The organism is Streptomyces sp. NPDC013157 (assembly GCF_042899865.1).
In the GTDB taxonomy this organism is placed as follows: Bacteria; Actinomycetota; Actinomycetes; order Streptomycetales; family Streptomycetaceae; genus Streptomyces.
Window position 1 is genome coordinate 113,821 of sequence record NZ_JBIBAK010000015.1, and the last position, 56,568, is coordinate 170,388.

Genomic DNA, 56,568 nt, shown 5'->3' on the forward strand with positions numbered 1-56,568 from the left:
GTCCGGCGCAGCAGCACCCGGTCCAACTCCAGCTGGGCCCAGGCGAGCCGGTCCGAGCCCAGCACCGCGGGCGAGAACGCGTGGTCGGTCATCCGGTCCGCGATGCCCTCGACCAGGGAGCGAAGGTCGCCGCAGAAAACACTGGGGTTGTCGAAGCCGTTCTCCGGGCGGTACCGGTGCCCGTACAGGCCGCCGCCGCAGGACCCCACCACCGGGCAGCTACGGCAGGTGTCGCTGAGTCCGTCGACGCCCCGCTGCCGGGCCTGCACACCGGGGTGCGCGGCGAACTCCGCGAAACCGTGCCGGAAGACGTCGTAACCCGTCTCGGGAGCGCCCGCGTAGGCGGTCTTCAGCCAGTCGGCCTGCTCGAAGGTGCCGTCCGTCTCGATCACGGCGAGGTCGCTGGGCGCCAGCCCCAGCGCCTCGGTCAGCGGCGGTCCGCCGCGCAGCGTGCTGAGCACCGAGTCGAAGGTCCGCACCGGCATCGGACGGCCCTGCTGCTCCCAGCGGTCGAAGACCGCGAGCAGCCAGTCGGCGTACGGCGTCGGCGTCCCGGCCGGGTTGGGCGGCGGGCTGTCCCAGGTGGAGTGCGGAAGCAGGTAGTCGATCCGCGGCGGGTCCAGCCCGGTGAGGGCGTCGTGCACGGCGACCGGGTCGTTCGCCACGTCCACCGTGCACAGCACTCCGCTGAACAGGTGACGGTACTCGGGCTCCTGGAGCAGCCGGATGCCGCGGACCACGCGGTCGTGGCTGCTGCGGCCCCTGCGGTCGAGCCGGTGCCGGTCGTTGGCCGCGCGGTCGCCGTCGAGCGACACGCTGACCCGGACCCCGAACTCCCGGCAGACGTCCAGGTGCCGCCGGTTCAGGGTGACCGCGTTGGTGTGCATGCGCAGGTCGAGCGCGGTCACCGGGGAGAGGGCGCGGGTGAGTTCCGCGCAGATGTCCCGCAGCCGGGCCGGGCCCACCAGCAGCGGTTCGCCGCCGTGCAGGATCACCGACACGGAGTCGAGGGCCCGGGATTCCACGTGCTCGGCCAGCCGGGCGGCGACGGCGCGCACGGTCTCCGGACGGATGAAGGTCGGGCGGGACCGCCAGCTCTGGTCGGCGTGCTGGTACACGTAACAGTGGTCACAGAGCAGATCGCACCTGCTGTGGATCTTGAGGACCAGCTGTCTCAGAGGCGGGCTGCCGGGAAGCTCCGGGCGTCCCGCGGCTGTTGATGCCCCGTCGGCGCGTTGCCCCACGTCAGCCCTCCCCGCTCAGCAGGCCGAGTTGAACGTGACGGGTCGGTTCGGACGGTTGTCGGGGCAGGTCACGCGGCCCGCGGTGCGCGCGGCGGCGGCCGTGCACGGTCCGATGTCCCTCAGGTGCGTGCGTCCCGACGTGTTCGTGGTGGTGGGGGAAGGGCGCCTCGCCGGCGTCACCGCAAGGATCATGGTGTCTCTCAGCTCCGGTTCGGATGGGTGCAGCCGCTGTCGTCCCAGTGACTGTCGCACACGCAACTCCTCGGCGGCTCACAGGATTTACGGACGTCCGCGCCAGTCTGGTCGTGCTGACGCGGAACCATATATCAGGAATGCCTCACTTGTGCGCGGGACTGGTTTCCGCACCCGGGGACTTCTTACGCTGGTTCTTCGGAGGCGCGCGGAAGACTGTCGGGGGCGCGCAGCGAATCCAGGGGGCGTCATGGGGGCGGCTGTCACTCCTGTACCGCGGACCACGTTGAGCGACGGGGACCTGCCACCGCTGTTCCAGGTGAGTGACCGGTGGGCGTTACGCCACCAGAGTGACTCGTTCCGGGCGGTGCGTACGCATCTGATCCTGCTTCTGCTGGCCACCACGGCGGCGGTCCTGACCGAACAGGCCTCGGGGCACGTCATGACGGTGCTCGCCGCCGTGCTCTACGGGCTGACGATAGCCCTCGGCCTGAGCACCTCGCGCCGCCGGTCCCGCGCGCACTGGCAGGCGCACCGGGCGGCCGCCGAACTGCTCAAGTCGCTGGCCTGGGAGTACATGGTGCACGGCGGCCCCCTCCACTCCCATGTCGCCGACCCGGACGCGGTGTTCGCCGAACGCCTCGAACAACGCCTGCGCGAGCTGCGCACCTGCGGCTGGGAGGACTCCCGCGAACCCGGGGAGCGGGGGAAGGGGCAGATCACCCCGCGGATGCGCGCGGAGCGCGCCAAGTCCTACGCGGCCCGCCGGGACCTCTACCTGCGCGACCGGCTCCTCGAACAGGCGGTCTGGTACAAGAACCGGGCCGCCCGCGCGCACCGCGCCGCCGCCCGCTGGTCCTCCGTCACCGCGGCGCTGACCCTGTGCGCCCTCGCGGCCGCCCTGCTGCGCACCGTCGGCCTGCTCGGCGGCGCCGACCTCGCGGGGCTGCTCAGCGCGGCCGCCGCGGCGGGTGTCGCCTGGCAGGAGGTACGCCGGCACGGCCCGCTGACGCAGGCCCACTCCCTCATCGAACAGGATCTGGAGACCACCCGGATCGCCATGGCCACGACGGTGACGGAGGCGGGCTGGGCCGAGGCGGTGGGGGAGGCGGAGCGCCTGATGTCCCCGGCGCACACCGAGTGGCTGGTGCGCTTCGGCACCTGATGCCTTCCCCGCACGCCCGCCCGCAGCCCCGCACGCCCGCGCCACGGCGGGCGGGCCGGCGTCAGTCCCGCCGTACCCCCGCCTGCCACAGCACCGTCACCGGCACTCCCTTGCGCCGCGCGTAGGCCACCACGTCGCCGGTGCCGCCGAGGCCGCGCGCCGGGCGGCCGTCCCAGACGGCGATCAGGTGGTCGGAGTGGTCCACGACCCAGCAGCCCGCCGCGAAGTACGCCTGCTCGTGCGTCGGCTGGACGGGCAGCTCGACGCGGTTCCGGCAGGACCGCAGGAGCCTGCGGTACGCGGTCCGGGCCTCATCGTCGCCCAGGTGCGCCTCGTAGTCCATGCCGGGGATCACGGCCGTCACCGGGACGCCGTGGGCCAGGGCGATGTCGGCGAACAGCTGGTCGGCGCCGGCCGCGAGACAGCTGAGGGCCTCCCACCGCACGTCGCTGCGGCTGAACTGGCGGCGCAGGGCGGAGCGGACGAAGGGCAGGACGGACGGCGGGATCGCGCGGTGTCCGGTCACGCCGACGCGGGTGACGGCGAGGCGGGGGACCGGTGCCGTCTCGGCGAGGTACTCGGTGAACATGGCGATATCGGCTGTCACGGAACGTCCCCTCCCGTCACCATCGGTGAGTCCACCCTAATCGAGGGGCGCCAAGGTGCGCAGGGGGCGCGTCGACTCACGTCGGTGCCGCGCGCGGCATACGGGGTGTTCAGGCGGCCAGCGGGTCCAGCACCAGGGGCTCGATCCGGCCCTCCAGCATGGCTCCGATGCCCTGGACGGCGCACACGTCCGGCCGCTCCGCGATGTGCACCGGCATGCCGGTGGCCTCCCGCAGCAACTGGTCGAAGCCGGGCAGCAGCGCCGATCCGCCGACCATCATGATGCCCCGGTCGGCGAGATCGGCGACCAGGTCGGGCGGGCAGTCGCGGAGCACCTTGCCGATCCCGTCCAGGACGGACATGAGGGGCGTCTGGATGGCGTCCCGGACGGCGGCGGTGTCGACCCGCACGCTGCGGGCGAGCCCGGTGACCACGTCCCGTCCGTGGATCTCGGTGGAGGCCGGGCCGTACGGGGTGAGGCCGTTGTCGTCCAGGGCCAGCTGCAGGGGCCGTACCGACTGGTTCGGCAGCATCAGCTCGTGCTCGTGGCGCAGGTGCTGGACGATCGCGTGGTCCACGGCCTCCCCGCCGACGGGCATCCGCTCGGCGCAGACGATCGAACCGAGGGAGAGCACGGCGACCTGCGTCGCGGCGGCCCCGCAGACGAGGATCATGCTCGCTTCCGGCCGCTCGACCGGCAGCCCGCACCCCACGGCGGCGGCGATCAGCGTGTCGACCAGCTCCACCCGCCGCGCCCCCAGCCCCACCAGCGTCTCGATGGTCGCCCGCTGGGCCAGCGGGTCGGCGTCGTGCGGGGTGCAGGCCGCCGCCCGCAGCCGGGGCCTGCGGCGCAGCGAACGGCGGATCTTGTCGCCGAGCAGATGGCGCAGCATGCGCTGGGCCATCTCGATGTCGACGACGGTCCCGCCGGAGACGGGCCGCACGACACGGATGTAGTCGGGGGTACGGCCCGTCATCTTCTCCGCGAACTCGCCGACGGCGATCAGGGCGCCGGTACGTGTGTTCATCGCGGCGACGGAAGGCTGGTCGACGACCAGGCCCATGCCCCTCACGTACACCCGGGTGCGTGCGGCCCCCAGATCGACGGCGAAATGGCAGCGGCGCAACTGCTCCAGACTGACGGTCACGGCAGATCCTCCCGGTGCGCGGGCCGTGTGGGGTGGTACCGCCGGTCGGCGGCCTGCTTCGCATCCTCCGGGGGATCCGAGCGGCGCGCCTGCGGGGAGGGGCCGGGCGGGGCGCGGCTGAACGGGGGGTTTCGGGCCGGCCCGGCCGCCCCGGAGGTCAGCCGGGCGGGGTGAGGCCGTCCGTGGAGTCGCCCACGATGCCGCGGACCACCCCCAGCTCCACCAGGTCCTGGGGGCGGATGCGCAACTGGCCGGCGGTGGTCTCGACGTCCTCCGGGGGGCGCTTCAGGATCGCCGCCGCCAGTTCCGGGGCGATGACGGAGAAGTAGCTGTCCGGGGTGGCCCAGGTGTTGCCGGGCGCGGCCAGTGCCAGGGCGCCGCCCGAGCCGCCCTCCCCGACGACGAGGGTGGTGATCGGCGTCCGGGCCGCCGCGACCTCGCCGAAGAGCTCCGCGATGGCGGCACCCGCGCCCTGGCGTTCCGCCTCGGCGTCGTTCGCGGCGCCCGGCGTGTCGACGAGGGTCAGCACGGGGATGCCCAGTCGGTCCGCGAGCCGCATCAGGCGGGCGGCGGTGCGGTACCCGGCGGGCCTGGTCGCCGTCCCGGTCTGCGCGGCGAAGGCGACCGTACGGCCGTCCGCCCGCTCGCCGAACCCGCACAGCATCCCGCCCGGGTCCGCCCCGCCGCACCGGTCGCCGGTCAGGGCGACCCGGCGGGTGAAGTACGCGTCCAGGTAGGCCTCGGCGCGCGGGCGGTGCGGGGCGCGGGCGCGCCGTACGGCCTCCCAGCCGGTCGCGGGCAGCGCGGCGGAGCCGAGGGCGGCCGGCGGGTCGGCGGGTATCGGGGCGGGGGCGGTCAGCAGCCGCAGCCACAGTCCGAGCGTCGCCTTCAGCTCCGCCGGGGGCACCACGGCGTCCGCCGACCCCGCCGCGAGCTGCGCCTCCGCCGTGTACGCGGCCGGGTCGGCGTCCGGCGGGCGGACCCGGGAGCCGGCGAAGCCCACCTGGGCGCCGGGCAGCGCCAGGATCACGTCGGCGCCGGCGCCCAGGGTGGCCCAGCCGCCGCCGGTCGTCGGGTCGCGCAGGACCGCGACCTGCGCCAGCCCTGCCTCCCGGGTGAGCGCCGACTGGCGGGCCACGCGCTGGAGCTGGGACAGGGCGAGCATGCCCTCCTGCATCCGGCTGCCGCCGGTGGCGACCAGCGGCACGACCGGGAGCCGGTGGGCGCGGGCATGGACGTACGCCGCCTCCAGCCGGTCCCCGGTCCGCTCGCCCAGCGAGCCGCCGAGGAAGCCGAACTCGAACGCGATCAGCACCGCCGCCGTGCCCTCGACGCGCGCGGTGCCGACGACGACGGACTCCTCCTCGCCGGTGCGCTCGGCGGCGCGGGCGCGCGAGGCGTCGTACCCCTGCCAGCCGAGCGGGCCGTCGGGCGGCGACTGCCGGGCCGGATGCGGGAGTTCGGCGAAGGTACCGGGGTCGGTGACGAGGGTGAGGATCCGGCGGGCCGAGAGCCGCCCGGGCGTCGGCTCAGGCACCGAGGGCCCGCTTCATGATCTTCCCCATGTCGTTGCGGGGGAGGGCGTCCAGGTAGTGGACGACACGGGGCCGCTTGTGCGGCGCGAGCCGCCCGGCCACGTGGTCCGCCAGCTCCTCGGCGGAAGGCGGCGACTGGGGCTCCGCCGGTACGACCCAGGCGACGACCCGCTCGCCCAGGTCCGCGTCCGGCTCCCCGGTGACCGCGGCCTCCCGCACCCCCGGATGTTCCAGCAGCGCGTTCTCGATCTCCCCGGCGCCGATCTTGTAACCCCCGCTCTTGATCAGGTCGGTGGCCTTGCGCCCGACGATCCGCACATAGCCGTCCGGCTCGCGCACCGCCATGTCCCCGGTGCGGAACCAGCCGTCGGCGGTGAAGGCGGCGGCGGTGGCGTCGGGCCGGTTGAGGTACTCGGTGAACAGGTTCGGGCCGCGCACCTGGATCTCCCCGACGGTCTCCCCGTCGTACGCCGCGATCGCCGTCCCGTCCTCCTCCACCAGCCGCAGCTCCACCCCCGGCAGCGGCACGCCCACGGTCCCCGCCCGGGCCTCCCCGTCCGCGCGCACGCTGGTGTTCATCAGCGTCTCCGTCATGCCGTACCGCTCGACGACCCGCCGTCCGGTCGCCGCCGCGATCCGCTCGTGGTCGTGGACGGGCAGCGCGGCGGAGCCGGAGACCAGCAGCCGGGCCCGGCCGAGCGCCTTCGCCAGGCCGGGGTCGGCGGGCAGCGCCTCGGCGATGCGGTGGTACATGGTCGGGACACCGAAGAGCATGGTCGCCCCGTCGTTCAGCTCGCGCGCGACCCCGTCGGTGTCGAACCGCCCCAGGTGCCGGACCGAGCCGCCGCGCCGCAGCGGCCCGAGGATCCCCAGCACGAGCCCGTGCACGTGGAAGAGCGGGAGGCCGTGGACGAGGACGTCCTCCCCGGTCCACTGCCAGGCGTCGGCGAGCGCGTCCAGGGTGGCGGCGAGCGCCCGGCGCGGGATGACGGCGCCCTTGGGCGGGCCGGTGGTGCCGGAGGTGTAGACGACGAGGGCCGGGTCGGACTCGGCGGTACGGTCCTCGGGCAGCACCCCCACGGCCGCCGCGTCGACCTCGATCCGCTCCAATCCGGCCAGCGCGGCCGGGAGTTCGGCGCCGGGCGCGGCCAGCACCGCGGCCGGCGCACTGTCGGCGAGGATGTGCGCGAGTTCCTTCTCGCCCGACTTCGGGTTGAGCGGCACGGCCGCCCGCCCGGCCAGCAGCGTGCCGACGACGGCCACCGCCGTCTCCAGCTCCGGCGTCGCCCACACCGCTACCCGCTCGGCGCCCCGGACCCGGCCGGCGACGGCCCCGGCCGCGGCGGCGAGCTGCCCGTACGTCAACGACCGCGCCCCGAACCGCAGGGCCAACCGCTCGCCCGGACCGTCCACCAGGGCCGGAAACAGAAACGACACGCGACGACTCCTCACCGTCCGGAACCTCGACAGCCTCTTCCTACACCAGCCGCCGCCCTCCAGGGCCGCCCCACTCGCGTTCCGTACCACGACGTTGATCACATCACCCGGCCCGCACCGCCGCCGCGTCCCGACGACCGCGCACAAATCGGGCGCGAGCCGCACCTCCACCGCCCACGGCCCGCGATGCTCCAGCCAGTGCAGCCGCGCCCGGTCGACCCTCCGGCCCGCGGTCGGCGTGCTCGCCCCGCGGTCGCCCTCCCGCCCCGGTCCCCCCCGGCCCTGCGGTCGGCGCGCTCGCTCCGCGGCCTGTCGTCGGTCGGGCCGGGGGGCCTGGGCGGCGGCTTTTCACTCCGGTCGGATCTCGTTCTGCCCTGGCCTCCTGTCCGACCGAGACGGGTGGGTGGGCGACACGACGTCGGCGACGACCGCGCTCACGTTGTCGGTGCCGCCCGCCTCGTTGGCCGCCCCGACCAGTACCCGCACCGCGTCCCCCGGCTCGCCCCCGCCCAGCAACTCCCTGATCCGCTCCTCCGAGACCTCCCTGGTCAGCCCGTCCGAGCAGACCAGGTACCGGTCGCCTGCCCGGGCCTCGTGCAGTTTCAGGTCCGGGGTGTCGGCGGTGTCACCCGGCAGGGCCTTCGCCAGCAGCATCCGCTGCGGATGGCTCTCGGCCTCCTCCGGCGTCAGCCGGCCCTCGTCGATCAGCGTCTGCACCACACTGTGGTCGTGCGTGATCCGGAACAGCTCCCCGTCCCGCAGCAGATACGCCCGCGAGTCCCCGATGTGCACCAGGGCCAGCCGGGACCCGGTCCACAGCAGCGCGGTGAGTGTCGTACCCACATCCGCACTTCCCTCCGCCACCCCCCGTACGGCCTCGGCCGCCGAACGTACCGCGTCCTCCAGGAGGTTCAGCACGTTCCCGGCCGGAAGCTCCGCCTCCTCCAGGGGCTTGAGCGCCGCCACGGCGGCGGCACTGGCCGATGCCCCGGCCGGCCCGCACCCGTCGGCGACGGCCAGCAGCCGGCGCCCCGCGTACGCGGTGTCCTGGTTGGACGGCCGGACATGCCCCCGGTCCGAGTGGGCGGCATAACGCAGTTCCAGCATGTTCGTCGTGTCCCTTCTCGACTCTCCGGACAGGTGGTCGACGAGGAACGCGGCCAGGTCCCGCCGTGCGGCGGTCTCCGCCTCGACGCGGGCCCAGTACGCCCGCACCTCGCGGGCGGCCGGTCCGGGCGGCAGCGCGCACACCTCGCGGATCCGCGCCAGCGGCATGCCCAGCCGCCGCAGCCAGGCCACCAGCCGGGCGCGTTCCAGCTGCGCGCCGGCGTAGTACCGGTAGCCGGTCTCCGGATCGACCCGGGCGGGCTTCAGCAGGTCCAGCTCGTCGTACAGCCGCAACGCCTTCGGCGACAGCCGGCACGCCTTCGCGAAGGCCCCGATGGTCAGCCACTCCATGCCGTCTCCCGCCCCTCTCACGTTCCTCGACGTCCGCCACCGATGCTGGGGCTTCACCGAAGGTGAAGGTCAACAGCGTTCCCGTTAGCCTGCCGGGGATACGCGGTCGCCGTCAGCCAAGGGAGCTCCACCGTGCCTCGCATAGCCCTCGCCACCTACGACCCCGGCACGGAACCGAACAGGGACCAGGACCTGCCGGTGCTGCTGCTGGCGTTGGCCGACGCGGGGGCCGAGGCCGTCGCCCGCCCGTGGGACGACCCGGAGACGGAGTGGGGCGCCCACGACCTGGTCGTCATCCGCTCCGCCTGGGACTACAGCTGGCGCGCCGACGAGTTCGTGCCGTGGGCGGAGCGGGTGGGGAAGGCGACCCGGATCGCGAACCCGGCGGAGGTCGTGCGGTGGAACACCGACAAGCGGTATCTCGGTGACCTCGCGGCGGCCGGTGTGCCCGTCGTGCCGACCCGGTACGTGGCCCCCGGTGACCCGGCCGGCCCCGCCCTCCCCGTCGACCGCGACTTCGTCGTCAAGCCCACCTTCGGCGCCGGTGCCCGGTTCGCCGCCCGCTACACGCCCGGCGAGCACGGTACGGCCGTACGGCACCTCGCCCGGATGCACGAGGAGGGGCTGACCGCGATGGTCCAGCCGTACGTCTCCGGGATCGACGTCAGCGGGGAGCGGGCGCTGCAGTTCTTCGGCGGGCGGCTGCTGCACGCCAGCCGCAAGCGGGCGGTGCTCACGCCGGGCACGGCGTACGACGCGGACAAGGTCGCCCACCCCGATCTGGAGACCTGGACCCCGACTCCGGCCGAACTCGCCGTGGCGGAAAGCGCGTTGGCCGCCGTACCGGATGCGCCCGAGCTGCTGTACGCCAGGGTGGACCTGGTCGACGGCGCGGACGGGCGGCCGCAGGTGATGGAGCTGGAGCTGGTCGAACCGAACCTGTTCCTGTTCCTGCACCCGGGATCGGTGGCCGGGGTGACCGAGGCGATCCTCACCGCGGCTCGTCGGTGACGGCGGTGCGCTGCAGCAGGCCCCAGGTGAACTCGGCGACCACCTGACGGCCGTCGGGCACCTTGAAGGTGAGCCCCCAGCGGGTCGGGGCCGTGCCCTCCAGGGGGCGGGCGGGGGCGAAGGCGCGGGCGGCCTCGTCGACCGTGCAGGACCAGGGGGTGAGGTCGTCGTAGGTCTCCAGCCTCGGGGCGGGGGCGCCGGGTGCGCGGACCAGCCATTCGTTCCAGACCGTGCCGCCGGGGCCGACCATGACCTCGAAGCGCAGGGTGGGCCAGAGGGGGAGCGGCCACTGCCAGGCCGCGCACTCCAGGTCGCCGACGGTGCGTTTGGTCTCCCGCTCGGGCGGCCCGAGGACCGACCGGTAGCGGGCCGCCGCCGAGCGGGAACGGGGCGAGCGGGCCATCGCCTGCCAGCGTTTGTTGGCCTCCCGCATGTCCGCGATCGACGCGCCCAGCGTGCGCCGGGCGTCCTCGACCAGGTCCGGGTTGTGGTCGGCCATGCGGCGCAGCAGCACCAGCTGGAAGTCCAGTTGCATGCCACCCATGGTGCACGCGCCGCTACCCGGCTTCTTCCAGGCCATTGCCCGTGGAATCCCAGATGGCTAGCCTGTGTTCGTCATGCCGATCGCCTGTTGATATCTCGAACGGCTCCGCAGCTGAGACGCGCGCCGCACCGATATCCGGCGCCTAGACCCAAGGGAGGGGGCCGGACGTGGGACGCCTCGTGCCTGCCGTGACCCGGGCTCTCGACATTCTTGAGCTCTTCCTCGACGGGGACGGGACCCTCTCCGCCCCCGACATAGTCCGCAAACTCCAGCTGCCGCGGACCACCGTGCACGAGCTGGTGACCACGCTCTCCGCCCGGTCGTACATCGTGCCCGTACCCGGACAGCCCGGACGTTACCGGCTCGGCGTCCGTCCGTACCAGCTCGGCAGCCGGTACGCCGAGCAGCTCGACCTCGCCGCCGAGGGCCAGCAGGTGGCCCGGTCCGTCGCCGAGACCTGCGACGAGACCGTCCACGTGGCGATCCTCGAGGGCACCGACGTCATCTACATCGCCAAGGTCGACTCCACGCACGCGGTCCGCATGGTCTCGGCGGCCGGCCGCCGGCTGCCCGCCCACTGCACCTCGGTCGGCAAGATGCTGCTGGCCTCGCTGCCGGAGCCGGAGCTGACCACGCGCATCCCGGACGACGCCGACCTCGTCGCGATGACCCCGAACAGCATCACCGAGCCGGGCGCCCTGCGCGAGGCCCTCACGGAGATCCGCGCGCGCGGTATCGCCGTGGAGAGCCGCGAGTCCAACCCGGACGTCTCCTGCGTCGCCGCGCCGGTCCGCGACCGCACCGGCCAGGTCGTCGCGGCACTGTCCATCTCCGTCCCGATGATCCGCTGGAGCGACGAGCGCCGCGGCGAGCTGGAGCAGCTCGCGGCCAAGGGCGCCGCCGAACTCTCCGAGCGCCTCGGCCACCGGAGCGTGGCATGACGACGGTGACGACGACGGCGTACGAGGTCGCGGTCGCCACGGAGGCGACCCTCGGCGAGGGTCCCACCTGGGACCCGGCGACCGGACGCCTGATATGGATCGACGTCCTCGGCTCACGGATCCACACGTACGACCCCGCCACCGGGCGCCGCGCGATCCGTACGACGGACCAGCACGTCGGCGCGGTCAAGCCCCGCGCGGGCGGCGGCCTGGTCCTCAACCTCCGGGACGGCGTCGGCCTCCTCGACCCCGACGGCACGTTCCGCTGGCTGCACCGCGAGCCGGTCCCGGGCCGCCGCGCCAACGACGCGGCCGTCGCGCCCGACGGCTCCCTGTGGGCGGGCACGATGCGCTACGACGAGGCGACCGGGGGCGGCACGCTTTCCCGGGTGGCACCCGACGGCACGGTGACGACGCTGCTGCCGGACGTCACCGTCAGCAACGGCATCGGCTGGAGCCCGGACGGCAGCCGCGTCTACTACGTCGACACGCCGACCCGCCGGGTGGACGTCTTCGACCACGCCGACGGACTCCCCACCAACCGCCGCCCGCTGGTGACGATCGAGGAGGACGCCGGTTTCCCGGACGGCCTGACGGTCGACGCGGACGGCTGTGTCTGGGTGGCGTTGTGGGGTGGGGGAGCGGTACGGCGTTACACGCCCGAGGGCGACCTGGACCGGATCATCGCCCTGCCCGCCACGCTCACGACGGCGTGCGCGTTCGGCGGCGCCGATCTGACCGACCTGTACGTCACGACGGCCCGCGTGGGGCAGAAGGCGCCGCACCCGACGGCGGGGTCCCTGCTGGTGATCCCGGACGCGGGCAGGGGCGTGGCCCAGCCGGCCTTCCAGGGCTGACCTAACGGCAGCGCCCCGTCAAGGGTGCGGGGCTGCATGTGATGTGCGGCTGCGGCGGCGTGGGTGCGATCAGCTCCCGCAGGCTGCCGACGGTCGTTCGGCAGGCTCCGTCAGGGGTGCGGGGCTGTGTGTGATGTGCGGCTGCGGCGGCGTGGGTGCGATCAGCTCCTGCAGGCTGCCGACGGTCGTTCGGCAGGCTCCGTCAGGGGCGCTGGGGGTACCCCCGGCCGAAGGCTGGGGGAGGAACTGCGCGATCAGCCACGACGGCCCCGCAGACGGTCGACTGCCCAGCGCGGCAGGGTGGTCTTTCGCCTGCGGGTGCGTGGGGGCTGGTCGCGCCCACGCGGCGGCAGCCGCACATTCACCACAGCCCCGCGCCCCTGACGGGGCGCTTCGCAGCGGCTCTACTGCAAGCCCGCCCTCTTCAACTCCTCCGCGGTGAGCGGTGGGCCGGTCAGGGCCGGTTTCAGGGGGCCCGCCAGGGCCGCCAGCAGGACGGACGGGGTCAGGAGTACCTCTGCGCGGCGCTCGAGTGAGGTCACGTCCGTGACGCGGCGGGCGATGCGGCCGTTGCCGGTCGCCGTGTACATGAGGCGGGACACGTAGGCGGACAGGATCCGGTCCCGGGCCGTGGGCCCGTTCTCCGTCGCGCCGGGATAGAACACGTCCTGCCCGATGGCGAGGTCCCAGGCCGCCCCGACCGGCCGGGCGACCGCCTTCTGGACGCGCCGGGACAGGCCGGGCGTGCCGAGGCCGTGACGCCGGGTCAGGTCCCGCAGCAGCAGGGCGCTCTGCGCGCCCACGGCCAGTCCGTGGCCGTAGACGGGGTTGTACGCGGCCAGGGCGTCGCCGAGGACCGTGAAGTTGTCGGGCCAGGCGCGCATGCGTTCGTAGAAGTACCGGCGGTTGACGGTGGCGCGGGTGACGGCGACGTCGGACAGCGGCTCGGCCTGCGCGAGCAGCTCGCCGATGAGCGGGTGCCGCAGCCGGTCGCGGGCGAACGGGACGAAGTCGTCGGCGGAGGAGCTCGGTTCGCCCCCGCGGGTGCCGTTGAGGGTGACGATCCAGCGGCCGTCCTCGATGGGCAGCAGGAAGCCCGCCCGGCCGGGGCCGGGGTCCCTCGGGTCCGGCTGCACGTTGATCACCGGGAAGCCGGCGCGGGCCTGCTCGGGTGCGAGGTAGAGCCGGCTGGCGTAGGCGAGACCGGTGTCGACCTCGCGGCGCTCCGGCGCGGGCAGTCCGAGCGCCGCGAGCCAGCGGGAGGCTCCGGAACCCCGGCCGGTGGCGTCGACGACCAGGTCCGCCTCGACGGTCCGCTCCCGGCCTTCGCGGTCCCGCACCCGGACCCCGGTGACCGCCGCCGCGCCGCCCGTGAGCCCGAGCACCTCGGTGCCTCCGAGCACCTCGACGCGCCCGTCCGCGAGGACCCGCGCGCGGACCGTCGCGTCCAGCAGGTCCCGGCCGGCCAGCAGCACGTGGTGGGACTCGGGCCAGCGGCGGAACCAGCCCTGTGCCGAGAGGGCGACCATGTCCGTGGTGACCGGGGCCCGGCGTGCCCCGGCGTCCAGGAGGGCCGCGGTGACGCCCGGCAGCAGTTCCTCCATCGCCCGTACGCCGCCCGACCAGAGCATGTGGGCGTGCCGGGCCTGCGGAAGTCCCTTGCGGGGAGCGGGCGCCACGGGCAGCTCGTCGCGTTCCACGACGACGACCCGGTCGGCGAGGCCGGCCAGGGCCCGGGCCGCGAGCATGCCGGTGTGTGATCCCCCCAGGACCACGGCGGCTCTGGCGGGGGAGGGACGTTCACTCATGCGCGGACATGCTCTCTGCCGGGACGGTCGCACGGGTGCGTACCGCCGTGATCTCGTCGGGGTGGCCCAGGACCTCGGAAACGGCCTGGATCTCCTGGAGCAGGTACGAGGTGTCGGTCTCGCCCGTGCCGCCGTCGTCCGGGGCGTGCCGTCCGCTCGCGACGGCCTCCAGGATCGCCACGGCGGCGGCGAGGGACTGGGCCCGGCCGGGTTCGTGGCCGAGGGCGAGAGCGGCGTCGTAGGCCCGGCCGCGGAGCTTCTCGTCGAGGAACCGGGACAGTTGCAGGAGCGCGTCCCGGATGTACGTCTCGCGGCGGATCAGGCGCATCTCGGCGGTGGCGCGCAGCGCGAGCGGTTCGCGGCCGCCGGTGACGGTCCGCATCAGCCGGGCGAGCGGCTTCAGGGCGCGGTGCCGGCGGCGCAGCAGCCAGCGGTCGTGGAAGTACTGGCCGGCGTGCGGGACGATGAAGCCGATCGCGACGAACGTGGCGGCGATGCAGGCGGCCGACGGTGCGATGTTGGTGTTGAGCCAGTCCAGGTCGTGACCGGTCCAGCGGGCCACCACGGCCGTGAACTTGGCCGCGCTGAAGAGCAGGTTCGTCGCGTAGCCGATGCCCAGGAACCTGAGTCCCCAGCGCAGCCAGGCGTCGAGGCCGTCGGTGCGGATCCAGTTCCACACCAGCCGGGTGGTGATCGCGCAGGCCACGGTGTGGGCGAGGAGGTAGAGCAGGATCTCCTCGCGCATGAACGGCGTACTGGCGTAGTAGGTGTCCAGGTTCCGGACCTGTTCCACGGGCACGTCGGCGAGCGCGAACAGCACCCAGAGCGCGACGACCACGGCGGCGTAGACGCAGACCACCCAGCGGGTCGCGCGCCGGGTCTGCTCCCGGCGGTCGGTGTGGCCGTTGCGCCAGTGCACGACCAGCAGCAGCCAGGACGCGGACAGCGCGGTGATCAGGGAGTACACCAGGGGCGCCGAGATGTTCGGCACGCCGGTGACCCGGTTCGTCCAGGCGATGGTGGCCGGGGCGGCGAAGGCGAACACCGCGCAGGCGAACAGCAGCAGGCCGCCGACGGCACGCAGCAGCGGGTCCCGCCAGAGTTTGAGGATGCTGGGCAGCTTGATCACCAGGGCCGCGGTGAGCACGAGGCCCGGCAGCCAGAAGGAGACGTACAGACCGGTGAAGAACGCGGTCGGGCCCTCGGCCAGTGGGGAGTACGTCACCGCGGTCCGCCTTCACGTCCGGGGTAGCCGAGGGACCGCTGGACCGGGTCGGGCGCGGCCTCGCCGCCCCGTCCGGGCAGGAAGGGCCGGAGCGCGGCCGCGAGCCGGTGCCCGAAGTCGTCGGCCTCGGCCTCGTCGGCTTCCCGGGAGCCGTTGCGGGCGGCCACGGTCAGGGCGACGGAGTTCCAGTCCGGCCGCCCGGCGAGGGCGTCCGCCGCGGCCGAGCGGTGATGCGTGTGGCGCGCGTGCATGTGCCACAGCTCATGGCCGAGGATGACCAGTTGCTGTACGGCCTCGGCCCGCTCCTCGACGATCACCAGGTCGAAGTCCTGGAACTCCACCCACACTCCGGTGACCTCGATCTCGTCGGGGAACCGTTCGAACCGCAGCTCGACGGGCCGGCCCTCGCGTCCGAGGCTCGTCTCGTCGCACAGCGCCCGACACAACTCCCGTACCCCGTCCGGCTTCTGGGACCTGGCGCGGACGGCGGCGGTGAGGTCGGCGGCGAGCCGGCGCATCCGCGCGTTCGCCCGGGACCGCCGCAGCCCCGCGGCCGGCCGGGAGCGCCGCAGCCCCGCGGCGATCCGGGCCCACCGGTGCCGCGCGCCGGCCAAGTCCATCGCTCCCCCTTCGCACCGCCCCGACGGCGGTCACCGCGCTGCGTCGGCTCGTCCGAGACTACGCGGCCGGATGTGTCCGCGTCATGCCATCCGGGGCCGGTAGTTCGAGCGGTAGTTCATATGGCAACAGCTGTCCGATGCATGAAAGTCACGCGCGACCCATTGACGCGCAAGCGCTTCGATTTTACGGTCCCGTTCGAAGTTACGAGCATGAGCCGATATTTCGAACAAAGATCACGCACGAGTACGACGGATCCCGAAGGTAAGGGCAGGCAATGGGACGACCTGGCCTCAGTCGCAGGCACCTACTGGGCACGGCGGGAGGGTTGGCGGTGGCGGCGAGCTTCGGCTTCGCGGCCCTCGGCACCGGCGCCGACGCACTGACATCGAGCGCGCGCACCCGCGTCCGCTACTGGAACCTCTTCTCCGGCGGCGACGGCGCCAACATGCAGGCCATGGTGGACGCCTTCCACACGGCCCACCCGGACACGGACGTCAAGGCGTCCACCCTCACGTGGGGCGACCCCTACTACACCAAGCTCGCCATGGCGGCCGCCGGCAACCGCGCCCCCGACCTGGCCGTCATGCACCAGGGCCGGGTCACCGGCTTCGCGCCGGGGCGCCTCCTCGACCCCTGGGACATCGGCAAGCTCGCCGAACACGGCGTCCACGAGGCCGACTTCAACCCCACCCTGTGGAAACGCGGCATCGTCGGCGGCCAGTTGTACGCGCTGCCCCTGGACGTCCACGTCCAGCTGAACTTCTACCGCAAGGACGTCTGCCGGAAGGCGGGCCTGCTCGACGCGGACGGCCTGCTCCCGCACGCCACCTCCGAGGACGACTGGTTCGCCATGCTCAAGGCCGCCAAGTCCAAGCTCAAGGGCGGCCTGCAGACCCTCGGCATGCACGCCAACGACCAGAACTTCTCCTGGTGGTTCTTCGTCGCCTTCTACCAGCAGCTCGGCGGCGGCTACTTCGACGCCGACCAGACCGGCGTCGTCTTCGACACCGACAGGGCCACCCGGGTCCTGGAGTTCTTCCGCAAGCACGTCACCGACGGCTACGCGATCGCGGGCTCGGACGACGCCGCGATGTTCCTGGCCGGGGCCCCCTTCGTCTGGGAGGGCGACTGGTCGGTCCCGGTCTACACCCCCGCGAAGATCGACTACGGCGCCACGCCCCTGCCCCCGGTCTTCGGCACCCCCGGCACCCACGCCGAGTCCCACTCCTTCGTCCTGCCCCACCAGGCCGGCCGCGGCGGCGCCGTGAACGAGGGCGCCTACGCGCTCGCCGCCTACCTGGTGAAGAACGCGGCGACCTGGGCCCAGGGCGGCCACGTCCCCGCCTACCTGCCGACCTTCAAGGACCCGGCGTACACGAAGCTCTCGCCGCAGCGCGAGTACTCCCAGGACGCCATGCAGCACCTCGCGACCGAGCCGCACATCTGGTTCGCCGGCTCCACCGGCACCCTCTCCAAGCGGGTGGGCCCCCTCATCGCCGGCTCGAACCTCGGCTCCACCAAGCCCGACGCCACCGCCCGCGCCATGAAGAGCGCCCTGGAGGCCCTGCTCGCCTCGAAGAACCCGATGGACGGCAAGACCGCCGCCCAGGAGCTGAAGGGAGCCGGCGCATGAGCTCCACCGCCTCCACCACGGCCCTGCCCTCCGCCACCCGCGCGGCCCGCACCGCCACCGGCACCGACACCCTGCGCCTGCGCTGGGGCCGCCGCCTCCAGCACGGCGGCTGGTTCGTCACCCCGTTCTTCGTCCTCTACGGCCTCTTCGTCCTCGTCCCCATCGTCCGAGGGCTCTACCTCTCCTTCACCGACGCCAACATCTCCGGCGACCACACCAGCTTCATCGGCCTCGACAACTACCGGGAGGCCCTCCAGGACGACCTGGTCTGGCAGTCCCTCTGGCACAGTGTGAAGTTCACCCTGTGGGTCGTCCCGCTGATCGTCGTCATGGCCCTCCTGATGGCGCTGATCGCCCACCACACCGTGCACTTCAAGTGGCTGTGGCGGTTCTGCTTCTTCGCCCCGTTCCTGCTCCCGTCGGCCGTCGTCGCCAATCTCTGGTGGTGGCTCTTCCAGCCGGTCAACGGCCTGGTCAACCACACCCTCGGCCTCGACACCCCCTGGCTCACCCAGAAGTCCACGGCCCTGCTGGCGAGCGTCATCGCCACCCTCTGGTGGACCGTCGGCTTCTCCTTCCTCCTCTACTTGGCCGCCCTCCAGAACATCCCCCAGCACCTCTACGAGGCGGCCGAACTGGACGGCGCCAACGCCCTCCAGCGCATGATCCACATCACGGTCCCGAACCTGCGCAACATCACCGGCCTGGTCATCGCGCTCCAGATACTGGCCTCGCTCCAGGTCTACGACCAGGTCGTCATCATGTTCCAGTTCGGCTCCGGGCCCGAGAACTCCACCCGCACCTTCGTCCAGTACATGATCGAACAGGGCTTCACCAGCTACCGCGTGGGCTACGCCTCCGCGATCTCCATGATCCTCTTCATCATCATCGCCGCCGTCGCCCTGGCCCGCATGTGGCTGCTGCGCACCCGCGAGGAGGCCACCCGATGACCAGCCCCACGCCCCCCGTCCTGCGCACACCGCGCTCCACGTGGACCCCGGCCCAGATCGCCCTCACGATCGTCGCCGCCGGCCTCTCCCTGGTCTGGATCGCCCCGCTCTTCTGGGCCCTGTCGACCTCGCTCAAGACCCCCACCGAGTCGGTCGCCTCCCCGCACTGGATCCCGGACCACCTCACCTGGGACTCCTGGAAGGGCATCTTCGACGCCGGCAACATCCCCAACTGGTTCGTCAACTCGGTCGTCGTCTCGGTCTGCGTCACCTTCATCGTGCTGCTCGTCGCGTCCCTCGCCGGATACGGCTTCGCCCGCACGGAGTTCCGCGGCAAGAGCGTCCTGCTCTCGCTCACCATGGCGGGCCTGATGTTCTCCCCGGCCATCCTCGGCGTCCCGCTGTTCACCACGGTCCAGTCGCTCGGCATGGTGGACACCTACTGGGGCATGATCCTTCCCCAGTGCGCCCCGGCCGCGATGGTCTACATCCTCTACAAGTTCTTCCAGTCGCTCCCCAAGGAACTGGAGGAGGCCGCGTTCATCGACGGCGCCGGCCGCTGGCGCATCTTCTTCACCATCGTCCTCCCGCTCTCCAAGCCGTCCCTCTCGGCGGTCGGCATCTTCACCTTCATCGCCTCCTGGAACAACTTCCTGTGGCCGTACATGGTGACCAACAACCCCGACCTGATGACGATGCCCAACGGCATCGCGACCGTGCAGAACGCCTTCGGCATCATCTGGCCGCAGCTGATGGCCGGCGGCCTGATCGCGGGCCTCCCGCTGATCATCGTGTTCGTCTTCTTCCAGAGCCAGATCGTGCGCGGCGTGGCCCACACGGGCCTGGCCGGCCAGTGAGGAGCCGGAGTTGAAGCGCTTCCCCGGACTCGCCGCCCTGCTCGCGGCCGCGACCATCGCCCTCCTCCCCACCACCGCGACCGCCGACGTCACCTACCCCGACCCACTGCCCCTCACCGGCCAGCAGATCATCCACGACCCCACGGTCCACCAGCTCAAGAACGGCCAGTACGTCGCCTACTCCACCGGCGGCATCATCGGCGCCCGCCTCTCCACGAACCTCCGCGACTGGACCGACGCGGGCAACGCCTTCACCACACCCCCGAGCTGGTGGTACGACTACAACTCCACCGCCGACCCCTGGGCCCCCGACCTCTCCTACCGCGACGGCCGCTACTGGCTGTACTACGCGGTCTCCTCCTGGGGCACCAACCACTCCGCGATCGGCGTCGCCACCTCCCCGACCGGCCTCCCCGGCACCTGGACCGACCACGGCCCCGCCTTCACCTCCGCCACGACCGACTCCTGGAACGCCATCGACCCGACCCTCGTCCGAGCCGACGGCAAGCTGTGGATGGCGTTCGGCTCGTACTGGACCGGCATCCGCATGGTCGAACTCGACCGGAGGACGGGCAAGGCGATACCGGGCGCCCCGGTCGCCCACCTGGCCACCCGCCCGGACGCCCCCTACGCCGTCGAAGGCGCCTCGATCCTCCACCACGGCCGCTACTACTACCTCTTCGCCTCGTACGACGCCTGTTGCGCGGGCGTGAACTCGACGTACAAGATCAGAGTGGGCCGCTCGACGACGGTGACGGGCCCGTACGTGGACAGCACGGGAACACCGATGCTGGAGGGCGGCGGCGTCCTCCTCCTGGCCTCCCACGGCCGCTACATCGGCCCCGGCGGCGAGTCCACCTTCCGCACCCACGGCAAGACCTGGCTGGCATACCACTACTACGACGCCGAGGACAACGGCACCCCGAAGCTCGGTCTCAACCCCCTGAACTGGACAAAGGACGGCTGGCCAGTGCCCCTTTAGGGGCGCGGGGCTGTGTCCATTTGCGGCTCCGCCGCGTGGGCGCGAGCAACCACGACCCACCCGCACCCGCCCACGAAACACAAGGCACCCACCCCCGAAAGGCGAACATTGCGCACCGCCCGCTTCACCCTCGACCCCGCCTTCACCACCGGCGAAGTCAACCCCCGCCTCTTCGGCTCCTTCGTCGAGCACCTAGGCCGCTGCGTCTACACCGGCATCTACGAGCCGACCCACCCCACGGCCGACGCCGAAGGCCTCCGCACGGACGTCCTCGACCTCGTCCGCGAACTCGGCGTCACCACCATCCGCTACCCCGGCGGCAACTTCGTCTCCGGCTACAAGTGGGAAGACTCCGTCGGCCCCGTCGAGGACCGCCCCCGCCGCCTCGACCTCGCCTGGCGGTCGACGGAGACCAACCGCTTCGGACTCGCCGAGTACATCGCCTTCCTGAAGAAGGTCGGCCCGCAGGCCGAGCCCATGATGGCGATCAACCTCGGCACGCGGGGCGTGGCGGAGGCCCTGGAACTCCAGGAGTACGCCAACCACCCCTCCGGAACCGCCCTCTCCGACCTCCGCGCCGCCCACGGCGACAAGGACCCCTTCGGCATCAAGGTCTGGTGCCTGGGCAACGAGATGGACGGCCCCTGGCAGACCGGACACAAGACGGCGGAGGAATACGGCCGCATCGCCGCCGAGACCGCCCGCGCCATGCGCCAGATGGACCCGTCCGTGGAACTGGTCGCCTGCGGTTCCTCCAGCCAGTCCATGCCGACCTTCGCGGAGTGGGAGGCGACGGTCCTCGCGGAGACGTACGACCTGGTCGACTACATCTCCCTGCACGCCTACTACGAGCCCCAGGACGGCGATCTCGACTCCTTCCTGGCCTCCGCCGTCGACATGGAGTCGTTCATCGAGAACGTGGTCGCCACCTGTGACCACGTGGGCGCCAGGCTGAAGTCCCAGAAGAAGATCAACCTCTCCTTCGACGAGTGGAACGTCTGGTACACGTCGAGGTGGCACGAGATCGAGAACTCCGCCGCGCGGGACTGGGCCGAGGCCCCCCGCCTCCTGGAGGACAACTACAGCGTCCTGGACGCGGTGGTCTTCGGCTCCCTCCTCATCGCCCTGCTCCGCCACGCCGACCGCGTCACCGTCGCCTGCCTGGCCCAGCTGGTCAACGTCATCGCCCCGATCATGACCGAGCCCGGCGGCCCGGCCTGGCGCCAGACGACGTTCTTCCCCTTCGCCCAGGCGTCGCGGTACGGCAGGGGCCAGGTCCTGGACGTCCGGGTCGACTCCCCGACCCACGAGACGAAGAAGTACGGCGAGACCGACCTGCTGCACGCCACCGCCGTCCGCGCCGACGACGGCACGGTCACCGTCTTCGCCGTGAACCGCAGCCGGACGGAACCGCTGCCGCTGGACATCGCCCTGAACGGCCTCGACCTGACGCAGGTCACGGAACACAGCGTCCTCGCGGACGCCGACCCCGACGCCCGCAACACCTTGGCGGAACCGGAGCGGGTGACCCCTCATCCCGCCGAGGGCACGACGCTGACCGCCGGTACACTCAACGCCGTCCTCGAGCCCCTTTCCTGGAATGTGATCCGACTGACGTAGGGGTCAACGCGCCCCGTCAGGGGCGCTGGGGGTGCCCCCGGCCGGAGGCTGGGGGAGGAACTGCGCGAGCAACCACGTACAACCCGCTGTCAACGGCCGGGGGAGACCACCGAAGTCACCGGAACTCCCCCCGCCGCACTCCCCAGCAACTCCAGCCGCACAACCCCCGGCCCGACCTCGCTCGTCCCATCCGAAAGCACGGCCAGCGCCAACGTGTTGGAACCCCGGGTCCGCAGAATCCCGTTCGGCAGCACGAACGTATGCTGCGGCCCCACGTCATTGACGTACTGCCCGAGGTTCCACCCGTTCAAGAAGATCTGCACCCGATACGCCCGCGCCGGATCGTCCTCCAGCACCAGCCCCACCGACGCGTCCACCCCGCCCGGCACGGACAGCCGGAACCCGGTCCGGTACCAGGTGACCCCCATCCCCTGGTCGGCGCGGGGAAACGCGGCCGCCTCCCACCCCGCGTCCGCGAACCCGGGCAGGTGCCAGCCCTCCCGCTCCCCGTACAACCCGCCGTTGTTCTGCGGCCCCCGCACCGGATCCGGTGCCGCGGCCCCCTGGATCCGCCAGCTCACCTTCGGCGTGACGCCCTTGAAGGAGACGGCGGTCAGCCCACGCGCCACCTTGTGCGTGTCCAGCGACCCGCCGTCCATGTCGTGCTGCATCCGCCGCACCAGCACGGACAGCACGTGCCCCGGCTTCTTCCGCCGCTTCTTCTTCAGCCCCTCGGCGGAGAACTCGGCCGTGGCCGCCCAGCTCCCCTTCCGTACCGTCTTCGCATCCGGCACCGGCATCCGGTGCGAGCCCAGCGGCACCCCGTCCAGCCAGGCCATCAGCAGGCCCTGGGTGCCCGTGCTGTAGGCGAGCGAGACCGACTCCAGGTCCGTCAGGTCGCCCTCCACCCGTCCCCGGTACCAGACGTCCCCGTAGTGGAAGCCGTAGTCGTCGGCGAAGAGCACCGGCTGACCGGCCGGGACGGCCGTCGTGCTGAACGACGTCTTCTTGTCGGCGGCCGTCCACGCCGAGTCGTCGAAGCCGGTCGCGGCCTCGGGGTTCTCGGCCTTCCGCCGCCAGCCGGCGAGGACCGGCAGCGCCGGCCGCGGCGCCGCCGGCATCTCCGACAGGGCGACCAGGCTCTCCGAGACGGTCACCCGCGTCGGTACCGGCTGCCCGTTCCAGGTGACCGAGGTGATCCCGCGGGGCCCCCAGACCTCCACGCCGCTCGTCCCGACGATGTCCCCGGTGAGCTGGACGGCCGACCCGTCGAGCTTCGCGTGGCGCAGCAGCGCCGGGCCGTAGACCAGGAGCGTGCCGGACGGGGTGTCGTACGGGAACAGCCGTACGGAGGTCGCGTCGTCGGCGAAGAGGAGGAGCAGCGGAGTGTCGGACTCGCCGCGCTGGACCAGGACCCGGGTGAGTCCGCCCTGCCCGAGCGGAGCGGTGACGTGCAGGACGCCCTGGTCGTAGACCCAGGCCGCCTCGGCGTCGAGACGCTGGACGAACGGCTCGGTCGGGCACTCCAGCACGAGGTGCGCCATCTCGCCGTAGCGGCCGGTGAACAGGGCGATGTCCTGGCGTCCCGCGGTGAGCACGAACATCGGCTGGGCGGTGCAGTAGCGCAGCTTCCGCTTGCCGAGGGAGAGGCCGGTGGTGACGAGTTTGGCGTCGTGGGCCGCGACGGTCAGCTCGACGTCGTCGCCGTCGGCGGTCCGCAGCGTGGAGGTGACCTCGTCGGCGCCGTCGTTGCGCAGGACGTAGACGTGCGCCTGGGTGTCGGGGTTGGTGAGGTGGTACGCCTTCAGTCCGGCCACGTGGACGTCGGCCGCGCGGTCCAGCTTCGCGAAGTCCGGGACGCGCTGCAGGAGATGGCCGAGCTGGTGCATCGGCGCGATCTTCGTGGTGACGTTGCGGGCCTCGTCGATGGCGGCGCCGTAGTCGTACGACGTGTAGACGACCGGCGCCGGCAGCCAGCCCCAGGTGGTGCCGCCGTAGGTCATGTAGACGTTGTGGAGGGTGAGGCCGTTGGCGAGGTTGGTGAGGTAGAAGCGGCGTTCGTAGGCCGCGTCCCGGGTGCGGCGGGACTCGGCGTACCCCTTGCCGCCGAACTCGACGCCGCCCCACGGGTCGAACCAGCCGCCCCCGTACTCCGGCACGAACCCGGGCGTACGCGGGCTGGCGGTCGCGCCGCCCTTGAGGCCGCCGATCCCGAAGTCGCCCCAGTCCGGCGGGGGCTGGGAGGGCGACGGGTAGCCGTCGAAGCCGTACAGCCACTTGCCCTTCTCGCCGCCGGTGTCGAAGGAGCCGGGGATCCAGTAGCCGTTGCGGCCCTTGTCGTTGTGGAAGAGGGGGACGTGGATGCCGTCGGCCCGCACCTTCCGGTAGAGGTGGGACATGTAGGCGGGGCCGCTGGGGTCCGTGACGTGGCCGTCGTACTCGTTCTCGATCTGGTAGAGGAGGACGGTGCCGCCGCCGTCGGTGTGCTGGTGGCGGCGGACGATGCGGTTGACGGCCGTCAGCCACTGGTCGACGTGGCCGAGGTAGGTGGGGTCGGTGCCCCGGGCGGCGCCCTCGGTGGCGGTGAGCCAGCCGGGGAAGCCGCCGGCGTCGACCTCGGCGTTGATGTAGGGGCCGGGGCGGACGATGACGTACAGGCCGGTCTCGGCGGCGGTGTGCAGGAACAGGTCGAGGTCGCGGACGCCGGTGAAGTCGTACGTGCCGGGCGCGGGGGAGTGGTAGTTCCACGCCACGTAGATGCTGACGGTGTTGTAGCCGTGCGCTCGCATCTTCTCCAGGACGTCCCGCCACAGGGACGGGCTCGGGAGGCGGAAGGGGTGCATCTCGCCGGACCAGACCACCAGCCGCCGCCCGTCCACCACGAGGGAGTGGTGGTCGTAGCCGATGGTGTGCCGCTGTCCGTCGGCTCTCGGCGCGGCCGGTGCCGGGCCGGTCGGCACGCTGCGTGCCGCGTAGGCCGCGGGCGCCCCGGGGCCGCCGCTGCCGCCCAGGGCGAAACCGAGCGCGGCCGAGCCGGCGAGGGCACTGAAGGTACGTCTGCTGAGCGCCAAGGGATCCTCCCGGGCGATCTTACGGGGCGCGGGTGCGGCCATTGTCCACGGGAGGACGCCCCACAATGGACGCATGAGGATCTCGGCACGAGCGGATTACGCGGTACGGGCGGTTCTGGAGCTCGCCGTACGGCAGGGTGAGGGCCCCGTGAAGGCGGAGGAGATCGCCGGCGCCCAGGACATCCCGCACAAGTTCCTCGAGGGCATTCTGGGTGACCTCCGGCGCGCCGGGATCGTCGACAGCCGGCGGGGCGGGGGCGGCGGCTACCGGCTGGCGCGGGAGGCGTCCGCGATCACCGTGGCCGACCTGATCCGCGCGGTGGACGGCCCGATCGTCTCGGTGCGCGGCGAGCGCCCGACGGGGCTGGCCTACACCGGCACCGCCCAGCCGCTGCTGCCCCTGTGGATCGCCCTGCGCGCCAACGTCCGCAGGATCCTCGAAGGTGTCACGGTGGCGGACATCGCGGCGGACGCCCTGCCGGAGCCGGTCCGGGCGCTGGCGGCGGAACCGGCGGCCTGGGAGAACCCCTGAGCCTTCGGCGAGGTGTGAAATCCGGCGTTGTGAATGGCCGGAGTTCACCCTGACCGGTTCGCGTGGGGCTTCCTACGATGCGAGCGCCCCGGCCTTCACAGGAAACTCACAGTTTCTTCAAAGATGAACTACGGACGGCCGCGGGTGCAACCCCCCACCCGATCACCGAACCGGAGAAACCATGGGATCCAGGAGGCACGGACTCCTGCTCGGCGGAGCGCTCGCCGCGCTGCTCACCACCGGGCTGCCCGCTCAGGCCCAGGCCTCGTCGTCGCCCGTCTTCGACGACCCGCCGCCGGACAAGATCGTCATCAACGTCGCCACGGTGAACGGCTCCGGCTGTCCGCAGGGGACCACGGCGGTCGCCGTGTCCGAGGACAACGAGGCCTTCACCGTCACCTACAGCGCCTACCTCGCCCAGGCCGGCGGCAACTCCGACCCGACCGTCTTCCGCCGCAACTGCCAGCTCAACCTGGTCGTCCACGTGCCGGGCGGCTTCACCTACGCCATCGCCAGCGCCGACTACCGCGGCTTCGCGTCGCTCCAGCCGGGCGCCACCGGCACCCAGCGGGCCTCGTACTACTTCCAGGGCTCCTCGAACACCGCGTTCGCCAACCACCCCTTCACCGGCCCCTACAACGACAACTGGCAGGCCACCGACACCACCGACTGGGCCCAGCTGGTCTGGGCGCCCTGCGGGGTCCAGCGCAACTTCAACATCAACACCGAGCTGCGGGTGAACGCCGGGAGCGCGAACCCCGGCAAGGTCAGCTTCATGACCATGGACTCCACCGACGGCGAGATCAGCACCGTCTACCACCTCGCCTGGAAGCAGTGCCCGGGCAAGTAGCCCGCCGGCCCGAGTCCGGCTCGCCCCGGCGCGACGCGTCCCGGTGACGGGACCTCGCGCCGGGGCGAGCCCCTGCCCGCTCAGGCCTTGCTCACCGCCGTGGCCCGGAACGTGTTCCGGTAGGCCTGCGGAGAGACCCCGATCGCCGCGTGCAGGTGCTGCCGCAGCGACGTGCCCGTGGCGAAACCGACCTCGGCGGCGATGCGGTCGACCGACAGCTCGCTGGTCTCCAGGAGGTCGCGGGCGCGCCGTACCCGCTGCTGGATCAGCCAGCGCCCGGGGCTCGTCCCCGTCTCCTCCTGGAACCGGCGGGCGAAGGTGCGCCGGCTCATCCGGGCGTGCTCGGCCAGCTCCTGCAGAGCGAGCGGCCGTTCCAGGTTCTCCAGGGCCCACGCCCGGGTGGCCGCCGTACCCGTGGCCCCCTCGTCCGGCACCGGCAGCTCGATGTACTGCGCCTGGCCGCCGTCCCGCCACGGCGGTACGACACACTGCCGGGCCACGCTGTTGGCGACCGCGCTGCCGTGGTCGGAGCGCACGATGTGCAGGCACACGTCGACGCCGGAGGCTGCTCCCGCCGAGGTCAGGACGTCCCCGTCGTCGATGAACAGCACATCCGGATCCAGCGCCACCTGCGGGAACATCCGCCGGAACCGCGGCGCCAGCGCCCAGTGCGTCGTCGCCGGCCGCCCGTCGAGCATCCCGGCCGCCGCGAGCGCGAACGCCCCCGTACAGATGGACACGATCCGGGCCCCGGGCCGGATCCGCGCCAGCGCGGCGGCGACGGGCGCGGACAGCTCCTGTGAGATCCGCGCCATGTCGTACGGCGGCACGACCACGGTGTCCGCACTCTCCAGCGCCTCGGGCCCGTGCCCGACGGTGACGCTGAAGTCGGCGCTGGTCGCCACCGTACGGTCCGCCGTCGCCGCGCACGTCACCACGTCGTAGGCACCCGGCACGCAGGGAAAGACCCGGTTCGGGATCCCGAGCTCGAAGGGGTAGACCCCGTCGAGAGCGAGCACGACGACGCGGTGCGGGCGGCTGGGCATGAAGTCGATGTCGGCGGACATGGCACGATCCTATCGCTCACGGCCTATCCTGCCATCGGAAGGGTGACCCTACTCAGCGGGGGCTTGATGAAACTGCTCCTCACCGACTCCGGTGTCCGGAACGAAAGCATCCGGGCGGCGCTGGTCGATCTCCTCGGCAAACCGATCGCCGAGGCCGACGCCCTCTGCATCCCCACCGCCGGCTACGGAGGCCCGTACGGCGATCCGGGCGGCCCGTGGCATTTCGTCAGCGGCCGGTCTCCCAGTCCCATGACCGGGCTGGGGTGGCGGTCGGTGGGCGTACTGGAGCTCACCGCACTGCCCGGCATCGACAGGGAACGCTGGGTCTCCTGGGTCCGGGCGGCGGACGCCCTGCTGGTGAACGGCGGCGACGCGCTGTACCTGTGCCACTGGATGCGGGAGTCCGGACTCGCCGGCCTCTTCCCGTCGCTGCGCGACACGGTCTACGTGGGGCTCAGCGCCGGGAGCATCGCGCTGACGCCCCGCGTGGGGGAGTTCTTCGTCGGCTGGGAGCCGCCCGCCGGCGACGACGGCGCGCTGGGAGTCGTCGACTTCTCCGTCTTCCCGCACGTGGGCAGCCCCGACTGCCCGGAGAACACCATGGCCGCGGCGGAACGGTGGGCCGCCGGGATGGCGGGTCCGGCGTACGCCATCGATGCCCAGACGGCCATCAAGGTGACCGACGGCGGCGTCGAGGTCGTCTCCGAAGGGAACTGGAAGCTGTTCGACTAGCCGTCGACGGGCTTTCCGAGGCGGATCCGGGTGTCGCAGCCGATGTCCTCGTGGTGCGTGGTGGAGCCCTGCCGGTACTCGTAGCGGCAGTTGGTCAGGTCACCGTGCACGGTGCCGGTCACCTTGATTCGGGCCTCGTAGTAGAGGTGCGACAGGGTGTGCGCCGGGATCCGGAACGAACTGCGCTTGTGGGCGAGGGCGTGGTCGTCCGTGACGCCTACGGGTGTCACCCCTGTGGGGTGAGGGCCGGCGCCGTCGCTGACCACCCGGTAAGCCGCGATCCGCAGCCCGGCCGGCACATGGACGATCTTCCCGCTGAGGACGGTGAGCGGCTTCCCCGACGCGTTCTCCATCTGCGGCATGTTCACCCAGTACTCCTTGCCGACCTGGGTGTGCTCGTACCCGACCGGGTTGCTGCTCTTCCCGGCACCTTCCAGGGCCGTCCCCCGCCCTCGGAGCACAAGGTGAGGGCGGCGACGCGCAGCGCCCTTTACTCGGGTCGCGGAGGCGCGACCATGCAGGAGAAGCTGGCGGCCCCACGGTCACTTTCCGGCGTGCGTAAGGAAGTCGGCCCAGGCGTCGGGGGAGACGGCGAGCCGGGGGCCCTGGGGGTTCTTCGAGTCGCGGATGTGGATGGTGGTGGGATGGGTGGCGACGTCGACGCAGTCGCCGGAACCGCTGATGCTGTAGATGGACTTGCGCCAGGAGAGGGCCACTTCGACGCAGTCGCCCTCGCTGCCGCTGCTGTAGCTGCTCTTGAACCAGGTCGGTTCGGACGTGCTCATAGCGCTCCTCGCATCTGCTCCAACAGAGCCCTGGAGTCCCGGAGGTTGAGGGCCTGCGCGCGCAGTTTTCCATATCGCTGGTGGAGGACGCTGATCTCCTTCGGATCGGCGATGAGGCGGCCGTTCTTTTGCCCTTCCGAATAAGCGAACCATTGATTCTCGGGGGTCTCAAGCAGCTGCAACGGGCCATCCAGGCCAGCGTGCGTGGGCTGCCGCAGCGGCATGACCTGGATCTCCACGTTCCGGTGGTGGCCGATCGCCTCCAGCAGGTGGTCGAGCAGCTCTCGTGTGACGCCGTCGCCGCCAGTTCGTCGCTCCAGCACCGCCTGTTCGACGATGAAGCTGAACGCGCACGGTCGCTCCCGCCGGGTGGACAACAGATCCTGTCGGGCCACGCGCGCGGCCACCCGATCGTCCAGTTCCTGATCGTTGGGGATTGGCGGCACGCTCAGGAAGACCGCCCGCGTGTAGGCCTCCGTCTGCAACAGGCCCGGCACGACTCGGCATTCGTACGTGTACAGCGTGATCGCGGAAGCCTCCATCCGCGCCCACCGCCGAAACCACGCCGCCAACCCGGGCTGCCGGGCCACATGCCCCGCCGCCCGCCGTAAGGCCCCCGTGTTGCCCAGGGCCTCCTCCGCCGCCTCCACGAAGGACTCGTCCGGCATGCGGCGGCCCAACTCCACGGACGCCACCGTGTGTTTCGAGAACCGCACCCGTTCCCCGAACTCCTCCCGGCTCAGCCCGGCGTGTTCGCGCAACGCCTGGACCACCGCCCCGAAGGTCCGCAGACTGTCCGACGACTCCGGCTCCGCTCCATCGCCCACGTAGCCCACCTCCCGGCCCCATGGTGACGGCGAGTCACCGGTACGGTCCAGTCCGTGACCGCGTACGCGGGCCCGGCGTACGCGGCTCTCACCTGGAGAACCGCCCGTTCCAGGCGGCAGATTGGGGGCATGGACGCACCCCCCACCACCGTCACCGTCAGTCGAACACTCGCCCAGCGGCTCAGTGGCACCCCGCGGGGTGCCCGGCTCGCGCGGCATCTCGCCGTCGCCCAGCTCCACGCGTGGGGCGGTCGGTTCGCGGCGGCGGAGGTGATCGACAAGGTGTCGGTGATCGTCGGGGAGTTGGCCGCGAACGCCGTGACGCACGGGCGCGTGCCGGGGCGGGACTTCGAGCTGCGGCTCTCGCTCGTGACGGGGAGCGTGCGGGTCGAGGTCACCGACACGCGGGCCGAACGGCGGCCGCCCGGCCCCCGGGACGTGCGGCCGCCGGGGCCGCTGGACGCCGGGGGGCGCGGGCTCGTGCTCGTGGACGCGCTGGCCGACCGGTGGGAGGTGCTGGAGCGGGACTGCGACGGCGCACCGGGCAAGACCGTACGGGCCGAGGTGGACCTGCCGCTTCGTCGCAGACCCTGAGCGGGCCCGGGGTGCGCGTGCCCCCGGGGCCCGGGGGAGGTCAGGTCGAGACGCCCAGGGTGAGGGTGCCGGTGTAGCCGGCGGACGTGGAGCCGGTGACGGTCATGAGGCCCGACGAGGCGCCTCCGTCGTCGTAGACCCCGTCCTGGGCGAGCGTCGTGCGGGTGACCGTGTTGGTCGAGTAGGGCGAGACCTTGGCGACCGCCGTGGTGATCGTCTCGTTGATGAAGAGCTGGCCCGTGTGCAGGGTCGAACCGCCGGTGAAGGAGCCGTCGGAGGTCAGGGTGACGCCCGTGTGGACCTTCACGTGGATGTGGACGCAGCGGCCCCGGTACCAGCCCGGGTAGATGGTGGTGATGTTGGCGACGCCGCTGGAGTTGGTGAGGACACCGCCGCGCAGGAAGGTGCCGTCGTCGGTCTCGCTGTGGCCGTTGGCGCCGACGTAGCCGGAGTACTCGCCGAGCGCGTCGGCGTGCCACACCTCCACGAGGGCGTTGGGGATGACGGTGCAGGCGGAGTTGACGACGGTGAGGGCGAGGTTGAGGGTGATGCCGGACTTGCCCTCGGTGATGTCGGAGCGGACCAGCGCGCCGTCGAGGTAGTAGGGGCCTTGGGTCTGTTCCTCCGTGAGCGTGCAGACCGCCGCCGCGGCGGCCGGCCGGAGGTCGGGGGCGGCGGCTGCCGCGGGGGCCTCGGTCGAGACCGCTGCGCCTACGGCCAGGGCAGCGGCGGTCGTCCCGGTGGCGACGAGTACGGTACGGCGGCCGACGGAGCGGGCGCCATCTGAGGTGTCTGTCATGAGCACGGCACCGTAGGAACGGCACCTGTCGGCGAGCTGTCAGTTCCGTAAAGCGGGCATCCGTCAAGTCCCGTGTTGAGACAGGTGAGTTGACGCGTGATGCCGGTGAAGACCGTTGACGGCAAAACGATTCGATTCTACGGTCCGTCCGAATTGACGATCGTTGTGCGATATCCCGAACGATGCAAAAGGAGGCCCAGCGTGCCCCGCACCCGCACCGCACTCCTCGCCCTCCCCGCCGCGATCCTGCTCGCCCTGGTCCCGACGAGCGCGTCGGCCTACCCCGACCCGGGCACGGTCGCCGGCGACGTCGTCGTCCACGACCCGACGATGGTCCGTACCTCCGCCGGCCGCTACCTGCTCTACTCCACCGGCGGCGGCCTGGCCTACAGGACCTCCACCGACCGTGTCGCCTTCACGGCGGGCTCCGACGCGTTCACCACCAAGCCGGGCTGGTGGTCGACGTACGCCACGGAGGCGTGGGCGCCGGACATCTCCTACCGCGGCGGCAAGTACCTGATGTACTACGCCGTCTCCACCTTCGGCTCCAACACGTCGGCCATCGGGCTGGCCGGTTCCACCACGGGCCTGCCCGGCTCCTGGTCGGACTACGGCATCGTCTACACGTCGAACTCCGCCAGCGACTACAACGCCATCGACCCCAACCTCTTCGTCGACGACGACGGCACCTGGTGGCTGTCGTTCGGCAGCTGGTGGACGGGCATCAAGATGATCCGCATCGACCCGTCGACCGGGAAGCAGTACGCGGGCAGCACCACCCGCTACTCCCTCGCCGCGCGCCCCACCGGCAGCAAGGCGGTCGAGGCGCCGTACATCGTCAAACGCAACGGCTACTACTACCTCTTCGCCTCCTACGACCTGTGCTGCCAGGGCACGAGTTCGACGTACAAGGTGAAGGTGGGACGGGCGACGTCGGTCACCGGGCCCTACTACGACAAGAGCGGCGTGGCGATGACCGGCAACGGCGGCACGGCGGTCCTGGAGTCCCACGGCAGTGTCATCGGCCCCGGCGGCGAGTCCGTCATGAACGACGTCGACGGCGACCTGATCGTCTACCACTACTACGACGGCAACGACGGCGGGACCCCCAAGCTGGGCATCAACCTGCTGGACTGGAGCTCGGGATGGCCGGTGGCGTACTGAGACGTCACCCGCACGTCGCCCGGACGAAGCGTCCCCGGCAGTTGGCGTTTCCCCGGTGGCACAGCCTGCGTTGATAGCGTCCGCGTACCCCGTCCCCATGCCGTCCGACCGAGAGAGACCTGATGTCCCCGACGATCCGCAGGGCCGTGATCCCCGCCGCCGGACTGGGCTCCCGCCTGCTGCCCCTGACCAAGGCCACGCCGAAGGAGATGCTCCCGGTCGGTGACAAGCCGGTGATCGAGCACACCGTGCGGGAGCTGGTGGACTCCGGGATCACCGACATCACCATCGTCGTCTCGGGCGGCAAGAGCCTGATCCAGGACCACTTCCGGCCCAACCCGGCCCTCGTCGAGCAGCTGCGCAGCGACGGCAAGACCGCCTACGCGGACGCCGTCGAGGAGGTCGCCGAGCTGGCCCGCAAGGGCCACATCACCTACCTCGACCAGTACGGGCCGTACGGCAACGGCACGCCCGTGCTGAACGCCGCCCGTTCCTTCGGCGACGAGCCCGTCCTCGTGCTCTGGCCCGACGACGTGTTCGTCGCCGAGGTGCCCCGCGCCCAGCAGCTGATCCGCGCCTACGAGCAGACCGGCTGCCCGGTGCTGGCCCTGCTGCCGATGGACCCCGCCGACTCCCAGCGCTACGGCGTGCCCATCGTCAAGGAGGACCTCGGCGACGGCCAGCTGCGCATCACCGGCCTGGTCGAGAAGCCCGCACCGGCCGACGCGCCGTCGCCGTACGCGGCCATCGGCGGCTATGTCGTCACCCCCGGCATCATCGACGAGCTGCGCGAGCAGACCCGCCGCTGGTACGAGCACCGCACCGGCGAGGTGTACCTCACCGACGCCATCAACGCCTACGCCGGCAGCCGGGCCGTGTACGGGCAGGTCATCCAGGGCCGCTGGTACGACACCGGCAACCCCGCCGACTACCTCGTCGCGCAGATGGCCTTCGCCCTCGCCCACCCCGAGTACGGGCCCGTGCTGCGCGGTCTGGTCAGCAAGCTCGACGAGGGCGGGAGCGAGGGCGAGTTGCAGGGCGACGTGCGGCGTACGGTATGATCGTTTCAGAGCTGGTCGCCGTAACTCACGGTGGCTGGTGCTGCGTTGGTGGTCCAAGGAAAGACGCCCCGCTTCCTGCGGGGAAATGCAGGTGCAAGGCCTGCCCGGCGCTCGATCCGGTGCCCGTCCGCATTCGATGCGGACGGGCACCGTGCCGTTTCCCCCGGTTTTCGGCAGCTCTCGTCACCTCAGGCAACCCTTTAGGGGTAATTAGTCCGCTTCTTCCCCTTATGTAAGGGATGCGGCTGATAGGAAACCTTCTGGACAGAAGGCAACTCCAGGGGCGGGGAATGACAACAGCACAGGTCGGTGTAGTGATCGTCGGCGCCGGCCCGGCGGGGCTCGTACTGGGGAACCTGCTGCTGGACCGGGGCATCGACTGCGTGATCCTGGAGCGGCGCGACCGTGCCGCGGTGGAGGGCAGGGCCCGCGCCGGATACCTCGCGGCCCACTCCGTACGCGTGCTGAAGGAACACGGCCTGGCCGGCGGGCTGTCGGCCCGCGGAAAGACCCACACCACCTGTCTGTTCCGCAGCGACCGCGGCGAATTCACCCTGGACTACGGCAAGTCGGGCCTCGGTGAACCGCACACCGTCTACCCGCAGCAGGAACTCGTACGGGACCTCGTCACCGAGTACCTGCGGCGCGGCGGGGAGATCCGGTTCGGCGCCGAGGCCGAGGAAGTGGCCGAGGAGTTCGCGGCGGCCCGGGTGCGGGTGCGCGGCGGTGCGGACGTCACCGGGCGGTACGTCGCCGGCTGCGACGGGCACCGGGGGATCGGCCGCGCCGCACTGACGGCCCGCGGCACCCGGACCGCCCGCCGGGACCACGGAGTCTCCTGGCTGGCCGTGCTGGTCGCGGCCCCGCCCAGCCTGGCGGCCGTCGGATACGCCCTGCACGAGCGCGGGTTCGCCGGCCACATGGCACGCACGGACACCGTCACCCGGTACTACCTCCAGTGCCCGCGCGGCACCGATCCCGCCGACTGGAGCGCGGACCGGATCTGGACGGAGCTGGCGACCCGGCTGCGGACCGCCGAGTTCGGGCCGCTGCGGCACGGCCCCGTCCTGGAGAAGGCGGTCGTCGACCTGCGCTCCGACGTCCTGGAGTCCCCGGGCACCGGACGGCTGTGGCTGGCCGGCGACGCCGCCGGACTCATCAGCCCCTCGGCCGCCAAGGGCGCCAACCTCGCCGTCCTCCAGGCCGAGTTGCTGGCCCGCGCCCTCGAAGGCGCGCTGGTGCACGGCGACGGGACCGGCCTCGCCCGCTATGCCGCCGACTGCCTGCCCCGCGTCTGGCGGGCCCACGAGTTCTCGCACTGGATGAGCGGCCTGCTGCACGGCCCGGCCGGCGAGGACGACGAGGCCCGCTACGGGCGTGCGCTGCAGTACGCCCGCCTGGAGAGCCTGCGCACCTCCCGCGCCCACCAGGACTTCTTCGCCGAGAACTACACCGGCATCTGACCCCCGGGGCGTATCGGCCCCGGTTCTTCCTGCCCCACGATCATCGGGAATTCTTCATGAACCTCTCCGTCGTACAGGCATGTCTGACGGAAACCGACCTGGACCGGATCCGGTGCGCGGCCGACCACGTCCGCGACCACGACACGGACCAGGTCCTCGCCGGGCTGCTGCCCGGCCTGACGGCCGACGAGCGGGCCGACGCCGCCCGCCACCTCGGCTACGACCACACCGCCGTACTGGTCTTCCCCGCCGCCCTCGACGGGCTCCGTGACGAACTGCGCGGCGCCGGCCTCGACCCGGGCCCCGTCACCCCGAGCGTGGTGGTGCGCGGACGGCTGGCCCGCCGCTACGGCGCCGCCCTCGCCGACAGCCCGGTCGGGATCGTGCACGTGCCGGTTGCCGGGCGGACCGTGGAGATCTTCGCGCTGCCCGTGCCGCCCGGCTCCCCGCTGGAGGCGGTGGCCGCCGACGAGCGGACCAACGGCCACGAGTCGCACCACGCCTTCGCCGTGACTGCACCGGGCCAGGTGATCCCCGCCGGACTGCGCACCCTGCTGACGGAACGCGGCGGCGCGGTCCCGGACGGCGGCGGCTACAACAACCACGAGAACGTCACCGTGCTCTACTTCCGCACCACCGACCACCGGCGCTTCGAACTCCGCCTCCCCGGCCGCCAGGAACCCCTCCCCGACCCCACGCTCGCCCTCCTCGGCGTCATGACCGGCGCCTGGGCCACCCAGGCCGTCCGCACCATGGCCGAACTGGGCATCGCCGACCACCTGGCCGCCCACCCCGCCCTCGACACCACCACCCTCGCGAGCCTCACCGGCACCGACGCCGACGCCCTCCGCCGCCTCCTCCGCTACCTCGCCACCCTCGGCCTGCTGACGTCCTCCCCCGACGGCACCCACCACCTCACCGCCCTGGGCGAACCTCTCCGCACCAGCGCCGAGCACTCCCTCCACCCGCTCGCACTGCTCTACGGCGGCCCGTTCTACGACTCCTTCGCCGGGCTCCCGTACGCCGTCAGCACTGGGAAGGAAGCTTTCGCCCACCGCTACGGCGAGCACCACTTCCCCTACTTCGCCGCCCGCCCCGAACTCGGCGACCTCTTCCACCGGGCGATGGCGGCGAGCGCGGAGATGTTCACGCCGGTACCGGACCTCGTCGACTTCTCCGCGGTACGACGTGTCGTCGACGTCGGCGGCGGCAACGGCGCGCTGCTCGGCCGCATCCTCCGCGCCCACGGCCATCTGGACGGCGTCCTGCTGGAACGCCCCGAGGCCCTGGCGGCGGCCCGCCCGGAACTGGCCGACCTGTCCGGCCGCTGCACGTTCCTCGCCGGGGACTTCACGGAGGGCGTCCCGCCCGGCGGCGACGTCTACCTGCTCTCCCGCGTCCTGCACGACTGGACCGACGACCGCTGCCGCACCATCCTCCACCGCTGCGCGGAGGCGATGCGCCCGGGCGCCGAACTCCTCGTGGTGGAACGCCTCCTGCCCAGCGGCACGGCCGCGGCCTGGGACCTGCACATGCTGTGCAACGTGGGCGGCCGGGAACGCGATGAGCCCCACTACGGCCGCCTCCTGGAGGAAGCAGGCTTCAAGCCGACGTCCTGCCACGCCTTGCCCCTGGGAGCCGCGCTCCTACGGGCCACGCGCAGCTGAACGCTCCGCTGGCTCCGGCCGTTCGTTTCCCCGCGGGCCGGTGGGGGCCGATCGCGCAGTTCCCCGCGCCCCTGACGGGGCGCGGCGCTCCGTTCGTCCACCGCGGGCCGGTGGGGGCCGATCGCGCAGTTCCTCCGCCCCTGAAGGGGCGCGACCAGCCACGGTGACTGGTGATGCCAGCGGGATCAAGCGCCCCGAAAGGGGCGCGGGGAACTGCGCGACCAGCCACGATGGTGGTGCACCCGGCAGCGCACCGGACCCCTGCGGCGGCTAGCCGGCCTGTCCCATCCCCGCCGCGTTGGGCCAGCTCTGGGCGTTCGGCCAGCCGGTGGCCGGGGCGGGGGCCAGGTTCGGGGCCGGGGGCGCGGGGGCCGTCATGCCTCGTACCTGGGCGGCCGTGAGACCACCACGCGCGGGGACCCCGGGCGGGGTCGGCCCGGCCGGGGCCGGGGGCTGCATCTGCATGGGCATCGGGGCCGGGGCGGGAGCCGGTGCCGGTGTCATCGGAGTCACCGGCGCCATCATCGGCTGCTGCATCTGCTGAGGCTGCTGCATCTGCATGGCTGCCGCCGGCATCGGCATCCCGACGCCCTGCTGCGCGGCGACGGGGAGCGGCATGCCGACACCGGCGGCGGGAGCGGCGGCGAGCCCCGGGACGGGCCCCGCGCCGACGGCCTGCGCGAGCTGGATGCCCGCCCCGTTGGTCTCGCTCACCAGGCGGTCCACCGCCGCCGTACCCGAGCTGTAGCTGGTCCCGGTGCTCAGCTCGGGCACGGCGGCTCCCCTCCTGGTCCCGTAGAGCACCTGTTCCATGGCGGACACCAGGCGACGCACGTCCACTTCGGGGCGCACCACGAGACGCAGGAAGCGGCTGGAAGAGCCGATCTTGTTGCCGCACTCACGGACCAGGATCCGGTGCTCGGTGAGCATCCGGTCCCGCACCACGGTGCCTTCGGCGCCGACGGGAAGGCGCACGAAGAGGAAGTTGCCCTGCGAGGGGTAGACCGTCAGGCCGGGCAGGGTGGCGAGCTGGCTGGCCATCTCCAGCCGGTCCTTGCGGACCTGCAGCAGGCTCTGCGCGTACTCGGCGCCGTGCTCCTTGAGCATGAAGACGACGTACTCGGCGAACGCGTTGAGGTTCCACTTCGGGAGCATCGAGCGGACCTTGCCGGCCAGCGAGGGGTTGGCCACCATGTAGCCGAAGCGGATGCCGTGCAGGCCGAAGTTCTTGCCGAGGCTGCGCAGGACTATGACGTTCGGGCGGAGCATCGCCTCCTGGACGACGCTGGGCTCGGCCTCGGCGTCGGCGAACTCCAGGAACGACTCGTCGACGACGATCAGGTCCAGGTCGGCCATGGCGTCCATGAACTGCACGAGGGCCTGCTTGTGGATGAAGCCGCCGTCGGGGTTGTTGGGATTGCAGATGACCGCGACCTTGGTGCCCCGCTTGCGGATGAAGTCGGCGTACTGCGCGAGGTCCAGCGCGAAGCCGTTGGACTCCTGGAGCGGGAACATGTCGACGCGCTTGCCGGTCTCCATCGGCTGGTCGGTCCAGCGGCCGAAGGTGGGGACGGGGACGGCGAGGGACTCGCGGACCAGCAGGTGGTCGATCCAGGTGATCAGCTCGGTGGACCCGTTGCCCATGGCCACGGCCTGCGGCGGGAGCTGGAGGAGGTTGCAGAGCTCGGCGGTGATGGTGTCGGCGCTGCTCGGGTAGAAGGTGATGATGTCCTTCAGCCGGGCAGCCATCGTTTCCATCATGGCCGGGGTGGGGAAGTAGGGGTTGCAGGGAATGCAGAAGTCGACCGGGCCGGTTCCGTCGCCCCCCTCGCGTGCCAGCGCCGCCATCGACGGGCTGTGCGCACCGCTGCGGAACAACGAGGTGACGTTGCCGGCCATTTAACCTCCGTATGAGGCGGGCCCGATGGGGACGTCCGGGCCCGTCGTCTTGGGCGGCCCGCGCGGGGGAGCACGGGCCGCCCTTGAGTACGGGGGCGGGTGCGGCGCTGTTCAACCGGTGTGAAAAAAGTGTGAGTTTACGTTTCTTCCCCGGCGTGGGCGCGACCAGCCCCTTACCGGCCGCGCCCACGCGCCTCAGGCGTCGAACGAATGAACCGTCCGCGTCCTGTAGACCTGCCCCGGCCGCAGCACCGTCGACGGGAAGTTCGCGTGGTTCGGCGAGTCCGGGAAGTGCTGGGTCTCCAGGCACAGCCCGTCGCCCTGCCGGTAGGTGCGCCCGGAGGTGCCGATGAGGGTGCCGTCGAGGAAGTTGCCCGAGTAGAACTGCAGTCCCGGCTGGTCCGTGGCGATCTTCAGGGTGCGGCCGGAGCGCGGGTCGCGCAGCGTGGCGATGTGCTCCGGCTTGGCCGTGACGCCTTTGTCGAGGGCCCAGTTGTGGTCGAAGCCCTTGGCCTGCACCTGCTGGGGGTGACCCGCGCGGATGTCCCGGCCGACCGGCTTGCCCTTGCGGAAGTCGAAGGGGGTGCCGGAGACCGTGGCCAGCTCGCCCGTCGGGATCAGGCCCGAGTCGGTGGGCGTGTAGCGGCCGGCGGCGATGGTCAGCTCGTGGTCCTCGATCGTGCCGTTGCCCTCACCGGCGAGGTTCCAGTAGGTGTGGTTGGTGAGGTTGACCACGGTCGCCTTGTCGGTGGTGGCCTCGTAGTCGATGATCCAGTCGCCGTGCCGGTTCAGCGTGAAGGTCACCTTGGTCTTGAGGGTGCCCGGGTAGCCCATCTCGCCGTCGACACTCGTGTAGTGCAGGTGCAGGCCGACGTCCGAGCCCGAGGTGAAGCCCTCGATGTCCCAGACCTTCGTGTTGAAGCCCTTGGCACCGCCGTGCAGGCTGTTCACGCCGTCGTTGACGGAGAGCTGGTAGGTCTTGCCGTCGAGGGTGAACTGTCCCTTGGCGATCCGGTTCCCGTACCGGCCGATGGTCGCTCCGAAGAAGGTGGTCCCGGCGACGTACGCGGCGAGGTTGTCGTAGCCGAGCGACACGTTGGTGTACCTGCCGTGCCGGTCGGGGATCTCCAGGGACTGGATGATGCCGCCGTAGGAGAGGACCTTGAGGCGGGTGCCGCCGTTCTCCAGGGACCAGCGGTAGACCTTGGTCCCGTCGGCGAGGGTGCCGAAGAGCTCCTTCACCGGCTTCCTGCCTCCCGAGGCGGCCTCGGCGGTACCCGTGCCGAGGGTGGTGGCGGCGATACCCGCCGCCGCGGCTCCTGCGATGACCGTGCGTCTGTTCAGTTCCATGTGCGGCTCCCACAAAGGTGGGGCCCCGCCTTCCGGCGGGGCCCGAGCGACTTACGAACCGGACTTGCGCTTGTTCCACACGTCGAAGCCGACCGCCGCGAGGAGGGCGAGGCCCTTGATGACCTGTTGCCAGTCGGTGCCGACGCTGAGGAGGTTCATGCCGTTGTTCAGCACGCCGAGGACGAGACCGCCGATGATGGCACCGAGGATGGTGCCGACACCGCCGCTCATGGAGGCGCCGCCGATGAACGAGGAGGCGATCGCCTCCAGTTCGAAGCCGTCGCCCGCCTTCGGCGAGGCCGCGTTCAGCCGGGCCGCTACCACCAGGCCGGCCAGGGCCGCGAGCACGCCCATGTTCAGGAAGACGTAGAAGGAGACCTTCTTGTCCTTGACGCCGGACAGCTTGGCCGCCGGCAGGTTGCCGCCGATGGCGTAGATGTGCCGGCCGAAGACCGCGTTGCGCATCACGTAGCCGTAGCCGACGACCAGCGCGCCCAGGACGATCAGGATGATCGGGGCGCCCTTGTAGCTGGCGAGCAGCATGGTGAGGACGAGGATCGCGGCGACCAGCGCGGTCAGCTTCAGCAGGAACAGCCGGGTGGGCGGCACCTCCAGGGCGAACTCCTGCTGGCGGCGCCGGTCCCGGAACTCCTGCCAGACCACGGCGGCGATCAGCACGATGCCCAGCAGCAGCGTGATGTTGTGGTAGTTGGTGTTCGGGCCCACCTCGGGGAGGAAGCCGTTGCCCAGGTTCTGCAGCCCGTTCGGGAACGGGCCGATGGTCTGGCCCTGGAGCAGGATCTCCGTCAGACCGCGGAAGAGCAGCATTCCGGCGAGGGTGACGATGAACGACGGTATGCCCAGGTAGGCGATCAGGAACCCTTGCAGCGAGCCGGCCACCGCACCCATCACCAGGCACAGGATCAGCGCGACCGGCCACGGCACGCCGTGGTTGACCGTCAGTACGGCCGCGAAGGCGCCCACGAACGCGGTCAGCGAGCCGACCGAGAGGTCGATGTGCCCGGCGATGATCACCATCATCATGCCGATGGCCAGGATCAGGATGTAGCTGTTCTGGAGGACCAGGTTGGAGACGTTGCGCGGCAGCAGCAGGTCGCCGTCGGTCCAGACCGCGAACAGGGCGACGATCAGACCGAGCGCGATCAGCATGCCGTACTGGCGCATGTTGCGGCGCAGCCCGTCCAGGACCAGCTGGAGCAGGTTCCCGTCGGCGGCCGATCCGCTCTTGCCCGGCGGCGCGGGCGCCGGGCTCTTGGCGGTGACATCCGTGCTCATCGCGTTACCTCTTTGTCCTTCGTCATATGGCGCATCAGCACTTCCTGCGTGGCCTCGGCCCTGGGCACCTCACCGGTCAGGCGGCCCGCGGCCATGGTGTAGATGCGGTCGCACATGCCGAGCAGTTCGGGCAGCTCGGAGGAGATGAAGACGACCGCCTTGCCCTGGGCGGCGAGCTGGTCGATGACCGTGTAGATCTCGTACTTGGCGCCGACGTCGATGCCGCGGGTCGGCTCGTCGAGGATCAGCACGTCCGGACCCGCGAAGATCCACTTGCTGAGGACGACCTTCTGCTGGTTGCCGCCCGACAGCTTGCCCACCGGTTCGAAGACCGTGGGCGCCTTGATGTTCATGGACTTGCGGTAGCCCTCGGAGACCTGCCGCTCCTCGTGCTCGTCCACGATCCCGCGCCTGGCGACCTTGTTCAGCGCGGTCAGCGAGATGTTGCGGTTGATGGTGTCGATGAGGTTGAGGCCGTAGTGCTTGCGGTCCTCGGTGACGTAGGCGATGCCGTGCCGGACCGCCTCGGCGACCGACTTGGTACGGATCTCGGTGCCGTCCTTGAGGACCGTGCCGCCGTCGTAGCGGCCGTAGGTCCGCCCGAAGACGTTCATCGCGAGTTCGGTGCGGCCGGCGCCCATCAGGCCCGCGATGCCGACGATCTCCCCGCGCCGGACGTGGATCGACACGTCGTCGACGACCTTGCGCTCGTGGTCGATCGGGTGCCGCACGGTCCAGTCGCGGATCTCCAGGGCCGGCGCCGCGTCCTCCTCGCCCTCGTAGGGGGTGCGCTCGGGGAAGCGGTGGTCCAGGTCGCGGCCGACCATGCCCGCGATGATCCGCTCCTCCGTCGTCTCCTTCGACTTCACGTCGAGGGTCTCGATGGAGTGGCCGTCCCGGATGATCGTCACCGAGTCGGCGACCCGGCGGATCTCGTTGAGCTTGTGCGAGATGATGATCGAGGTGATGCCCTGGTTCCTCAACTCGAGGATCAGGTCGAGGAGTTTGCCGCTGTCCTCGTCGTTCAGAGCCGCGGTCGGCTCGTCGAGGATGAGCAGCTTCACCTTCTTCGACAGCGCCTTCGCGATCTCCACCAGCTGCTGCTTGCCCACGCCGATGTCGGTGACCCGGGTCTCCGGGTGGTCGTCGAGACCGACCCGGCGCAGCAGCTCGGTGGCGTGCCGCAGGGTCTCCCGCCAGTCGATGAACCCGCCCTTGGCGTGTTCGTTGCCGAGGAAGATGTTCTCCGCCAGCGAGAGGTACGGCGACAGCGCCAGCTCCTGGTGGATGATGACGATGCCGCGCTGCTCGCTCGCCCGGATGTCACCGAACTTGCAGAGCTCACCCTCGAAGAGGATGTCTCCCTCGTAACTGCCGTGCGGGTGGACGCCGGAGAGGACCTTCATCAGGGTCGACTTGCCGGCGCCGTTCTCCCCGCAGATGGCGTGGACCTCGCCCTGGCGGACGGTCAGCGTGACGTCCGACAGCGCCTTGACGCCGGGAAAGGTCTTGACGATCGAGCGCATTTCCAGGACGGGTCCCGCCATGGTCTGCCTTCCAATCAGTGCTTGTCGATCAGGGGTCGGCGGATTACTTGAGCTCGGCGTCCGTGTAGTAGCCGCCCTTGACCAGGACGTCCTCGTAGTTGGTCTTGTCGACGCTCACCGGCTGCAGCAGGTAGGCGGGCACGACCTTGGTGCCGTTGTCGTACGTCTTGGTGTCGTTGACCTGCGGGGTCTTCTTGTTCAGGGCGTCGTCGACCATGGTCGCGGCGACCTTGGCGAGCTGCCGGGTGTCCTTGTAGACGGTCTGCGTCTGCTCACCCGCGATGATCGACTTCACCGAGGCCAGCTCGGCGTCCTGGCCGGTGATGACGGGCAGCGGCTGGCTGCCGGAGCCGTAGCCGTCCGACTTCAGCGCGGCGATGATGCCGATCGAGATGCCGTCGTACGGCGAGAGCACCGCGTCGACCTTGGCGGACTTGTACGAGGAGGTGAGGATGTCCTCCATGCGGGACTGCGCGGTCGCACCGTCCCAGCGCAGGGTGGTGACCTTGTTCAGCGCGGTCTGGCCGGACTTGACCACCAGCTGCTTCTTGTCGATGTACGGCTGGAGCACGCTCATCGCGCCGTTGAAGAAGTACTTGGTGTTGTTGTCGTCGTTCGAGCCCGCGAACAGCTCGATGTTGAACGGGCCCTTCTTGCCGCTGTCCAGGCCCAGCTTGTGCACGATGTACGTGCCCTGCTCGACGCCGACCTTCGTGTTGTCGAAGGACGCGTAGTAGTCGACGTTCTTCGTGCCGAGGATCAGGCGGTCGTACGCGATGACCGGGATGTTGGCGTCCGCGGCCTCCTGGAGCACGTTGTTCAGCGACTTGTTGTCGATGGCCGCGATGATCAGGCCCTTGACGCCCTGCGTGATCAGGTTCTCGATCTGCGAGACCTGGGTGTCCGGGTTGTCCTCGCCGTAGACCAGGCTGGTCTTGTAGCCCTTGGACTTCAGGTCCTTGACGACGTTGTTGCCGTCGTTGATCCAGCGCTCGGAGGACTTGGTCGGCATCGCGATGCCGATGGTGCCGCCCTTGGCGCTGCCGCTGCTCTCCTTGCTGCCGCCTTCGCTGCTCTGGCCGCAGGCGGACAGCGTCAGGGCGAGCGAGGCGGCCCCGGCTATGAGGGTGAGGGCGCTTCTACGAGTGCGCATGTGATCGGTCCCTGTTCTTCTCGTCGTTGAGAGGTTTCAAGCAAGGTCAGTTGAAGCGCGCCCCATAGGGGCGCGGGGCTGCAGTTGATGTGCGGCTCCGCCGCGTGGGCGCGACCAGCCACCGACGGCCTGCAGTCCCCATCGCTCATTCAGCGGCACCCTCGACGGGGAACCGTCGGAGAGCTCCCGGCAGCCGCGACCCCAGCGGCGCCATCTCCCCGTCCGCCCCGTGCCGCGCGAGCAGGTCCAGGGCGAGCCGCCCCCGCCGCACCCGCTCCTTGGCGGTGCTGAGGGTCACGTCCCGCAGGTGGTTGCCCCACGGGTAGATGCCGGGGGCCTTGGACAGACCGAACTTCAGGTACACCGGCGCGCCGCGCCGGATCAGCTCGGCGACCTCGTACATCCGGATGTAGCCGCCGAGGTCGTCGGGAGCCTCGATGTACATGTCCATGGGGGCACCCGACACCCGCCGGATCTCGGTGAGGTGATCGAGCGTCAGGTCGCTCGGCACGTTGATGGAGTCGGCGCCCAGGTGCTCGAAGACGGAGTACGAGGCGGGGTTGACGGGACCGACCAGCGCCGAGACCTTCAGGGTCGTGTCGGCCGGGATGATCCCCGACTGCCGGGCCCGGTGCAGCGTCCACAGCACGCCCTCGTCGGCGACCAGCAGGCACTTGACGCCCAACTCGGTCGCCCGGACCGCGTCCTCGACGCAGCCGGCGACGGCGTCGTGGCCGCGGGCACGCAGTCCGGCCCCCCGCGAGTCGGAGCGCACCGAGCCGCCGATGTCCCAGGTGCCGCGCGGGCCGGTGAACAGGCAGAGCTCGATGTCCCGTTCGTTCGTCGCCTCGACCATCTCGGTGATCTCGGCGTCGGTGAGCATCCACACCCCGCTGCCCTGGCTGATCCGGTGGATCGGCACGTCGAGCCGCGAGGACTCCTTGAGGACGACGGCCAGCGCCTCGGGACCCTCGCAGGAGGGGATCTCGGTGCGCCACTTGCCGCCGCCCGGGAAGCTGTGGGCGGAGGCGTCGGCGGGGTCGAGAGCGGGCGCGCCCAGGCCGAGGGCGGCGAGCGCCTGCTCACCGGGTCGGCGGGCCGCCGTAACGGAAGCGTCGGTCGTCACAAGCTGTCCTTCGTGTTCGGTATTTCGGACAAGGTTCGCGGCTCGGGGCAGAAAAAGGCTTTGGTGGTACGCCGGCCACGGCGAGGTCAGGGCACGCCGCGACCGGCGTACGACTAGGGGCGGAGCAGCACCTTGCCCACCTTCGGATCACCGGCCCCCACCAGCTCGATGGCCTGCGGGAACTCGGTCAGCGGCAGCTCGTGCGTGACCAGCGGCAACGGGTCGAGGAGGCCGGCCCCGAAGACGCGGACCGTGTGCGACCAGGCGTCCGGCGGTGCCCCGAAGACGGTGTGCACCTCCAGTTGCCGTACGACGAGATCGGTCGGGTCCAGGCCGTCGGCGCCCGCGGCCGGGATCCCGGTCAGGACCAGGCGTCCGCCGCGCCTGAGCAGGGAGGCGGCGGTGCGCGCGGCGGACGCGGACCCGGCGGTCTCGATGACGACGTCGAAGTCGTCGGGAAGTTCCTGGTCCTTGGTGCGGAAGTCGGTGGCCCCGAACTGCCGGGACAGCGCCTCCCGGTCGTTGCGCGTCCCGACCACCAGCAGTTCACTCGGCGAGATCGCGCGCAGGAACTGCACGGCGAACATCCCGAGCGTCCCGGTGCCGACCACCGCGACCCGCTCGCCCGGCTGCGCGTTGCCCTTGAGCGCGGCGGCCGCGATGCAGGCGGCCGGCTCGAGCAGGGCGGCGGCGGTGAGGTCGGCGTCGTCCGGGAGGGCGTGCAGCAGGCGGGCGGGGAGGGTGAGGGTGGCGGCCATGGCGCCCGGCTGGGTGAAGCCGGTCTCCTCGTAGCCGTCGGTGCACAGGGTGGTCTCCCCGGCGTGACAGCGGTCGCACACCTGGCAGTTCCGGAACCCCTCGCCGACCACCTTGCGGCCGACGAGCGAGGCGGGCACTCCGGCGCCGACCGCCCGTACCGTCCCCGACCACTCGTGGCCCGGCGTCAACGGGTAGCGCACATACCCCTCGGGCCGGTTCCCCTGGTACACCTCGCGGTCGCTTCCGCAAATCCCGACCGCGTGCACGGCGACCAGCGCCTCGCCGGGACCCGGCTCGCGGGGCGTGTGCTCCTCGACCCGGTGGGCGCCCGGCGCCTCGACGACTACCTGGGAACTCACTTCGACGTCCCCTTGGGCTTGCGCTGCTCCCAGCCCTCGGCCCACAGGTCGAACCGGGCCTGCTGCTGCGGGAACTCGGCGGCCGCGTCGGCGTCGAACTCGACCCCGAGCCCCGGCTCGTCGGACAGGTGGAAGTAGCCGTCCACGACCTCCGGCGCCCCCGTGACGACCTTCTTGATCTCGGCGTCGGCGAAGTCGTTGAAGTGCTCCAGGATCTTGAAGTTCGGGGAGGTGAACCCGACCTGGAGGGAGGCGGCGGTGAGCACGGAGCCGCCGACGTTGTGCGGGGCGACCAGCACGTAGTGCGTCTCGGCGGTCGCGGCGAGCTTCCGGGTCTCCCAGATTCCGCCGATATGGCCGACGTCCGGCTGGATGATGTCGACGGCCTGGCTCTCGAAGAGCTCGCGGAACTCGATGCGGTCGTGGATGCGCTCACCGGTGGCGACCGGGATGTCCACCTTGGCGGCGACCTTCTCCAGCGCCTTCAGGTTCTCCGGCGGGCACGGCTCCTCCAGCCAGGCCGGCTTGAAGGGCGCGAGCTCGCGCACGAGCCGTACCGCGGTGGAGGGCGAGAACCGGCCGTGCATCTCCAGCATCAGCTCGGCGTCCGGCCCGATGGCGTCCCGGACGGCCTCGATGAGCGACACGGCGTACAGGGTCTGCTCGTGGTCCAGCTCGAAGTGCCCGGTGCCGAACGGGTCGATCTTCAGCGCCTTGTACCCGCGCTCCATGACGCCCTGCGCGGCCTTGTGGTAGGCCTCCGGGGTCCGCTCGGTGGTGTACCAGCCGTTGGCGTACGCCTTGACCTTGTCGGTCACCTTCCCGCCGAGCAGCTGCCACACGGGCACGCCCAGCGCCTTGCCCTTGATGTCCCAGCAGGCCATCTCGATCACGGCGATCCCGGACATCACGATTTCACCCGCCCGGCCGTAGTCGCCGTACTTCATCCGGCGTACCAGGTCTTCCACCGCGAACGGGTCCGAACCGAGAATGTGGTTGGCCTCGGCCTCTCGCAGGTAGCCGATCAGCGCGTCGGTGTGACCGAGCATCCGGGTCTCGCCGACTCCGGTGATCCCCTCGTCGGTGTGCACCTGGACGTAGGTCAGGTTGCGCCACGGCGTCCCGACCACGTGTGTGCTGATTCCGGTGATGCGCACGGCAGTTGCCCCTCAGCTGTTCGAGATTTCGTCACACGTTCGAAATGCTGGCGTGACAGTAAGGACGGGGCGGTAGGGGTGTCAATGGGTCGAACAGGTAACGGTTTCGGCAAGGCTTGCGATACGTTTTTCGGTCCCCCACAGAACCTTCACAGAGGCGGCTGGTTAAGTGACTCGTGGGGAACTTAGTCTTCCCGCGTCATGGACTACTGCCACCCGTGCCGACGGCACCTCAACGGCGCCCTCGCCTGCCCGGGGTGCGGCACCGCCGCCGAAACACTACGCGCGTCAGCGCCGGGGGCGGCCCCCTCCGGATCGGTCACGCCCGGTGAAGCGCCGTACACGGAGCCGGAGTCCGCCGACGGCGGATACGGCCCCGGACCGGCCGGCGACGAGGACGCCGAGGATGCCGAGGCCGACGGACCGTCGGCGGGCGGCCGGGCCGAGCGGCGGCGGGCGGCGCGCGGGCGCGGCGGCCGGAGCCGGGGGCAGACCGCCGAGCGTTTCGCCGAGGATCCCGAGGAGCCGCTGTCCGCCCCCGACGGAAGCCGTCGCGACCGCAAGGCCGCGGCCCATCGCCGACGGCGCCGCAGGGTCCTGCTGGTGGCCGCGGCGTGCGTGCTGGCGGCGGGCGGGCTGAGCCTCGCCGAACTCGGCACGGACGCGATACCGTTCACCAGCCCCGGCCCGGCCTCGGCGGGCGGCGACACGACCGACGGCGGCACGTCGACGTCGTCCCCCGGCGCGACGGCCCAGCCCCTGGACGACACCTCCGGCACGACAGGCGCCACGGGCTCCGCATCGGCCACCCCCTCCCCGTCCCCGTCCCCCTCCTCCTCGAAGGACAAGGCGTCCGGCTCCCCGTCGGCGTCCCCGAAGGACGCGGACGCCCAGTCGGCGACGACGGGCCCGGTCAGCAGCAAGCCGACGGCGACGGCGACATCCACGGCGGGCTCCACCCCGACGGCGAACCCGACGACGTCGGACCCGTCCCCGGCCCCGTCTCCGAGCGAGACGTGCAACCGGTTCTTGTGGTGGTGTACCTGAAAGATGCGCCCGCTGGAGCGCCCCGTAAGGGGCGCGGGGCTGTATCGGTCTGCGGCTCCGCCGCGTGGGCGCGACCAGCCCCCACCGGCCCGCACCCAAAGAACCCACCAAAGCAAATCCAGCAAACGTGTCACATTCGACGAACCCGCTCCGTCGTAGGGGTGCAACCCACTGAGCCACACCACAGGGAGCACCCCATGGAAGCCCGTCTGAATCTCTTCGCCGGCCCCGCCGGCAACAGGCTGATCAAGGCCTTCAACGGCGCGGGCAAGGCCGCCGAGGGGACGTCGATCCCCGCCGCCACCCTGGAACTGGTCAAGATCCGCGCCAGCCAGATCAACGGCTGCGGCTTCTGTCTCGACATGCACACCAAGGACGCGGCCGAAGCCGGCGAGACCCAGCAGCGCCTCCACATGGTCGGCGCCTGGCGCGAGGCGACCGTCTTCACCGAGGCCGAGCGCGCCGCCCTGGAACTCGCCGAGCAGGGCACCCGGATCGCCGACGCGGCGGGCGGTGTCCCCGACGAGGTGTGGGAGAACGCGGCCAAGCACTACACCGAAGAGGAACTCGTCGCGCTGGTGGCGACGATCGCCCTGATCAACGCCTACAACCGGCTGAACGTCATCTTCCGGCAGCCGGCCGGCGACTACCGGCCCGGCCAGTTCGCGTAACCCGCTCCGAGAGGGCCGGCACCGTGAGGGGCCGGCCCCTAGGCGTCCAGCATCCTGCGCAGCAGATCCCGCAGGGACAGCCGCTCCTGGTCCGAAAGCCCGGCCAGCGGCTCGCGCGCGAAGCGCAACCCCTCGCGCAGGTCACGGGCGACCCGGCGCCCCTCGTCCGTCGCCGCGGCCAGCTTCACCCGGCGGTCGGCCGGGTCGGGCCGCCGCTCCACGAGCCCGCGCGCCTCCAGTCGGTCCACGATCCCCGTCACGTTGGACGGCTCGCACTTCAGCTTCTGCGCCAGCTTCCGCATCGGCAGCGGCTCCAGCGAGAGCAGGCTGAGCAGCCGCGCCTGCGCCCCGGTGAGCGCGTGCTCGCCCGCCGCCTCCTCGTAGTCCGCGTAGAAACGGGCCACGACGTCCCCGATGAGCTCGACGACCTCCAGGGTCAGGGCGTCGGGGCGGCGGGTCTGCGCTGGGGTGGACTGTGTGGAGGACATGCGCTCCAGGGTACCGCGTTACTTGACATCCTGAAATATTCAGGAGCATGGTTGTTTCAGGTACTGAAGTAATTTCGGAAAGGCGCATGTCATGATCAACCGCGAGTGGCACCTGCTCAGTCGTCCCGTCGGCTGGCCGAAGCCCGAGGACTTCGCCCTGGTCGAGGCGGAGGTCCCCACGCCGGGTGAGGGGCAGGTGCTGGTACGGAACAAGTACCTCTCCGTCGACCCGTACATGCGCGGCCGGATGAGTGCCGCGAAGTCGTACGTCGCCCCCTTCGAGCTGGGCAAGGTCATGCAGGGCGGCGCGGTCGGCGAGGTCGTCGAGTCGAACGCCGAGGGCCTCGCGGTCGGCGACCACGTCCTGCACTTCCTCGGCTGGCGCGAGTACGCGGTCGTGGACGCGAAGAACGCGGTCAAGGTCGACGCCGACGCCGCGCCCCTGTCGACGTACCTCGGCGTCCTCGGCATGACCGGCCTCACCGCCTACGCGGGCCTGCTGCGCACCGCCTCCTTCAAGGAGGGCGACTCCGTCTTCGTCTCCGGCGCGGCCGGCGCGGTCGGCAGCCAGGTCGGCCAGATCGCCAGGCTCAAGGGCGCCTCGCGGGTGATCGGCTCGGCCGGCTCCGACGAGAAGGTCAAGCTGCTGGTCGAGGAGTACGGCTTCGACGCGGCCTTCAACTACAAGAACGGCCCGGTCGGCGAGCAGCTCCGCGCGGCCGCGCCCGACGGCGTCGACGTCTACTTCGACAACGTCGGCGGCGACCACCTGGAGGCGGCGATCGGGCAGCTGAACCGCGACGGCCGGATCGCCGTCTGCGGCATGATCTCCGTCTACAACAGCACCGAGCCCGTCCCCGGCCCGAAGAACCTCGCCCGCCTCATCCAGACCCGCGGCCGGATCGAGGGCTTCCTGGTCGGCGACCACTACGACCTGCAGCCGCAGTTCGTCGCCGAGGTCGGCCCGTGGGTGGCCTCCGGACAGCTCAAGTACCGCGAGACGGTCGTCGAGGGCATCGAGAACAACCTGGAGGCGTTCCTCGGGGTCCTGCGCGGCGACAACACCGGAAAGATGATCGTCAAGCTGTAGGGGAGCCGCGGGCGCCCTGTGCGCCCGCACGGCTCGTCGCGACGGAGGCGGGGCCCGTGGCGCTCCCGGAACTCCCTGCCCGCGACGAGCCGTTGCTCCTTGCCGTCCTGGTGTGGCGGCCGAGGCGAGTGAGTCACTCGCCCGTTCCCTTGTTTGATCCTGTCCGGAGTCTTCCCTGGAGCTGTGTGTTCCTGTAGCCCTATGTGCGGAGGTGTTCGCCTCCGCTGGGTCTCAGGGTCGGGAGAGCCGCATGCTCCAGTCCGTCCGGTACCGCGTGCTGCCATGGAGCGCGGTCATCAGCTGCCTCGCGCTTCTGTTCACCGCCCTGACATCGTTGTCAGGACAGGCCGCCGCGGCACCGTCCATGCCGCCGGCGACCACCAGGATCGCCGTGGACGGCTCCGGCACCGGCCGCACCTTCGACGGAATCGGCGCCATCAGCGGCGGCGGAGGCAACTCCCGGCTGCTCATCGACTACCCCGAGCCGCAGCGCAGCCGCATACTCGACTACCTCTTCAAGCCCGGCTACGGGGCCGCCCTGCAACTGCTCAAGGTGGAGGTCGGTGGCGACACCAATTCCACCGACGGCTCCGAACCCAGCATCGAGCACACGCGCGGCACCGTGCACTGCGACAGCGGCTACGAGTGGTGGCTGATGGAGCAGGCGAAGAAGCGCAACCCGGACATCGAGCTGTACGGCCTGGCCTGGGGCGCCCCCGGGTGGATCGGGAACCCCGGCAACACCCCGGGCGGCGGCGACTTCTGGTCCCAGGACATGATCGACTACCTGGTCGACTGGCTGGGCTGCGCCCGGCAGCACGGCCTGGACATCGACTACCTGGGCGGCTGGAACGAACGCGGCTACGACACGGTCTGGTACGAGAAGCTGCACGCCGCGCTCGCGGCCCGGCACCTCCCGGTGCGGATCGTCGCCGCCGACTCGGGCCTGGACGTGGCCGACACCGTCGCCGCCGACCCGCAGTTCGCGGACTCCGTCGATGTCGTCGGCGTCCACTACCCGTGCGAGGGCGGCGACGGCGGCAGCGCCGACACCTGCGCCAGCTCCGACACCGCCCAGGCCACCGGAAAACCCCTGTGGGCCAGCGAGAACGGCTCCCTCGACGAGAACTCCGGCGCCGGCGCGCTGATCCGCTCCATCACCCGCGGCTACCTCGACGGCCGGTACACCGCCTACCTCAACTGGCCCCTGCTGGCGGCGATCTACCCCAACCTGCCGTACGACACGGTCGGCCTCGCGACCGCCGACCAGCCGTGGTCAGGGGCCTACGACCTCGGCACCAGCCTGTGGACCACCGCCCAGGTCACCCAGGTCACGCGGCCGGGCTGGAGGTTCGACGACCAGGCGAGCGGCTACCTCGGCGGCGACCGGGCCAACGGCAGCTACGTCACCCTCAAGCCGGCCGACAACTCGGCCTACAGCACCATCGTCGAGACCTCCACCGCGAGCACTGCGCAGAGCGCCGACTTCACGGTGGGCGGCGGGCTGCCGACCGGCATCGTGCACATCTGGGCCACCGACCTCGCCGCCGGCGGCCGGGGCTTCGTCCACACCGGTGACGTGATCCCCCGGGCCGGGCGCTTCTCGGTGACCCTGCAGCCCGGTCATGTCTACTCCCTGACCACCACCACCGGCCAGGGCCACGGCACCGCCGTCAGCCCGCCGCAGGGCCGTCTCGCCCTGCCCTACCGGGACTCCTTCGAGCAGCCCGTCCCCGGCCGGGAGGCCAAGTACCTCTCCGACATGCAGGGTTCCTTCGAGACCGCGGTGTGCGGCGGCGGACGGCGAGGCCGCTGCGTACGGCAGATGGCGGCGCAGCAGCCCATCGAGTGGCAGGACGACAGCGACGCGTTCGCCCTGCTCGGCGACACCAACTGGCGTGACTACACGGTCAGTTCGGACGTCCGTCTGGAGCAGCCCGGAACCGTCGAGCTCATCGGCCGGGCGGGCGAGCAGCAGCGCCCCCAGTCCCACCAGGCGGGTTACTTCCTGCGGGCCGCCGACACCGGTGCCTGGTCCATCGTCAGGAGCGACACCGCCGGCCGGCTGACCACCCTCGCGTCCGGCACCACCCGGGCGCTGGGCACCCGGCACTGGCACACCCTCGCCCTGAGCTTCAGCGGCACCACCATCACCGCGAGCGTCGACGGCCGCCGGGTCGGCGCGGTCGACGACTCCGCCTACCCGACCGGACAGGTCGGCCTCGGCGTCGTCGGCTACCAGACCGACGAGTTCGACAACCTGGCCGTAACCCCCGTACGGCACCCCGCCGCACCCCCGGCCGCCCTCACCGCCGGCCTGCCCGCCACCGTCCAGCGGGGCGCGTCGGCGACCCTCACCACCACCTTCACCCTCCCGGCGACCGGCGGCGCCGCCACCGGCCTGACCCTGACCCCGGGCACCCCGGCGAACTGGCGGGCCACCCCCACCACGCCCGTCACCTTCGCCGAGGTCGACCCCGGCCGGTCGGTCACGGCGAGCTGGACCGTCACCGCGCCGACGGCCACGGACACCCCGGTGACCAACACGTTCGTGCCGCTGGCCACCTACGACCGCGGCGGGGTGCGGCACTGGACGTACGGGGCCGCGAGCACGCGGGTGCCGATTCCGGCGCCGACGGGGAACCCGTACCTGAGCGACCTGTCCTTCGTGGCAGCCGACAACGGATGGGGGCCGGTGGAGCGCGACATGTCCAACGGGGAGCAGGCGGCGGGGGACGGACGGCCGATGAGCGTCCGGGGCGCCGCGTTCGGCAAGGGGCTCGGTGCGCACGCCGCCAGTGACGTGGCCTTCCATCTGGGCGGCGACTGCAGCCGGTTCACCGCCACGGTCGGCGTCGACGACGAGGTGGCGCCGTACGGGTCGGTCGTGTTCTCCCTGGTCGGGGACGGCCGGACGCTGGCGGCGACGCCGGTGCTGACCGGGGAGTCGGCGGGGGCGGTGCTGGACGTCGACGTGACCGGCGTCCAGGAGCTGCATCTCCTCGTGGGCGACGGCGGGGACGGGAACGCGCATGACCATGCGGACTGGGGTGGGGCGAGGCTTGCGTGCGGTGAGTAGGCCGCGCCATTGGGGGGCGGGGCGGCCTACTCGTCTGCGGGGTGCGGTTCAGTGCCGGGTGCGGGCGGTCGGTGGTTTCTCGCGCAGTTCCTCCCCCGGCCTTCGGCCGGGGGTACCCTCAGCGCCCCTTGGGCGGGTTGCGCTCAGCGGGTTTCGAGTGCGGCCCTGTTGACGGCCAGCGCCAAGCGGTCGTTCTCCGGTGCGGCGCCGCCTGGGAAGGCGAAACGGCGCCGCGTGTAGCCGTAGGCGATGCCGCTCCTCGGGTCCGCGAACGCCTGCGAGCCCGCCGCACCGCTGTGGCCGATCGTGCCCGCGCCGAGGAACGGGTGCCAGGTGTCGGCCGTCGCCTGGAAGCCGAGGCCGTACGACTTGTGGGTGCGGGCCACCAGGTCGTAACCGACCGAGTGGACCTGGCCGAACTCCGCAACCGTGTCCTCCTTCAGCAGCGGCGCCTTGCCGTCGATCTCGCTGAGCAGGGCCGCGTACATCCCGGCCAGGCCTCGCGCGGACGCCACGCCGCCGAAGGAGGCCGGGCCCTTGGCGCGGACCAGGCGGTCGTTCGGGAGGACGGTCAGGTCCGCGGGCTCGGCGGCGTGTTCGTTGAAGGCGATCCCCGCGAGGGTCTGCGGGCCGGACGGGACGGAGTCGAGCAGGGCCTCCTGGTCGGGGGTGGGCAGCATCGGCTGGGTGGTGCGGAAACGCGGCTCGTGCGCGGCCGGCAGGCCCAGGAAGAAGCCGATGCCGTACGGCGCCCGGACCCGCTCCTCGTACACGTCCTGGAGCGTACGGCCGGTCGCGCGCCGTACCACCTCGCCGGTGAGCGCCCCGATGACGAGGGCGTGGTAGCCGAAGGCCGTGCCCGGGCGCCAGAACGGCCGCTGGTCGGCGAGGCGTTCGGCCATCGCGCGGTCGTCGGACAGCTCCTGCGCGCTGAACCCGGTGTCGGTGCCGACCAGGCCCGCCCGGTGCGCGAGCAGGTCCCGCAGGGTCAGCGTGCCCTTGCCCTCGGCGCCGAACTCCGGCCAGTAGTAGGTGACCTTGCGGTCCAGCTCCAGTGTGCCGTCCTGCACCAGCATCGCCACGACCAGATGCGCCGCCCCCTTCGTGGACGAGAACACGCCGTACAGGGAGTCCCCGCAGGCCCCCTCGCCCGCCCACAGGTCGACGACCCGCCGGCCGTGGACGTACGCACACAACTGCCCCTCGTAGTCGGCCGGTCCGCCGGCGACGAAGGCGGCGAACTCCTCGCGCACCGCCTCGAAGCCCTCCGCGACCGTGCCCTGGACGGTGATCTCCTGCGTCATCCGTTCTCCTCAACCGAGCCGCCGGGGCAGCTCCCACTGTGAACAACGCCCTACCCACCTGGGCGACCTACCCCTTCCTGCGATCGGTACGGCGAGATGTACCTGTTCGACTCAACCGGGGCATGCTGAGGGCGGACACACCGCGGACAGACCCCACAGCGGCGGGAGGGCCCCGGCCCATGGCGACGATTCCCTCACTTCCCGGCAGGGCGGACGTGCTGCGCATGGCCCGCAGCACCACCGACATCACCGGCCAGCTCCTGGACACCGCCCAGAACCTCACGAAGATCGCGATCAACACCCTGGACCCGCGCGAGGGCTCGGCCCCCGAACTGCTGCGCGTCCTGCGCCGTACGACCGCGGAGCTGGCCGAGGCCAGTGCCGCACCGGGGGCGCAGGAGGCCTTCTACCGCGTCGTGGAGACCCTCACCCGGCTCGGCACCAGCGGCGCCCCGCTGGCCGTGCACCCGGTGGCCGAACCGCTCCTGACGGCCCTCAGGGACAGCCTGCTGCCGATGCTGGACGCGGTGGAGCCGGCGGTGGAGGAGTTCGCGGCGGCGCTCCGTGAACTGACCGAGGCGCTGTCCCCGTTGCTGCCGGCGGCCGCGGGCGGGGCGGCCGGCGTCCTGCTGGCCCTCACCCCGCTGCTGCGCACCGCGGCCGAGGTGCTCCGCGACTCCGCCCCCGAACTCCACCGCATCGCCGACGCCGTCACCTCGGCCGTGGCCCCGCTGCTGCCCCTCCAGGCGGCCCTGGCCGAGCGTGCGACCGCCGCGGGCGCGGGCGTGGTCCGGGCCGCGCTGCCGCCGCTGGCGGACCTGACGGAGGCGGCGGCGAAGACGGCCAGGGCGGCCGGCCCGGCCCTGATCGCCGCCGAGGAACTCGCCGTGACCGGACTCGAACAGCTCCAGCCCCTCCTGCTGGCCGGTGCGGCCCGTGCGGGCCGGGTGGCCAGGGCGACGGCGGTACGGGTGTCGGCGGCGGCCAGCCCGGCGGCGGACCGGGGTCTGGTGGTGGCGGTGACGCCCGCGTAGGCGCTCCGCCGGGATGGCCGCACATGCGCCGTCGTTCGTCCGCGGCGCCGTCGTGGCCGGTCGCGCAGTTCCTCCCCCGGCCTTCGGCCGGGGGTACCCCCGGCGCCCCTCACGGGGCGCTGCAACGTCCCCGGTAAAGTTTTGGCCATGCGTGATCTCGGGGTGGGCTTCGGATATCTCCTGAAGGGCCAGCGGTGGGTCGGCCGGCACGGCAGGCAGTTCGGTTTCGGTCTGCTGCCCGGCCTGATCACCCTCGTCCTCTACGCGGCGGCCCTGGTCGCCCTCGCGATATGGGGAGCGGACTTCGTCGCCTGGGCCACCCCGTTCGCCGACGACTGGTCCAGCCCCTGGCTCGGCCTCTTCCGCGGCTTCCTCACCGCAGTCCTGTTCGCCCTCGGCCTCCTCGGCGCCGTCCTCACCTTCACCGCGGTGACGCTGCTGGTCGGCCAGCCGTTCTACGAGAACCTCTCCGAGAAGGTCGACGCGGACGTCTCGCCCGACGGCACCGCGCCCGAGTCCGGGCTGCCGTTCTGGCGCGAACTGTGGATCTCGGCCCGGGACAGCCTGCGCATCCTGGTCCGGGCCGGCCTCTGGGGCGTCCTGCTCTTCGCCCTCGGCTTCCTGCCCTTCGTCGGCCAGACCGTCGTCCCGGTCATCGGCTTCTTCGTCACCGGTTTCTTCCTCACCGAGGAACTCACCGCCGTCGCCCTCCAGCGCCGGGGCGTCGACCTGCGCGCCCGGCTCACCCTGCTGCGCTCCCGCA

At 71.6% G+C, this 56,568-nt stretch carries 49 protein-coding genes (2 of these 49 cut by a window edge); 23 read left to right on the forward strand and 26 right to left on the reverse strand.

The genetic code is table 11. The features are described from left to right. Positions 1-1,178, reverse strand: the 5' portion of a protein-coding gene (gene fxsBH, locus ACFY6U_RS36270) for a radical SAM/SPASM protein FxsBH, inactivated beta-hydroxylase extension form (protein WP_390045482.1). The gene continues 937 nt to the left of window position 1, outside the view; 1,178 of the gene's 2,115 nt are visible here — the first part of the coding sequence; it begins with the start codon at positions 1,176-1,178; its stop codon lies off the left edge, out of view. A 508-nt stretch (positions 1,179-1,686) separates the two neighbouring features. Between fxsBH and ACFY6U_RS36275 the strand changes: the two genes are divergently transcribed. Further along, positions 1,687-2,601, forward strand: coding sequence for a DUF4231 domain-containing protein (locus ACFY6U_RS36275; RefSeq protein ID WP_390045167.1), 915 nt, complete (start codon positions 1,687-1,689; stop codon positions 2,599-2,601). 61 nt (positions 2,602-2,662) lie between these two features. Here the strand turns inward: ACFY6U_RS36275 and ACFY6U_RS36280 are convergent, their stop codons facing one another. From ACFY6U_RS36280 to ACFY6U_RS36300, 5 genes are all read right to left on the reverse strand, one after another. After that, the gene (locus ACFY6U_RS36280; protein WP_390045484.1) at positions 2,663-3,190 is read right to left on the reverse strand and encodes a hypothetical protein; all 528 of its coding nucleotides are present in this window, start codon (positions 3,188-3,190) and stop codon (positions 2,663-2,665) included. Between the two features lie 127 nt (positions 3,191-3,317). Beyond that, entirely contained in the window at positions 3,318-4,355 is a 1,038-nt protein-coding gene (locus ACFY6U_RS36285) for a rod shape-determining protein (protein WP_351499533.1), read from the reverse strand. A 157-nt stretch (positions 4,356-4,512) separates the two neighbouring features. Continuing rightward, positions 4,513-5,892: a carboxyl transferase domain-containing protein gene (locus ACFY6U_RS36290; RefSeq protein ID WP_390045169.1), complete on the reverse strand. Its 1,380-nt coding sequence runs from the start codon at positions 5,890-5,892 to the stop codon at positions 4,513-4,515. Continuing rightward, positions 5,885-7,327 carry an acyl-CoA synthetase gene (locus ACFY6U_RS36295; protein WP_390045171.1) on the reverse strand — a complete coding sequence of 481 codons (1,443 nt, stop codon included), beginning with the start codon at positions 7,325-7,327 and terminating at the stop codon, positions 5,885-5,887. The genes ACFY6U_RS36290 and ACFY6U_RS36295 overlap by 8 nt, the downstream gene beginning before the upstream one ends. A 348-nt stretch (positions 7,328-7,675) precedes the next feature. Then, on the reverse strand, positions 7,676-8,785 hold the full coding sequence (locus ACFY6U_RS36300) for a MerR family transcriptional regulator (protein ID WP_390045173.1): 1,110 nt from the start codon (positions 8,783-8,785) through the stop codon (positions 7,676-7,678). 132 nt (positions 8,786-8,917) lie between these two features. Here ACFY6U_RS36300 and ACFY6U_RS36305 point away from each other — a divergent pair, with 132 nt between their 5' ends. Next, positions 8,918-9,796, forward strand: coding sequence for a RimK family alpha-L-glutamate ligase (locus ACFY6U_RS36305; RefSeq protein ID WP_390045175.1), 879 nt, complete (start codon positions 8,918-8,920; stop codon positions 9,794-9,796). On the opposite strand, the gene ACFY6U_RS36310 is transcribed toward ACFY6U_RS36305, so the two are convergent. Then, positions 9,777-10,331, reverse strand: a complete 555-nt coding sequence (locus ACFY6U_RS36310; protein WP_390045177.1) for a hypothetical protein — start codon at positions 10,329-10,331, stop codon at positions 9,777-9,779. The genes ACFY6U_RS36305 and ACFY6U_RS36310 overlap by 20 nt on opposite strands. A gap of 176 nt (positions 10,332-10,507) precedes the next feature. Here ACFY6U_RS36310 and ACFY6U_RS36315 point away from each other — a divergent pair, with 176 nt between their 5' ends. Beyond that, positions 10,508-11,281, forward strand: a complete 774-nt coding sequence (locus ACFY6U_RS36315; protein ID WP_390045178.1) for an IclR family transcriptional regulator — start codon at positions 10,508-10,510, stop codon at positions 11,279-11,281. After that, positions 11,278-12,138: an SMP-30/gluconolactonase/LRE family protein gene (locus ACFY6U_RS36320; RefSeq protein WP_390045180.1), complete on the forward strand. Its 861-nt coding sequence runs from the start codon at positions 11,278-11,280 to the stop codon at positions 12,136-12,138. Before ACFY6U_RS36315 ends, ACFY6U_RS36320 begins: the two co-directional genes overlap by 4 nt. Before the next feature lie 404 nt (positions 12,139-12,542). On the opposite strand, the gene ACFY6U_RS36325 is transcribed toward ACFY6U_RS36320, so the two are convergent. Genes ACFY6U_RS36325 through ACFY6U_RS36335 form a run of 3 tightly spaced genes read right to left on the reverse strand, consistent with a single transcriptional unit; the run spans position 12,543 to position 15,791 of the window. After that, complete coding sequence (locus ACFY6U_RS36325; protein ID WP_390045181.1) at positions 12,543-13,946, reverse strand: NAD(P)/FAD-dependent oxidoreductase; 1,404 nt, start codon at positions 13,944-13,946, stop codon at positions 12,543-12,545. Further along, the gene (locus ACFY6U_RS36330; RefSeq protein ID WP_390045183.1) at positions 13,939-15,171 is read right to left on the reverse strand and encodes an MAB_1171c family putative transporter; all 1,233 of its coding nucleotides are present in this window, start codon (positions 15,169-15,171) and stop codon (positions 13,939-13,941) included. Before ACFY6U_RS36330 ends, ACFY6U_RS36325 begins: the two co-directional genes overlap by 8 nt. Then, entirely contained in the window at positions 15,168-15,791 is a 624-nt protein-coding gene (locus ACFY6U_RS36335) for a toxin-antitoxin system, toxin component family protein (protein WP_390045184.1), read from the reverse strand. Before ACFY6U_RS36335 ends, ACFY6U_RS36330 begins: the two co-directional genes overlap by 4 nt. Before the next feature lie 275 nt (positions 15,792-16,066). On the opposite strand from ACFY6U_RS36335, the gene ACFY6U_RS36340 reads away from it, so the two are divergent. From ACFY6U_RS36340 to ACFY6U_RS36360, 5 genes are all read left to right on the forward strand, one after another. After that, the gene (locus tag ACFY6U_RS36340; RefSeq protein ID WP_390045185.1) at positions 16,067-17,425 is read left to right on the forward strand and encodes an extracellular solute-binding protein; all 1,359 of its coding nucleotides are present in this window, start codon (positions 16,067-16,069) and stop codon (positions 17,423-17,425) included. Beyond that, the gene (locus ACFY6U_RS36345) at positions 17,422-18,375 is read left to right on the forward strand and encodes a carbohydrate ABC transporter permease (protein ID WP_390045186.1); all 954 of its coding nucleotides are present in this window, start codon (positions 17,422-17,424) and stop codon (positions 18,373-18,375) included. Before ACFY6U_RS36340 ends, ACFY6U_RS36345 begins: the two co-directional genes overlap by 4 nt. Then, positions 18,372-19,232, forward strand: coding sequence for a carbohydrate ABC transporter permease (locus ACFY6U_RS36350; RefSeq protein ID WP_390045187.1), 861 nt, complete (start codon positions 18,372-18,374; stop codon positions 19,230-19,232). The genes ACFY6U_RS36345 and ACFY6U_RS36350 overlap by 4 nt, the downstream gene beginning before the upstream one ends. Positions 19,233-19,242: 10 nt before the next feature. Next, a complete protein-coding gene (locus ACFY6U_RS36355) occupies positions 19,243-20,214 on the forward strand; it encodes an arabinan endo-1,5-alpha-L-arabinosidase (protein ID WP_390045189.1) in 972 nt (323 codons plus the stop codon). 108 nt (positions 20,215-20,322) lie between these two features. Next, positions 20,323-21,834 (forward strand): alpha-N-arabinofuranosidase, encoded by a 1,512-nt coding sequence (locus ACFY6U_RS36360; RefSeq protein ID WP_390045191.1) that lies wholly within the window; start codon positions 20,323-20,325, stop codon positions 21,832-21,834. Between the two features lie 89 nt (positions 21,835-21,923). On the opposite strand, the gene ACFY6U_RS36365 is transcribed toward ACFY6U_RS36360, so the two are convergent. Beyond that, positions 21,924-24,905 carry a beta-galactosidase gene (locus ACFY6U_RS36365; RefSeq protein ID WP_390045193.1) on the reverse strand — a complete coding sequence of 994 codons (2,982 nt, stop codon included), beginning with the start codon at positions 24,903-24,905 and terminating at the stop codon, positions 21,924-21,926. 73 nt (positions 24,906-24,978) lie between these two features. Between ACFY6U_RS36365 and ACFY6U_RS36370 the strand changes: the two genes are divergently transcribed. Both ACFY6U_RS36370 and ACFY6U_RS36375 read left to right on the forward strand, forming a co-directional pair. Then, on the forward strand, positions 24,979-25,437 hold the full coding sequence (locus ACFY6U_RS36370) for an Rrf2 family transcriptional regulator (protein WP_093503415.1): 459 nt from the start codon (positions 24,979-24,981) through the stop codon (positions 25,435-25,437). Positions 25,438-25,618: 181 nt separating this feature from the next. Next, positions 25,619-26,287 (forward strand): DUF4360 domain-containing protein, encoded by a 669-nt coding sequence (locus ACFY6U_RS36375; protein WP_390045195.1) that lies wholly within the window; start codon positions 25,619-25,621, stop codon positions 26,285-26,287. Between the two features lie 80 nt (positions 26,288-26,367). On the opposite strand, the gene ACFY6U_RS36380 is transcribed toward ACFY6U_RS36375, so the two are convergent. After that, the gene (locus ACFY6U_RS36380) at positions 26,368-27,354 is read right to left on the reverse strand and encodes a GlxA family transcriptional regulator (protein ID WP_390045197.1); all 987 of its coding nucleotides are present in this window, start codon (positions 27,352-27,354) and stop codon (positions 26,368-26,370) included. A 66-nt stretch (positions 27,355-27,420) separates the two neighbouring features. Here ACFY6U_RS36380 and ACFY6U_RS36385 point away from each other — a divergent pair, with 66 nt between their 5' ends. Continuing rightward, positions 27,421-28,086, forward strand: coding sequence for a Type 1 glutamine amidotransferase-like domain-containing protein (locus ACFY6U_RS36385; RefSeq protein ID WP_390045199.1), 666 nt, complete (start codon positions 27,421-27,423; stop codon positions 28,084-28,086). Here ACFY6U_RS36385 and ACFY6U_RS36390 read toward each other — a convergent pair. The 3 genes from ACFY6U_RS36390 to ACFY6U_RS36400 all read right to left on the reverse strand — a co-directional run bounded on the left by ACFY6U_RS36390 (position 28,083) and on the right by ACFY6U_RS36400 (position 29,698). Further along, positions 28,083-28,547 (reverse strand): hypothetical protein, encoded by a 465-nt coding sequence (locus ACFY6U_RS36390; RefSeq protein ID WP_390045201.1) that lies wholly within the window; start codon positions 28,545-28,547, stop codon positions 28,083-28,085. The two genes, ACFY6U_RS36385 and ACFY6U_RS36390, sit on opposite strands and share 4 nt — an antisense overlap. Positions 28,548-28,628: 81 nt before the next feature. Next, positions 28,629-28,871 (reverse strand): DUF397 domain-containing protein, encoded by a 243-nt coding sequence (locus ACFY6U_RS36395; protein WP_390045203.1) that lies wholly within the window; start codon positions 28,869-28,871, stop codon positions 28,629-28,631. After that, on the reverse strand, positions 28,868-29,698 hold the full coding sequence (locus tag ACFY6U_RS36400) for a Scr1 family TA system antitoxin-like transcriptional regulator (protein WP_390045205.1): 831 nt from the start codon (positions 29,696-29,698) through the stop codon (positions 28,868-28,870). Before ACFY6U_RS36400 ends, ACFY6U_RS36395 begins: the two co-directional genes overlap by 4 nt. Positions 29,699-29,827: 129 nt before the next feature. On the opposite strand from ACFY6U_RS36400, the gene ACFY6U_RS36405 reads away from it, so the two are divergent. Further along, complete coding sequence (locus ACFY6U_RS36405; RefSeq protein WP_390045207.1) at positions 29,828-30,292, forward strand: ATP-binding protein; 465 nt, start codon at positions 29,828-29,830, stop codon at positions 30,290-30,292. Between the two features lie 40 nt (positions 30,293-30,332). Here the strand turns inward: ACFY6U_RS36405 and ACFY6U_RS36410 are convergent, their stop codons facing one another. Further along, on the reverse strand, positions 30,333-31,091 hold the full coding sequence (locus ACFY6U_RS36410; protein WP_390045209.1) for an intradiol ring-cleavage dioxygenase: 759 nt from the start codon (positions 31,089-31,091) through the stop codon (positions 30,333-30,335). A 201-nt stretch (positions 31,092-31,292) separates the two neighbouring features. Between ACFY6U_RS36410 and ACFY6U_RS36415 the strand changes: the two genes are divergently transcribed. The 4 genes from ACFY6U_RS36415 to ACFY6U_RS36430 all read left to right on the forward strand — a co-directional run bounded on the left by ACFY6U_RS36415 (position 31,293) and on the right by ACFY6U_RS36430 (position 36,446). Then, positions 31,293-32,255 carry an arabinan endo-1,5-alpha-L-arabinosidase gene (locus ACFY6U_RS36415; protein WP_390045211.1) on the forward strand — a complete coding sequence of 321 codons (963 nt, stop codon included), beginning with the start codon at positions 31,293-31,295 and terminating at the stop codon, positions 32,253-32,255. A gap of 122 nt (positions 32,256-32,377) precedes the next feature. After that, positions 32,378-33,316: a UTP--glucose-1-phosphate uridylyltransferase gene (locus ACFY6U_RS36420; RefSeq protein ID WP_390045213.1), complete on the forward strand. Its 939-nt coding sequence runs from the start codon at positions 32,378-32,380 to the stop codon at positions 33,314-33,316. Between the two features lie 290 nt (positions 33,317-33,606). After that, positions 33,607-34,779, forward strand: coding sequence for a 4-hydroxybenzoate 3-monooxygenase (locus tag ACFY6U_RS36425; protein WP_390045215.1), 1,173 nt, complete (start codon positions 33,607-33,609; stop codon positions 34,777-34,779). 56 nt (positions 34,780-34,835) lie between these two features. Then, entirely contained in the window at positions 34,836-36,446 is a 1,611-nt protein-coding gene (locus tag ACFY6U_RS36430) for a methyltransferase (RefSeq protein ID WP_390045217.1), read from the forward strand. 270 nt (positions 36,447-36,716) lie between these two features. On the opposite strand, the gene ACFY6U_RS36435 is transcribed toward ACFY6U_RS36430, so the two are convergent. From ACFY6U_RS36435 to ACFY6U_RS36470, 8 genes are all read right to left on the reverse strand, one after another. Next, a complete protein-coding gene (locus tag ACFY6U_RS36435; RefSeq protein ID WP_390045219.1) occupies positions 36,717-38,345 on the reverse strand; it encodes a pyridoxal phosphate-dependent aminotransferase in 1,629 nt (542 codons plus the stop codon). A gap of 195 nt (positions 38,346-38,540) precedes the next feature. Next, entirely contained in the window at positions 38,541-39,695 is a 1,155-nt protein-coding gene (locus ACFY6U_RS36440; RefSeq protein ID WP_390045221.1) for an aldose epimerase family protein, read from the reverse strand. A 51-nt stretch (positions 39,696-39,746) separates the two neighbouring features. Next, positions 39,747-40,991, reverse strand: a complete 1,245-nt coding sequence (mmsB, locus tag ACFY6U_RS36445) for a multiple monosaccharide ABC transporter permease (protein ID WP_390045223.1) — start codon at positions 40,989-40,991, stop codon at positions 39,747-39,749. Continuing rightward, positions 40,988-42,538, reverse strand: a complete 1,551-nt coding sequence (mmsA, locus tag ACFY6U_RS36450) for a multiple monosaccharide ABC transporter ATP-binding protein (RefSeq protein WP_390045225.1) — start codon at positions 42,536-42,538, stop codon at positions 40,988-40,990. The genes mmsB and mmsA overlap by 4 nt, the downstream gene beginning before the upstream one ends. A gap of 43 nt (positions 42,539-42,581) precedes the next feature. After that, positions 42,582-43,691, reverse strand: coding sequence for a multiple monosaccharide ABC transporter substrate-binding protein (chvE, locus tag ACFY6U_RS36455; protein ID WP_390045227.1), 1,110 nt, complete (start codon positions 43,689-43,691; stop codon positions 42,582-42,584). A gap of 145 nt (positions 43,692-43,836) precedes the next feature. Beyond that, positions 43,837-44,817 carry a hypothetical protein gene (locus ACFY6U_RS36460; protein ID WP_390045229.1) on the reverse strand — a complete coding sequence of 327 codons (981 nt, stop codon included), beginning with the start codon at positions 44,815-44,817 and terminating at the stop codon, positions 43,837-43,839. A gap of 113 nt (positions 44,818-44,930) precedes the next feature. Then, entirely contained in the window at positions 44,931-45,935 is a 1,005-nt protein-coding gene (locus ACFY6U_RS36465) for a zinc-binding dehydrogenase (protein WP_390045231.1), read from the reverse strand. Then, positions 45,932-47,092 carry a mandelate racemase/muconate lactonizing enzyme family protein gene (locus ACFY6U_RS36470; protein WP_390045233.1) on the reverse strand — a complete coding sequence of 387 codons (1,161 nt, stop codon included), beginning with the start codon at positions 47,090-47,092 and terminating at the stop codon, positions 45,932-45,934. Before ACFY6U_RS36470 ends, ACFY6U_RS36465 begins: the two co-directional genes overlap by 4 nt. Before the next feature lie 201 nt (positions 47,093-47,293). Here ACFY6U_RS36470 and ACFY6U_RS36475 point away from each other — a divergent pair, with 201 nt between their 5' ends. After that, entirely contained in the window at positions 47,294-48,139 is an 846-nt protein-coding gene (locus ACFY6U_RS36475) for a hypothetical protein (RefSeq protein ID WP_390045235.1), read from the forward strand. Between the two features lie 197 nt (positions 48,140-48,336). Continuing rightward, on the forward strand, positions 48,337-48,810 hold the full coding sequence (locus ACFY6U_RS36480; RefSeq protein WP_351493913.1) for a carboxymuconolactone decarboxylase family protein: 474 nt from the start codon (positions 48,337-48,339) through the stop codon (positions 48,808-48,810). Positions 48,811-48,848: 38 nt separating this feature from the next. Here ACFY6U_RS36480 and ACFY6U_RS36485 read toward each other — a convergent pair whose 3' ends face one another. Further along, positions 48,849-49,298: a MarR family winged helix-turn-helix transcriptional regulator gene (locus tag ACFY6U_RS36485; protein ID WP_390045237.1), complete on the reverse strand. Its 450-nt coding sequence runs from the start codon at positions 49,296-49,298 to the stop codon at positions 48,849-48,851. 91 nt (positions 49,299-49,389) lie between these two features. Here ACFY6U_RS36485 and ACFY6U_RS36490 point away from each other — a divergent pair, with 91 nt between their 5' ends. Continuing rightward, complete coding sequence (locus tag ACFY6U_RS36490; RefSeq protein WP_390045239.1) at positions 49,390-50,388, forward strand: NADP-dependent oxidoreductase; 999 nt, start codon at positions 49,390-49,392, stop codon at positions 50,386-50,388. A gap of 250 nt (positions 50,389-50,638) precedes the next feature. Beyond that, positions 50,639-53,467 (forward strand): NPCBM/NEW2 domain-containing protein, encoded by a 2,829-nt coding sequence (locus tag ACFY6U_RS36495; protein ID WP_390045241.1) that lies wholly within the window; start codon positions 50,639-50,641, stop codon positions 53,465-53,467. 143 nt (positions 53,468-53,610) lie between these two features. Here the strand turns inward: ACFY6U_RS36495 and ACFY6U_RS36500 are convergent, their stop codons facing one another. After that, on the reverse strand, positions 53,611-54,771 hold the full coding sequence (locus tag ACFY6U_RS36500) for a serine hydrolase domain-containing protein (protein WP_390045243.1): 1,161 nt from the start codon (positions 54,769-54,771) through the stop codon (positions 53,611-53,613). Positions 54,772-54,950: 179 nt separating this feature from the next. Here ACFY6U_RS36500 and ACFY6U_RS36505 point away from each other — a divergent pair, with 179 nt between their 5' ends. Together ACFY6U_RS36505 and ACFY6U_RS36510 are read left to right on the forward strand one after the other, a co-directional pair. Continuing rightward, positions 54,951-55,805: a hypothetical protein gene (locus ACFY6U_RS36505; RefSeq protein ID WP_390045245.1), complete on the forward strand. Its 855-nt coding sequence runs from the start codon at positions 54,951-54,953 to the stop codon at positions 55,803-55,805. Between the two features lie 147 nt (positions 55,806-55,952). After that, positions 55,953-56,568 carry the 5' portion of an EI24 domain-containing protein gene (locus tag ACFY6U_RS36510; RefSeq protein ID WP_390045247.1) on the forward strand. It continues 173 nt past the right edge of the window, so only the first 616 of its 789 coding nucleotides appear in the window; the start codon lies at positions 55,953-55,955; its stop codon lies off the right edge, out of view.

Coding starts and splice junctions, on each gene's coding strand:
- ACFY6U_RS36490 (WP_390045239.1), top strand. CDS start 49,390: ATGATCAACCGCGAGTGGCACCTGCTCAGTCGTCCCGTCGGCTGGCCG.
- ACFY6U_RS36410 (WP_390045209.1), bottom strand. CDS start 31,091: ATGACAGACACCTCAGATGGCGCCCGCTCCGTCGGCCGCCGTACCGTA.
- ACFY6U_RS36325 (WP_390045181.1), bottom strand. CDS start 13,946: ATGAGTGAACGTCCCTCCCCCGCCAGAGCCGCCGTGGTCCTGGGGGGA.
- ACFY6U_RS36485 (WP_390045237.1), bottom strand. CDS start 49,298: ATGTCCTCCACACAGTCCACCCCAGCGCAGACCCGCCGCCCCGACGCC.
- ACFY6U_RS36480 (WP_351493913.1), top strand. CDS start 48,337: ATGGAAGCCCGTCTGAATCTCTTCGCCGGCCCCGCCGGCAACAGGCTG.
- ACFY6U_RS36420 (WP_390045213.1), top strand. CDS start 32,378: ATGTCCCCGACGATCCGCAGGGCCGTGATCCCCGCCGCCGGACTGGGC.
- ACFY6U_RS36405 (WP_390045207.1), top strand. CDS start 29,828: ATGGACGCACCCCCCACCACCGTCACCGTCAGTCGAACACTCGCCCAG.
- ACFY6U_RS36435 (WP_390045219.1), bottom strand. CDS start 38,345: ATGGCCGGCAACGTCACCTCGTTGTTCCGCAGCGGTGCGCACAGCCCG.
- ACFY6U_RS36475 (WP_390045235.1), top strand. CDS start 47,294: ATGGACTACTGCCACCCGTGCCGACGGCACCTCAACGGCGCCCTCGCC.
- ACFY6U_RS36300 (WP_390045173.1), bottom strand. CDS start 8,785: ATGGAGTGGCTGACCATCGGGGCCTTCGCGAAGGCGTGCCGGCTGTCG.
- ACFY6U_RS36345 (WP_390045186.1), top strand. CDS start 17,422: ATGAGCTCCACCGCCTCCACCACGGCCCTGCCCTCCGCCACCCGCGCG.
- ACFY6U_RS36440 (WP_390045221.1), bottom strand. CDS start 39,695: ATGGAACTGAACAGACGCACGGTCATCGCAGGAGCCGCGGCGGCGGGT.
- mmsB (WP_390045223.1), bottom strand. CDS start 40,991: ATGAGCACGGATGTCACCGCCAAGAGCCCGGCGCCCGCGCCGCCGGGC.
- ACFY6U_RS36370 (WP_093503415.1), top strand. CDS start 24,979: ATGAGGATCTCGGCACGAGCGGATTACGCGGTACGGGCGGTTCTGGAG.
- ACFY6U_RS36280 (WP_390045484.1), bottom strand. CDS start 3,190: ATGTTCACCGAGTACCTCGCCGAGACGGCACCGGTCCCCCGCCTCGCC.
- chvE (WP_390045227.1), bottom strand. CDS start 43,691: ATGCGCACTCGTAGAAGCGCCCTCACCCTCATAGCCGGGGCCGCCTCG.
- ACFY6U_RS36375 (WP_390045195.1), top strand. CDS start 25,619: ATGGGATCCAGGAGGCACGGACTCCTGCTCGGCGGAGCGCTCGCCGCG.
- ACFY6U_RS36500 (WP_390045243.1), bottom strand. CDS start 54,771: ATGACGCAGGAGATCACCGTCCAGGGCACGGTCGCGGAGGGCTTCGAG.
- ACFY6U_RS36430 (WP_390045217.1), top strand. CDS start 34,836: ATGAACCTCTCCGTCGTACAGGCATGTCTGACGGAAACCGACCTGGAC.
- ACFY6U_RS36335 (WP_390045184.1), bottom strand. CDS start 15,791: ATGGACTTGGCCGGCGCGCGGCACCGGTGGGCCCGGATCGCCGCGGGG.
- ACFY6U_RS36275 (WP_390045167.1), top strand. CDS start 1,687: ATGGGGGCGGCTGTCACTCCTGTACCGCGGACCACGTTGAGCGACGGG.
- ACFY6U_RS36395 (WP_390045203.1), bottom strand. CDS start 28,871: ATGAGCACGTCCGAACCGACCTGGTTCAAGAGCAGCTACAGCAGCGGC.
- ACFY6U_RS36425 (WP_390045215.1), top strand. CDS start 33,607: ATGACAACAGCACAGGTCGGTGTAGTGATCGTCGGCGCCGGCCCGGCG.
- ACFY6U_RS36340 (WP_390045185.1), top strand. CDS start 16,067: ATGGGACGACCTGGCCTCAGTCGCAGGCACCTACTGGGCACGGCGGGA.
- ACFY6U_RS36505 (WP_390045245.1), top strand. CDS start 54,951: ATGGCGACGATTCCCTCACTTCCCGGCAGGGCGGACGTGCTGCGCATG.
- ACFY6U_RS36320 (WP_390045180.1), top strand. CDS start 11,278: ATGACGACGGTGACGACGACGGCGTACGAGGTCGCGGTCGCCACGGAG.
- ACFY6U_RS36495 (WP_390045241.1), top strand. CDS start 50,639: ATGCTCCAGTCCGTCCGGTACCGCGTGCTGCCATGGAGCGCGGTCATC.
- ACFY6U_RS36310 (WP_390045177.1), bottom strand. CDS start 10,331: ATGCAACTGGACTTCCAGCTGGTGCTGCTGCGCCGCATGGCCGACCAC.
- ACFY6U_RS36385 (WP_390045199.1), top strand. CDS start 27,421: ATGAAACTGCTCCTCACCGACTCCGGTGTCCGGAACGAAAGCATCCGG.
- ACFY6U_RS36350 (WP_390045187.1), top strand. CDS start 18,372: ATGACCAGCCCCACGCCCCCCGTCCTGCGCACACCGCGCTCCACGTGG.
- ACFY6U_RS36380 (WP_390045197.1), bottom strand. CDS start 27,354: ATGTCCGCCGACATCGACTTCATGCCCAGCCGCCCGCACCGCGTCGTC.
- mmsA (WP_390045225.1), bottom strand. CDS start 42,538: ATGGCGGGACCCGTCCTGGAAATGCGCTCGATCGTCAAGACCTTTCCC.